This is a genomic window from Halomonas sp. BDJS001, assembly GCF_026104355.1.
GTDB lineage: Bacteria > Pseudomonadota > Gammaproteobacteria > Pseudomonadales > Halomonadaceae > Vreelandella.
This window is the reverse complement of the sequence record NZ_CP110535.1, coordinates 1960628-2016390: the sequence shown is the minus strand read 5'-3', so window position 1 is coordinate 2016390 and position 55763 is coordinate 1960628. Positions and strand designations below refer to the sequence as shown.

General features: G+C 54.3%; 62 protein-coding genes and 1 pseudogene (2 of these 63 running past the window's edge). 23 read left to right on the top strand and 40 right to left on the bottom strand.

Translation table 11 applies throughout. The annotated features are described in order from the left end of the window. On the bottom strand, positions 1-498 hold the 5' portion of the coding sequence (locus OM794_RS09185; protein ID WP_226249528.1) for a LysR substrate-binding domain-containing protein. 408 nt of this gene lie to the left of the window's left edge; 498 of the gene's 906 nt are visible here — the first part of the coding sequence; the start codon lies at positions 496-498; the stop codon falls past the left edge of the window. A gap of 119 nt (positions 499-617) precedes the next feature. Here OM794_RS09185 and OM794_RS09180 point away from each other — a divergent pair, with 119 nt between their 5' ends. After that, positions 618-1319 carry an FMN-dependent NADH-azoreductase gene (locus OM794_RS09180; protein WP_226249529.1) on the top strand — a complete coding sequence of 234 codons (702 nt, stop codon included), beginning with the start codon at positions 618-620 and terminating at the stop codon, positions 1317-1319. A 68-nt stretch (positions 1320-1387) separates the two neighbouring features. Here the strand turns inward: OM794_RS09180 and OM794_RS09175 are convergent, their stop codons facing one another. The 6 genes from OM794_RS09175 to OM794_RS09150 all read right to left on the bottom strand — a co-directional run bounded on the left by OM794_RS09175 (position 1388) and on the right by OM794_RS09150 (position 6119). Continuing rightward, positions 1388-2023, bottom strand: coding sequence for a LysE family translocator (locus OM794_RS09175; protein WP_226249530.1), 636 nt, complete (start codon positions 2021-2023; stop codon positions 1388-1390). 139 nt (positions 2024-2162) lie between these two features. After that, a complete protein-coding gene (locus OM794_RS09170; protein WP_226249531.1) occupies positions 2163-2702 on the bottom strand; it encodes a GrpB family protein in 540 nt (179 codons plus the stop codon). Positions 2703-2734: 32 nt separating this feature from the next. Next, positions 2735-4690 carry a M48 family metallopeptidase gene (locus OM794_RS09165; protein ID WP_226249532.1) on the bottom strand — a complete coding sequence of 652 codons (1956 nt, stop codon included), beginning with the start codon at positions 4688-4690 and terminating at the stop codon, positions 2735-2737. Positions 4691-4708: 18 nt separating this feature from the next. Then, positions 4709-5305: a LemA family protein gene (locus OM794_RS09160; protein ID WP_226249533.1), complete on the bottom strand. Its 597-nt coding sequence runs from the start codon at positions 5303-5305 to the stop codon at positions 4709-4711. 116 nt (positions 5306-5421) lie between these two features. After that, on the bottom strand, positions 5422-5727 hold the full coding sequence (locus OM794_RS09155; protein ID WP_265154517.1) for a hypothetical protein: 306 nt from the start codon (positions 5725-5727) through the stop codon (positions 5422-5424). A gap of 32 nt (positions 5728-5759) precedes the next feature. Then, positions 5760-6119 carry a DUF3592 domain-containing protein gene (locus tag OM794_RS09150; RefSeq protein WP_265154515.1) on the bottom strand — a complete coding sequence of 120 codons (360 nt, stop codon included), beginning with the start codon at positions 6117-6119 and terminating at the stop codon, positions 5760-5762. A gap of 205 nt (positions 6120-6324) precedes the next feature. On the opposite strand from OM794_RS09150, the gene OM794_RS09145 reads away from it, so the two are divergent. The 4 genes from OM794_RS09145 (at position 6325) to OM794_RS09130 (ending at position 9627) form a co-directional block, all read left to right on the top strand. Beyond that, on the top strand, positions 6325-6699 hold the full coding sequence (locus OM794_RS09145) for a hypothetical protein (protein ID WP_226249535.1): 375 nt from the start codon (positions 6325-6327) through the stop codon (positions 6697-6699). A 1-nt stretch (position 6700) separates the two neighbouring features. Next, a complete protein-coding gene (gene kynA / locus OM794_RS09140; protein WP_226249536.1) occupies positions 6701-7537 on the top strand; it encodes a tryptophan 2,3-dioxygenase in 837 nt (278 codons plus the stop codon). Between the two features lie 83 nt (positions 7538-7620). Next, complete coding sequence (gene kynU / locus OM794_RS09135) at positions 7621-8850, top strand: kynureninase (RefSeq protein WP_226249537.1); 1230 nt, start codon at positions 7621-7623, stop codon at positions 8848-8850. 12 nt (positions 8851-8862) lie between these two features. Continuing rightward, positions 8863-9627, top strand: coding sequence for an alpha/beta hydrolase (locus tag OM794_RS09130; protein ID WP_226249538.1), 765 nt, complete (start codon positions 8863-8865; stop codon positions 9625-9627). Positions 9628-9709: 82 nt separating this feature from the next. On the opposite strand, the gene OM794_RS09125 is transcribed toward OM794_RS09130, so the two are convergent. The 15 genes from OM794_RS09125 to OM794_RS09055 form a co-directional block, all read right to left on the bottom strand. Then, a complete protein-coding gene (locus OM794_RS09125; RefSeq protein WP_226249539.1) occupies positions 9710-10195 on the bottom strand; it encodes a VOC family protein in 486 nt (161 codons plus the stop codon). Positions 10196-10252: 57 nt separating this feature from the next. Continuing rightward, entirely contained in the window at positions 10253-10492 is a 240-nt protein-coding gene (locus tag OM794_RS09120) for a hypothetical protein (RefSeq protein ID WP_226249540.1), read from the bottom strand. A 69-nt stretch (positions 10493-10561) separates the two neighbouring features. Next, a complete protein-coding gene (locus OM794_RS09115; protein ID WP_265154514.1) occupies positions 10562-11446 on the bottom strand; it encodes a S8 family serine peptidase in 885 nt (294 codons plus the stop codon). After that, a complete protein-coding gene (locus OM794_RS09110) occupies positions 11341-11868 on the bottom strand; it encodes a hypothetical protein (RefSeq protein ID WP_265154513.1) in 528 nt (175 codons plus the stop codon). Before OM794_RS09110 ends, OM794_RS09115 begins: the two co-directional genes overlap by 106 nt. Before the next feature lie 197 nt (positions 11869-12065). Then, positions 12066-12857, bottom strand: a complete 792-nt coding sequence (gene map, locus OM794_RS09105; RefSeq protein ID WP_226249542.1) for a type I methionyl aminopeptidase — start codon at positions 12855-12857, stop codon at positions 12066-12068. Beyond that, entirely contained in the window at positions 12850-13056 is a 207-nt protein-coding gene (locus OM794_RS09100; protein ID WP_022523750.1) for a ParD-like family protein, read from the bottom strand. Before OM794_RS09100 ends, map begins: the two co-directional genes overlap by 8 nt. Before the next feature lie 88 nt (positions 13057-13144). Beyond that, the gene (locus OM794_RS09095; RefSeq protein WP_226249543.1) at positions 13145-14515 is read right to left on the bottom strand and encodes a CHAD domain-containing protein; all 1371 of its coding nucleotides are present in this window, start codon (positions 14513-14515) and stop codon (positions 13145-13147) included. Between the two features lie 53 nt (positions 14516-14568). Beyond that, the gene (locus tag OM794_RS09090; RefSeq protein ID WP_226249544.1) at positions 14569-14970 is read right to left on the bottom strand and encodes a DUF2784 domain-containing protein; all 402 of its coding nucleotides are present in this window, start codon (positions 14968-14970) and stop codon (positions 14569-14571) included. A gap of 67 nt (positions 14971-15037) precedes the next feature. Then, positions 15038-15835, bottom strand: coding sequence for a M48 family metallopeptidase (locus OM794_RS09085; protein ID WP_226249545.1), 798 nt, complete (start codon positions 15833-15835; stop codon positions 15038-15040). A 278-nt stretch (positions 15836-16113) separates the two neighbouring features. After that, entirely contained in the window at positions 16114-16809 is a 696-nt protein-coding gene (locus OM794_RS09080) for a hypothetical protein (RefSeq protein WP_226249546.1), read from the bottom strand. 237 nt (positions 16810-17046) lie between these two features. Then, positions 17047-17544, bottom strand: coding sequence for an arsinothricin resistance N-acetyltransferase ArsN1 family B (locus OM794_RS09075; protein ID WP_226249547.1), 498 nt, complete (start codon positions 17542-17544; stop codon positions 17047-17049). A gap of 33 nt (positions 17545-17577) precedes the next feature. Further along, positions 17578-17952 carry an NUDIX hydrolase gene (locus OM794_RS09070; protein ID WP_226249548.1) on the bottom strand — a complete coding sequence of 125 codons (375 nt, stop codon included), beginning with the start codon at positions 17950-17952 and terminating at the stop codon, positions 17578-17580. A 53-nt stretch (positions 17953-18005) separates the two neighbouring features. Next, on the bottom strand, positions 18006-18596 hold the full coding sequence (locus tag OM794_RS09065; RefSeq protein WP_226249549.1) for an O-methyltransferase: 591 nt from the start codon (positions 18594-18596) through the stop codon (positions 18006-18008). A gap of 53 nt (positions 18597-18649) precedes the next feature. Next, on the bottom strand, positions 18650-19276 hold the full coding sequence (locus tag OM794_RS09060; RefSeq protein WP_226249550.1) for a LysE family translocator: 627 nt from the start codon (positions 19274-19276) through the stop codon (positions 18650-18652). 109 nt (positions 19277-19385) lie between these two features. Further along, positions 19386-19544 (bottom strand): hypothetical protein, encoded by a 159-nt coding sequence (locus OM794_RS09055; RefSeq protein ID WP_413229661.1) that lies wholly within the window; start codon positions 19542-19544, stop codon positions 19386-19388. 15 nt (positions 19545-19559) lie between these two features. Between OM794_RS09055 and OM794_RS23350 the strand changes: the two genes are divergently transcribed. Both OM794_RS23350 and OM794_RS09050 read left to right on the top strand, forming a co-directional pair. Next, on the top strand, positions 19560-19841 hold the full coding sequence (locus OM794_RS23350; RefSeq protein WP_226249551.1) for a PadR family transcriptional regulator: 282 nt from the start codon (positions 19560-19562) through the stop codon (positions 19839-19841). Then, the gene (locus OM794_RS09050) at positions 19748-19990 is read left to right on the top strand and encodes a hypothetical protein (protein ID WP_226249552.1); all 243 of its coding nucleotides are present in this window, start codon (positions 19748-19750) and stop codon (positions 19988-19990) included. The genes OM794_RS23350 and OM794_RS09050 overlap by 94 nt, the downstream gene beginning before the upstream one ends. A 78-nt stretch (positions 19991-20068) precedes the next feature. On the opposite strand, the gene OM794_RS09045 is transcribed toward OM794_RS09050, so the two are convergent. Next, positions 20069-20821 (bottom strand): Crp/Fnr family transcriptional regulator, encoded by a 753-nt coding sequence (locus OM794_RS09045; RefSeq protein ID WP_226249553.1) that lies wholly within the window; start codon positions 20819-20821, stop codon positions 20069-20071. A gap of 304 nt (positions 20822-21125) precedes the next feature. Here OM794_RS09045 and OM794_RS09040 point away from each other — a divergent pair, with 304 nt between their 5' ends. Next, positions 21126-21893 carry a phosphatase PAP2 family protein gene (locus OM794_RS09040; RefSeq protein WP_226249554.1) on the top strand — a complete coding sequence of 256 codons (768 nt, stop codon included), beginning with the start codon at positions 21126-21128 and terminating at the stop codon, positions 21891-21893. A gap of 207 nt (positions 21894-22100) precedes the next feature. Further along, the gene (locus tag OM794_RS09035) at positions 22101-22634 is read left to right on the top strand and encodes an invasion associated locus B family protein (RefSeq protein ID WP_226249555.1); all 534 of its coding nucleotides are present in this window, start codon (positions 22101-22103) and stop codon (positions 22632-22634) included. A gap of 174 nt (positions 22635-22808) precedes the next feature. Here OM794_RS09035 and OM794_RS09030 read toward each other — a convergent pair whose 3' ends face one another. Next, positions 22809-23603, bottom strand: coding sequence for a 2OG-Fe dioxygenase family protein (locus OM794_RS09030; RefSeq protein WP_226249556.1), 795 nt, complete (start codon positions 23601-23603; stop codon positions 22809-22811). 352 nt (positions 23604-23955) lie between these two features. Here OM794_RS09030 and OM794_RS09025 point away from each other — a divergent pair, with 352 nt between their 5' ends. After that, positions 23956-25737, top strand: coding sequence for a putative bifunctional diguanylate cyclase/phosphodiesterase (locus OM794_RS09025; RefSeq protein WP_226249616.1), 1782 nt, complete (start codon positions 23956-23958; stop codon positions 25735-25737). Between the two features lie 237 nt (positions 25738-25974). On the opposite strand, the gene OM794_RS09020 is transcribed toward OM794_RS09025, so the two are convergent. The 4 genes from OM794_RS09020 to OM794_RS09005 all read right to left on the bottom strand — a co-directional run bounded on the left by OM794_RS09020 (position 25975) and on the right by OM794_RS09005 (position 29329). Next, a complete protein-coding gene (locus OM794_RS09020) occupies positions 25975-26304 on the bottom strand; it encodes a DUF2185 domain-containing protein (protein ID WP_226249557.1) in 330 nt (109 codons plus the stop codon). Positions 26305-26402: 98 nt separating this feature from the next. Then, positions 26403-26909 (bottom strand): GNAT family N-acetyltransferase, encoded by a 507-nt coding sequence (locus OM794_RS09015; RefSeq protein WP_226249558.1) that lies wholly within the window; start codon positions 26907-26909, stop codon positions 26403-26405. A 75-nt stretch (positions 26910-26984) separates the two neighbouring features. Then, entirely contained in the window at positions 26985-27929 is a 945-nt protein-coding gene (locus OM794_RS09010; RefSeq protein ID WP_226249559.1) for a hypothetical protein, read from the bottom strand. Between the two features lie 86 nt (positions 27930-28015). Further along, positions 28016-29329, bottom strand: a complete 1314-nt coding sequence (locus OM794_RS09005; RefSeq protein ID WP_226249560.1) for an SIR2 family protein — start codon at positions 29327-29329, stop codon at positions 28016-28018. A gap of 415 nt (positions 29330-29744) precedes the next feature. Between OM794_RS09005 and OM794_RS09000 the strand changes: the two genes are divergently transcribed. Next, complete coding sequence (locus OM794_RS09000; protein WP_226249561.1) at positions 29745-30665, top strand: ketopantoate reductase family protein; 921 nt, start codon at positions 29745-29747, stop codon at positions 30663-30665. Positions 30666-30775: 110 nt separating this feature from the next. Here OM794_RS09000 and OM794_RS08995 read toward each other — a convergent pair whose 3' ends face one another. The 9 genes and pseudogenes from OM794_RS08995 to OM794_RS08955 all read right to left on the bottom strand — a co-directional run bounded on the left by OM794_RS08995 (position 30776) and on the right by OM794_RS08955 (position 40048). Beyond that, the gene (locus OM794_RS08995) at positions 30776-31402 is read right to left on the bottom strand and encodes a glutathione S-transferase family protein (RefSeq protein ID WP_226249562.1); all 627 of its coding nucleotides are present in this window, start codon (positions 31400-31402) and stop codon (positions 30776-30778) included. Between the two features lie 240 nt (positions 31403-31642). Then, entirely contained in the window at positions 31643-32536 is an 894-nt protein-coding gene (mmsB, locus tag OM794_RS08990; protein ID WP_226249563.1) for a 3-hydroxyisobutyrate dehydrogenase, read from the bottom strand. Positions 32537-32573: 37 nt separating this feature from the next. Beyond that, the gene (locus OM794_RS08985) at positions 32574-33689 is read right to left on the bottom strand and encodes an enoyl-CoA hydratase/isomerase family protein (RefSeq protein ID WP_226249564.1); all 1116 of its coding nucleotides are present in this window, start codon (positions 33687-33689) and stop codon (positions 32574-32576) included. A 53-nt stretch (positions 33690-33742) separates the two neighbouring features. Beyond that, complete coding sequence (locus tag OM794_RS08980; protein WP_226249565.1) at positions 33743-34897, bottom strand: acyl-CoA dehydrogenase family protein; 1155 nt, start codon at positions 34895-34897, stop codon at positions 33743-33745. Positions 34898-35149: 252 nt separating this feature from the next. Next, positions 35150-36141, bottom strand: a pseudogene (locus OM794_RS08975) (branched-chain amino acid ABC transporter permease). Between the two features lie 2 nt (positions 36142-36143). Next, positions 36144-37031, bottom strand: a complete 888-nt coding sequence (locus OM794_RS08970; RefSeq protein ID WP_226249567.1) for a branched-chain amino acid ABC transporter permease — start codon at positions 37029-37031, stop codon at positions 36144-36146. 101 nt (positions 37032-37132) lie between these two features. After that, positions 37133-38356 carry an ABC transporter substrate-binding protein gene (locus OM794_RS08965; protein WP_226249568.1) on the bottom strand — a complete coding sequence of 408 codons (1224 nt, stop codon included), beginning with the start codon at positions 38354-38356 and terminating at the stop codon, positions 37133-37135. A 145-nt stretch (positions 38357-38501) separates the two neighbouring features. After that, entirely contained in the window at positions 38502-39245 is a 744-nt protein-coding gene (locus OM794_RS08960; protein ID WP_226249569.1) for an ABC transporter ATP-binding protein, read from the bottom strand. Continuing rightward, positions 39242-40048, bottom strand: coding sequence for an ABC transporter ATP-binding protein (locus tag OM794_RS08955; RefSeq protein ID WP_226249570.1), 807 nt, complete (start codon positions 40046-40048; stop codon positions 39242-39244). Before OM794_RS08955 ends, OM794_RS08960 begins: the two co-directional genes overlap by 4 nt. A gap of 364 nt (positions 40049-40412) precedes the next feature. Here OM794_RS08955 and OM794_RS08950 point away from each other — a divergent pair, with 364 nt between their 5' ends. From OM794_RS08950 to OM794_RS08910, 9 genes are all read left to right on the top strand, one after another. Next, a complete protein-coding gene (locus OM794_RS08950; RefSeq protein ID WP_226249571.1) occupies positions 40413-40880 on the top strand; it encodes a MerR family transcriptional regulator in 468 nt (155 codons plus the stop codon). 96 nt (positions 40881-40976) lie between these two features. Further along, positions 40977-42146: an isovaleryl-CoA dehydrogenase gene (locus tag OM794_RS08945; RefSeq protein WP_226249572.1), complete on the top strand. Its 1170-nt coding sequence runs from the start codon at positions 40977-40979 to the stop codon at positions 42144-42146. 11 nt (positions 42147-42157) lie between these two features. Next, positions 42158-43765: a carboxyl transferase domain-containing protein gene (locus tag OM794_RS08940; RefSeq protein ID WP_226249573.1), complete on the top strand. Its 1608-nt coding sequence runs from the start codon at positions 42158-42160 to the stop codon at positions 43763-43765. 12 nt (positions 43766-43777) lie between these two features. Next, positions 43778-44602 carry an enoyl-CoA hydratase/isomerase family protein gene (locus OM794_RS08935; protein ID WP_226249574.1) on the top strand — a complete coding sequence of 275 codons (825 nt, stop codon included), beginning with the start codon at positions 43778-43780 and terminating at the stop codon, positions 44600-44602. Beyond that, entirely contained in the window at positions 44599-46662 is a 2064-nt protein-coding gene (locus tag OM794_RS08930; protein ID WP_226249575.1) for an acetyl/propionyl/methylcrotonyl-CoA carboxylase subunit alpha, read from the top strand. Before OM794_RS08935 ends, OM794_RS08930 begins: the two co-directional genes overlap by 4 nt. A gap of 12 nt (positions 46663-46674) precedes the next feature. Next, positions 46675-47583, top strand: coding sequence for a hydroxymethylglutaryl-CoA lyase (locus OM794_RS08925; protein WP_226249576.1), 909 nt, complete (start codon positions 46675-46677; stop codon positions 47581-47583). A gap of 58 nt (positions 47584-47641) precedes the next feature. Beyond that, complete coding sequence (locus OM794_RS08920; RefSeq protein ID WP_226249577.1) at positions 47642-49345, top strand: AMP-binding protein; 1704 nt, start codon at positions 47642-47644, stop codon at positions 49343-49345. Between the two features lie 3 nt (positions 49346-49348). After that, positions 49349-50173: a class I SAM-dependent methyltransferase gene (locus tag OM794_RS08915; protein WP_226249578.1), complete on the top strand. Its 825-nt coding sequence runs from the start codon at positions 49349-49351 to the stop codon at positions 50171-50173. Between the two features lie 79 nt (positions 50174-50252). Further along, entirely contained in the window at positions 50253-50816 is a 564-nt protein-coding gene (locus OM794_RS08910) for a hypothetical protein (RefSeq protein WP_211596139.1), read from the top strand. 2 nt (positions 50817-50818) lie between these two features. Here OM794_RS08910 and OM794_RS08905 read toward each other — a convergent pair whose 3' ends face one another. Further along, positions 50819-52705 (bottom strand): monovalent cation:proton antiporter-2 (CPA2) family protein, encoded by a 1887-nt coding sequence (locus OM794_RS08905; protein WP_226249579.1) that lies wholly within the window; start codon positions 52703-52705, stop codon positions 50819-50821. Between the two features lie 96 nt (positions 52706-52801). Between OM794_RS08905 and OM794_RS08900 the strand changes: the two genes are divergently transcribed. Genes OM794_RS08900 through OM794_RS08890 form a run of 3 tightly spaced genes read left to right on the top strand, consistent with a single transcriptional unit; the run spans position 52802 to position 55175 of the window. Continuing rightward, positions 52802-53074, top strand: coding sequence for a Trp family transcriptional regulator (locus OM794_RS08900; RefSeq protein ID WP_211596144.1), 273 nt, complete (start codon positions 52802-52804; stop codon positions 53072-53074). Positions 53075-53076: 2 nt separating this feature from the next. After that, on the top strand, positions 53077-54498 hold the full coding sequence (locus OM794_RS08895; protein ID WP_226249580.1) for an anthranilate synthase component I family protein: 1422 nt from the start codon (positions 53077-53079) through the stop codon (positions 54496-54498). Continuing rightward, positions 54495-55175, top strand: coding sequence for an anthranilate synthase component II (locus tag OM794_RS08890; RefSeq protein ID WP_226249581.1), 681 nt, complete (start codon positions 54495-54497; stop codon positions 55173-55175). Before OM794_RS08895 ends, OM794_RS08890 begins: the two co-directional genes overlap by 4 nt. Positions 55176-55205: 30 nt before the next feature. On the opposite strand, the gene OM794_RS08885 is transcribed toward OM794_RS08890, so the two are convergent. Both OM794_RS08885 and rluF read right to left on the bottom strand, forming a co-directional pair. Further along, entirely contained in the window at positions 55206-55481 is a 276-nt protein-coding gene (locus OM794_RS08885; RefSeq protein WP_226249582.1) for a DUF1294 domain-containing protein, read from the bottom strand. A gap of 26 nt (positions 55482-55507) precedes the next feature. After that, positions 55508-55763: the 3' portion of a 23S rRNA pseudouridine(2604) synthase RluF gene (gene rluF, locus OM794_RS08880; RefSeq protein ID WP_226249583.1), read on the bottom strand. The gene runs 806 nt beyond the window's last position; 256 of the gene's 1062 nt are visible here — the last part of the coding sequence; the start codon falls outside the window, past its right edge; it ends in the stop codon at positions 55508-55510.

The following is a 55763-nucleotide window of genomic DNA, read 5'->3' as shown; positions in this document are numbered from 1 at the left end:
AAAGGTGTTATCAAAGAGTTTATCCGCGACCAACCCAGGCCAACGGCCATCGCCATAACGAATGGCGATGTCTGCCGTTACCCCATCCAGCGGAACCGGCTCATGTGAGGCATGAATACGCAGATCAATATCAGGATGGGAATCGCGCAGCATACACACCCAGGGCAGCAACCAGCGCACCGCCACAGCTGGCGTGGTAGAGAGCGTGACGGTTTGGCGAACAGGCACTGCGCTCAGCCCCTCGACGACACTGCTGATGCTATCAAAGGCAGTTTCCAACACCTGCTGCAGCTCACGACCTTGAGGTGTTAGCTCCAGTTGACGCGGCTTACGCAAAAACAGCGAAACGCCCAGCGCCTCTTCGAGTCCGCGTACTTGGTGGCTAATGGCCGTGGCAGTCACCGACAGTTCCTTTGCGGCCTGCTTGGCGCTCTCATGCCGGGCAGCCGCTTCAAAAGCGCGAAGCGAGGAAAGAGAGGGTAATCGGCGATGGATCATGAATGAGTTCTGCTCATCTGTATCTATAAGAAAAGATCGTTTGTTTAGGCTGAAAGGCTCGGCCTAAGCTAAGCCTGTTGTTAATCATAGATGAGTTCAACTCAGATTAGGAGGCTACCATGACACACATTCTGCACATAGACGCTAGTGCCCGGCCCGGTATTGCGGGAACAGATAATCACGGCTCACACAGTCGCCATCTGTCCTATCGGTTTATCAGTCAGTGGCAATCGAGCCGCCCACAAGATACGGTCACCTATCGCGACATAGGTCAAAACCCGCCATCGATTATTAATCACGACTGGATTGCGTCTGCCTTCACCCCCGAAGAGCGGCTTGAACCCTGGATGAGGGAAGCTCTGGCAGAAAGCGACCAACTGGTCGATGAGCTGATGGCAGCGGACATTCTGGTGATCGGCACGCCGCTCTACAATTTCGGCATGCCAGCTGCCCTAAAGGCATGGGTCGATCAAGTGGTGCGAGCGGGCCGAACGGTGGAGATCGATGAGAGCAACCCGACCGACCCTTACATTCCAAAACTGAATGATCGGCCAAGGCATGCCGTTATTCTCACTGCCAGAGGCGGCGTAAATATGTCGCCTGGTGAAGAAATGGCTCATATGAACCATCTGGAACCGCACCTGGCCACAGCACTAGGATTTATTGGTATTACCCGCCTTCATTACATTGCGATCGAAGGCCAGGAAGTGGGCGGAGAACTGCTGGCCGCGTCCGTTGCCGAGGCAGTCGGTAAAGTAGAAGCGCTGGTGGATGAATTGCAGGTGGCGTTCAGGGACGCCCCCACCCCCGAACCAGCCTAGACGCTAGGTGAACAATCCGCATTTAAGGTACGGAAATCGCTGACTCAGGAAATCCGTACCTTGCGTATCTACCTAGCACTAGCCGCCAGCCGTGCGCCTAAAGCCACAAACAGTGCCCCTAGGCCTCTATCCATCCATACACCAACGCGCGGTTTTCTCTTTAGAAAAGCCCCCAGTTTCGCCCCCACGATTACCAGAGGGGGCTCTATGACAGCGGCGACCGCAATAATCAGGCTGCCATGCAATAACAGCTGAGCCTCGGCTGGGCCAGCGCCTTCCACGATAAATTGCGGCAGGAAAGCCAGAAAAAAGATAGCCACCTTGGGGTTTAGCGCTGATACCAAAACGCCCTGCCAATAAACAGCGGAGCGTTTTTTATGGCCAGGCTTGTCTGCAGAGACAAATTGACCCCCTCTGGAGAGCAACATATTAATACCGAGCCATATCAGGTAGGCGGCCCCGACCCATTTAACAATCGAAAACGCCAGTGCGGATGTCGCCAGAACGGCTGAAAGACCAACGGCAGCCATCACGACATGCAGCGCCGCCCCTGTCCAAACCCCTAACATCGCGGCGACACCATGTCGCCGTCCACTGCGTAACGTTTGCCCCAGTATGTAGGCGATATCTGGCCCCGGTGATAGGTTCAAAAGCACAGCTGCGGTGAAAAACGACATCCAGTGAAGCAGCGAGTAATCAAACAACGTTATTTTCCTTAATTATTTAGCTGTCAAAAACGCCAGGTTTTAATGACTGTGATCCAGCCAGAACGCGGCTGTGCCTTCATCTTTAGGCCTTACAAGGCTCTTAGCTAGCATCCTATTTGTCCCGTAACGGCACTGACTAAAGGCTATCTTTCAACGCCTCGTTAATAAAATCCCCCTTGGCAGCCGTGTAAGCTTCTCGGTCTGAAGGGAACTCTGTTGCCCATAGGTGCTTCTGCTTCTCATACTGTTGCGCCAGTTTAGTATCAGCACGCAGCTTATTGCGAAACGCCAGCCGACGATGCCACTCCTCGCTGCCATACACCATAAGATGCAGATGATGCGTCCTACGCCCCTCAGCCCAGCGCATTAACCAACGCCGCCCGACCAAAGAAGCGTTGTACTCCTTTGATGTAGCATATTTGGCACGGCACAACGGCTCCAATAACTCATCGGCCCGGGATATTGAGTCTACGCCAGCCAGAATATCGATGATTGGCTTGGCCGATAGATCAGGAACAGCGGTACTTCCGATGTGCTCAATGGCTAGAAATTCATCTGGAAATAAGTCCAGCAGCCTGGCTCGCTCCTTCTCAAAGAGCGTTGGCCAAGTCGGATCATAGGGAAATAGTGCGACCTCCTCATGGATGGCTCGATTTAAAGATTCCGTTTCATCCATGGTTGAGGTTCCCCAGTAGCGCGAATTGTTGGCTATGCATCATCTGATAACAGTGGCGGCATGGGGCAATCGAGAATATCGGCCATAGCACGGAACAGCTCGGCTTCGGCAGGCAGAATGCGTCCGCTGTGCTCAATACAGCGCGCCATCGCTTGCAACAGGGCAGGCTTGTGCAATGGCTTTAAGCGCCGCAAACGCTCCACTGCCAGGCTTAGCGCACGCATATCACTTATATCGTCAGTGGCCGTTAATGAGAACGGCAGTTCCCTTTCGGCGGCGTTAAGCGCGGCGCTTATCTCAACCGGGTCGTCTTGACCTGCGGTGGCCAGCACCGTCAGTAGCAACTGACACTCCCGCTGCAGATCGTTTAACTTGAGGTTCGCGGGCCCACTGCCTTGCTGACCTAAGTTACTCAACAACAGCTGATATAGCGTCCACTCAAACAGAGTCACCTGGCCATCCGCCTCGATTAGCCGCTCCATACAGAGGCGAAAGTGTTGGGCCTGCTCCATTGAAAGCGAACGTAACGCTGGCAGCGCCAGTTCAATCAGTGGCAAGCGTAACTGTACATCCAGCCTCAACATTTCCGGGCCATACTCCATCAGCGCTCGGTAAACATCTGGCAGTGCAACTTGATGCAATGCCTTGAGCTGATGATGACGCATTGTCTTATCCTGGCTGAGCAGCAGCGAATAGACCAAAGCACGAGCGGCATAAGGCTCATGGGCGGCGGTTTTAATCCGCTCAGGCAGCGCCTCTAGCGTTGCTCTAGCTTGGGCAAGGTGGCGCTGACCAGGCTGACCCATGGTGTTAATGGCCGCTTGTGCAGAGGCTCCGGTTAACACAGCCGCTGTTGCTCCCAATCCGGCTCCTCGCCCAAGCGTCGGATCCGCACCAGACCGCTCATCGTTGTATTCTGGTTCTGGTGCGTCACTCTCGGCTTGCGGGGTGGGCAAAGTGGCTTCGAAGCGGCCATTCCAGTCCGGCATGACGCGCTTGATGCGATCTTTAAGTGGCGGGTGGGTGGCCATCATTTGGCTAAACCCCTGCCGCACGCCTTGACCGAAGAAAAGATGACTGAATTCCGCGGCCTGTGTCGCTTGCAGGTAAGAGCCCTGGGTATGCGAGCCGATTTTAACCAGCGCGTTACCAATCCCCTGAGGGTTGCGGGTAAATTGCACCGCAGAGGCATCCGCCAGGTATTCACGCTGCCGACTGACCGCTGATTTGATCAAATTGCCAAAAAAGGTACCCGCGTAGCCGATCAGCATTAACACCGCCCCCAGCGCCAAAACGACAGCGCCTGAGTTGTCGCGCTTTCCACCACCCACCCGCCGAAAGCGCATACTGCGCAGCACTGTCCCGCCCAATAAGCCAATGATGAGAATGCCATGGAGGATGCTGATCAGGCGCATATTCAACCGCATGTCACCATGCAGAATATGGCTAAACTCATGAGCTACAACGCCCTGCAGCTCATCCCGCGTCAGGTTACGGATCGTGCCGCGAGTAATCCCGATCACGGCATCATTAGTTTGATAACCGGCGGCGAAGGCATTGATGCTCTCCTCCTCCAGCACATAAACGGAGGGCACTGGCGTTCCAGAGGCTATCGCCATCTCTTCAACCACATTGAGAATGCGCCGCTCGTCAGCATCGCGGGTATTAAGATTGATCTCGCGTCCACCCAGGGCTTCGGCCACTACCCGGCCACCACGCTTTAGCTGACTGCGCTTGAATAACCCACCCAGCACCACGACGGCCAGCACGGCAATAGCAACGCCAATGACAAGTTCAATCGAGAGAGCCGACCACATCCCCTGAGTAGAAAGGTTGGTTTGGGTCGCGGATTGGCTCCCCATCAGATGAAGGGCGATGGCAATTGCCAGCGTGGTAACTGTAATCAGGGCGAGTACTGCCAGTACCATCAAAATAACCAGACGCCCTGTTTTACGACGAGCATTATCCTGCGCGGTAAAAAAATCCATGTCGCGTTTTCCCTGAGCTTAGAACGACACCTTAGGCGCCTCTTGAATCTGGGCGCTGTCTTCAAACTCTAACAACGAGGCATCTTGCCCATGGCCGAACATGCCAGCCACTGCGACTGGCGGGAAGCTCTGCCGATAAGTGTTGTAGTGCATCACCGCATCATTAAATGACTGCCGCGCAAAGGCCACCTTATTTTCAGTACTGGTTAGCTCTTCTGACAACTGCTGCATATTTTCTGAGGCTTTTAAATCCGGGTAGGCTTCCATCACCACGTTAAGCCGCCCCATCGCCTGGGTCAGCGCGCCCTCAGCGCCACCCAGGTCTGCCATCGCTTTGGCACTGCCCGGGTTTGCCGCGGCCGCTTTTAGCCCAGCGGCCGCGGTATTACGCGCCTCGATGACCGACTGCAGGGTCTCCCGCTCATGGCTCAGATACCCCTTGGCAGTTTCAACGAGATTAGGAATCAGGTCATGCCGCCGTTTAAGTTGCACTTCGATTTGGGCAAAGGCGTTCTCAAAGCGATTTTTCAACGACACAAGTCGGTTGTAGACACCGATTACATAAAAGGCAATAACGGCGATGATCGCCACGATGATGATAAGCGTAAGCAGCATGGTGCTTCCTTTTAGTAGCTATTTGTCAGTAAAAAGCCGGTCTATGAAAAGCTAGACAATGAGCGCCTAGCCCGTGAAAAAAGTAGCCAACAAACTCAATATCGTACGTTCATACATCACGTTGCAAGCTTAGGGAGAAAGGAAATGTCGACATAGTATTGTTGAAGATCCCCTTTCTCATAAAACACGGTGATCGTATCAGTATGAATGTAATTCGATGGATCAAACCAGATATTATGGCTTTTAAACACATGCACTTCCGAGGTGGCAGGGTTCTGCCATTGGGTGATCACCTGGAATGGGTGCCTGCCGTTCACTGAGAAGCGTGTATTTAACTCTACCCCCTGATAGTGGGTATCGATAGGCACACCATTTTGCTTTAAAGATTCGCCTTTGCGACGCCTGAACTCAGGCACGAACATAAGAATGACGCCTGCCAGCAAGAACACAATGCCTATACCGGCAAGAATCGCCTCTGCTCCCCATAGTGAAAAAAACTATTGATTCGTGGACTATTTCGCTCGCCGGGCTGGTATAAAACCTCCACCTGCTGACCTGGGGAGTAGCTTGGCGGATTGCTGCTTGTCGATGATGTAAAATTCACTAGCTGACCGCTTTCATTTGTGAATTGAACCACAGGGCGATAAGTAATCGAGTCGCTTGACCGAGATTCAACCAGCTCAAGTACCGTACCTTGAGTGACCACTGCCTCTGAGAGAAAATCTTTTGTATTCAGCAATAGAAATACAGAAACGACGAGCAAGGCAATACCAACCACTAACGACGTTAGCTTTACAAAGAAAAGTGTTTTCACTTCCACTCCTTGGACATACTGGGATTGACGTAGCAAACTGGAACCAGAACAGTTTTTACAGGCGAAACAGTCTATTAGGTAAAGCTTAAAAAAAACCAGCTTATGCGTCAATTAGGAATAATTATCGAGTATGGAATCGCTCTATACGGTGTATACATAGCAAAAAATGAACTAATCATGGTAGAGCGAAGATAGGGTGAACCCATTGACAAGCTTAATTAATGCGCTGTGCGGGAAGCTTTGTTCTTCTGATAAAACTATATCTGAGTTAGATAACAGCTTTAACCAGTTAGTCTTTAACTTAACAGGCTTCAGGTCGACAGCTTTTCATATCAAATTAGATAGCAACCTAACTTACCGTTGTATCGATAAAAATGCCCCCAATCAATATGTTCCCACGCTGTGGCTCGCCTCTCCCTCTTGCAATCAGCACGCCCCCGACGAGTACCTGCTCGAAACGATTATCGAACAGGGCCTGAAGCTCGCTGCCGGTATGCTCTGGAACTTAAGTGAGCCTAAAGAACAGGCTTTCAAACCAACGACAACAACCACCCATCGCACAGCCACGAAGGCAGAATAAAATGACGACTCCTGAAGAAAACAGCGTCGATAATGAAGCCATTCATTGGGATCAGGATATTAGCTACGGCCAGTACCTGGATCTGGAACCCTTGCTTGCTTGCCAAAATCCGGCTTCTGATGAACACGATGAATTACTCTTTATCGTTATCCATCAAGTATCGGAGCTATGGATCAAACTTTGCCTTCACGAAGCTCATGGTGCCGCAGCGCATATTCAAGAAGATAACCTGCGCCCTGCTTTCAAGATGCTATCGCGGGTTTCCAGAATTCAGGAACAGCTTATCAAGGCCTGGGAAGTGTTGGTCACCATGACCCCCGCCGACTATGCCAGCTTCCGAGACAGCCTTGGCCAAAGCTCTGGGTTTCAGTCCTATCAATATCGGGAAATGGAATTCCTGTTGGGTAACAAGAACGCCAAGCTAATCGAAGCTCACCGATCAAAGCCCAAACACTACCAAAAACTTCAGGAAGCCCTCCATTCCCCCAGTCTTTACGATATCGTGCTGCAGTTGCTTGCCAATCGCGGCTTCAGCATCCCGGAAAGCAAAACCCAACGCGATTGGAGTATTCCCTACACCGCCTGTAGCGAGGTGGAAGCGGTCTGGACGGAAATCTACCGCAACAGCGAACAACATTGGGATCTATACGAGCTTGCTGAAAAACTGGTGGATGTCGAATTCAACTTTCAGCGCTGGCGATTCAGCCACATGAAAACAGTCGAACGTATCATTGGTTATAGACGCGGCACAGGCGGAACGGCTGGGGTGAATTATCTGGTCAAAGCGCTGGATCTTCAGTTCTTCCCGGAACTGTGGAGTGTTCGGACGACGATATAAACACTTGGCGCACTGCTGCGCAACCAGTTTAACTACCGCCTTGATATTCAAAACAGCGACATACAATTTTTCGGAGCAGCCATATGCCTGTAAGCCTGGATAGTGTTCGTGAGCGTGACCGCCAAGACCCATTGGCAGACTTTAAAAGCCATTTCGCCCTGCCCGAAGGCGTGCTTTATCTTGATGGGAACTCACTAGGCGCTCAACCGAAGGCAGCCAAACAGGCGGTCGATGAGACCCTGGATCAATGGCGCGACCAACTGATCAAAGGCTGGAACCAGGGTTGGTTCGATGCTCCAGAGCGCCTGGGCAATCTACTAGCCCCAGTGATAGGTGCGCAACGCGGTGAGGTGAGTGTTACCGATAATATCACGCTAAATATCTTCAAGCTGCTGGGGTACATTCTCGGCCAAGGCAAGAGTGGTTGCCAGGCGGTTCTTAGCGAAGGCGGCAACTTCCCGACCGATGGTTACATCGCCCAAGGCTATTGCCGGGTGAGCGGCGCCGAGCACCGCTTCCTGCCTGAAGGAGGCAACTTGGCCGAACACCTCGACGGTGTAGCCGTGGTGGTACTGAGCCAGGTTAACTACCGTACTGGCAAATTACGCGATATGGCCACCACCACGAAACTGGTGCACGACCACGGCGCGGAAGTCATCTGGGATTTGGCCCATTCCGCAGGCGCACTGCCCATTGATCTAAACGGTTGCGGCGCTCGCTACGCCGTAGGCTGTACGTACAAGTACCTTAACGGCGGCCCTGGCGCGCCAGCTTTTTTATACGTGCATAGCGATCACCAAGACAAAGGTTGGCAGCCGCTTTCCGGCTGGCACGGCCATGCATCGCCCTTCGCTTTTGAAGCGGACTACACCCCAGCGGGGGATATTTCCCGCTTTCGCACTGGCACCCATTCGGCACTTGCCTACGCCGCTCTGGAAGCCTCGCTCGACCTATGGAGCGAGGTGGACATGCAGGCGCTGAGAGCAAAAAGTCTGGCCATGAGCGACCTGTTTCGAGAGTGTTTAAGCGATATTTTTACCACTCATCATATTGACGATATAACCCCATCAGCCAGTGAGCGCGGCAGCCAGGTATCACTGGTGGATAGTCAAAACGGCTACGCTATCGTTCAAGCCTTGATTGCCCGCGGTGTAATCGGCGACTACCGGGAGCCCGGCTTAATGCGTTTTGGTTTTACCCCGCTATACCTCAGTTTTGAAGATGTTTGGCAGGCCGCCCAGCACTTCCGCGAGGTAATGGAAAGCGGTGAGTACCAGGATCCGCAGTTTCATGTGCGTGGAGCCGTTACCTAATAGAGGTACGTGATGACTGAAACACCCCTGAACCTCGCCTACTCGCCGAGCTATTTCGCTCGGGATTATGAAGCCACTTTAACGCACCAGGCCGCTTTAGGTAGTGACCTGGTGGCACGCCACCAGCCGATTACCCTGCGCTACGATGAAGATCCGGCGGCCCGTCTCAACCTGTTTATCCCTGAAAACACCATGGGCCCTTGGTCATTGATGCTATTTATTCACGGCGGCTACTGGCAGGCGCTGGATAACACCGCGACGGACTTTCTGGCTGAACGCTACTTGGCCAGTGGTATGGCTTTCGCCTCCCTGGGTTACGGCTTAGCACCGGAAACGTCCATTAACACTATGGTGAGCCAATGCCTTGAGGGGATTGCGGCGGCATGTAACGCTCTCGCGGATAACGGTGGCGTGTGGTCTATTGTATTAGGGGGCCATAGCGCCGGTGCCCAGTTGGCTTACTGGGTCGCCGCCAGGGGTGACATACCCATTGATAAATTGATACTGGTTAGCGGCGTTTATGACCTAACGCCATTGGTGGATACCTACGTTAACGAAGCGCTGGAGCTCACTTCAACCCAAGCACTTGCGTTAAGTCCTATATTTGCCGATTTGAGCAAACTACCCTCATGCCAAGTGGTCATCGCCAAAAACGATCCACCTACTTTTCGGCAACAAGCGCACGATTTTGTTGCAGCGTTAAAGACTAGCCATATCCAAGTCGAGCTCGTGGATATAGCTAACTGCGATCACTTTGATGTGTTAGATGCGTTATAAAACTTGAAGAGGTAATTAGCTGTGGTAAAGACCCCCATGGCCAGCACCAAGCGGATGATGATCGTCTAGCTTACTCAATATCTTAACCGTGAATGGCTGCTTCGATCTCAGCAATGTTGATTTTTTTCATCTGCATCATCGCGTCGAATGCGCGCTTAGCGACGGCAGGATTAGGATTGGTAACGGCTTTAATCAGCACAGCAGGCGTTATCTGCCACGATATTCCCCATTTATCCTTGCACCAGCCACAGGCGCTTTCCTCGCCACCATTGCTAACAATGGCATTCCAATAGCGATCCGTTTCGCCTTGGTCATTCGTTGAGACCTGAAAAGAGAATGACTCATTGTGCGTAACCCCAGGCCCGCCGTTGAGGCCAAGGCACGGAATGCCCATCACGGTAAACTCGACGGTCAATACATCACCTTGCTTACCCGAAGGAAAGTCCCCCGGTGCTTGATGAACCGCCCTGACAAACGAATCAGGAAAGGTGCCAGCGTAAAAGCGCGCTGCCTCTTCTGCACCACCATCGTACCAAAGGCAAACAGTGTTCTTTGCGGGGGTAGTCATGTTACGTCTCCACTAAAACCATACTGCTCATCAAGCCCAGTGAAATATTGACTGAACTTACCAAGTCTCCTCAGAGCCTGGCGGCCCTATATCGAGCTGCATATCAGGTGCTATATCCACTACGCCTTTGATCTTTTTCAGCCGTTCCGCCGTGGCATCGTCAGCCGAGCCGGTAATACAGCCGATCTCCTCCAGCACCTCCTGGATGGTTAACCCTTCAGCGCTGAGGCGCGTGGCCATTTCATTTATCGGTTGATCGCTGGAAATAGTGATCAACCATAGCGCTACCGTTGGCATCTGACATATCTCCATAGTAAGAGCGCTGGGCGGCCAGAAAGGAGCACCGGCCCAGCGCGTCGTCTAACATTAGGGCGCTTGCACCAACCCTGCTCCCACGCGGGAATCGGCAAACTGCAGGCGCCGCGCTGAAGCCACCAGTTGCTCCCAGAGCTTCCTTCCCCGAAGCGAGGAGTCGGACTCTGCCCAGAGTGCGGCGCAGCCTGCCACATGTGGCGTCGCCATGCTGGTGCCACTGATCGTTTTATGGCGGGTGGGCCGGGGCCATGAGGAGAGAATATCGCGCCCAGGCGCGGCAATCTCAATCTTGCCATGATTGGAGAAGCTAGAGGGTTTCAGGTTCGGATCCAGGGAGGCCACCGACATCACGGTAGGTGAGTTGGCAGGCGCCCCTGTATTGGTTGCAGAATTGCCCGCTGCAGCGATAACGAGGCACCCATTACGCAGCGCCGCTTCACCAGCATGGGTGTAGGCGGCCTGCACCGGGCTCTGGCTGCCAAGCGACATAGAGATCACTTCACACCGGTTGGCGATGGCCCAGTTCAGGCCAGCGAGCACGCCCGCCCCGGTACTGCTGCCCGAGTTGGTCAGCACCTTGCCGACGAAGACCTGCGCCTCATACGCGATCCCGTAACGCTGCGTGTTTTCACCGGGCGCCTGGGGGCCACAGGCCGTGCCGATACAGTGAGTACCGTGCCCGTTAATATCCTGAACCGGCTCCCCTACAAATGAGCGGGTAACGAACTCCCTGCCCTCGAAATCCGGGTGGCCAAGATCCATCCCGGTATCCAGAACGGCGACTTTTATACCCGCGCCACTCCAGCTACTTTGCGGCACCTTACAGCGTTTTAGCCCCCAAGTTGGCCGAAAGGCGTCCTCTTCAAGGTTCTCTTCGCCTTCTTCCAAATCCAGCTCAACGCCAAGATCACGAGCGATGGTGCTGGCTGCCCGCAAAAACCCCGTAGATATTCAGAATTTTCAGAAAAGGCGAAATACTCTGGCTCAATAATTTCGATGGGGCTATCCGCGGCGACCTTACCCAGCGCACTCATGCCATGCTGCTGAAGAGCATCGCCGCCTACCAGTGCCACTCCAAGCTCCGGAAATACCATTGCCTCGGCATCTCCGGCATCTTCCAGACTAACGGCTTGATCGCTAAAATCTCGTGCATCAGCGACCCGAAATTTCTGGGCTTTCAGCGACTTAATGCCTTCTTCTACCCGCCCCTCACGGTAACTGATCAAAAAGCGCCCGGTTTCAAGACAGCTACCGCCCCGCTCGAGGGCTGCCAATAACAGTTTTTCGGTGCCGCATGAAACAGTGGCGAGTGACTCACCCGCTGGCGTATTGCCTTTACCTGTCGGTTTTTTCGCCATCGTAGACATCCTTTTCATTTAGCTGTTAAGCGATATGGAATAGGTGAATCATAGACACCATGCAAGGGAAAGCATGCCTATCTATGTAGCACCCACCATTTCAGCTTAACGCACCTGATGTGCTTCGCCAGATCGATTTCAGGCTACGATCCTTAAACATACAGGGCGCTTAAATGAAGGAGGAGGGGACATGGTCGTTATTGGTTAATCTCAATAGGGAGGCACTCGTCATCGCGGAGGGTTAGCACTTCGACACCAGAGGATGTGACTGCCACTGTATGCTCCCACTGGGCAGACAATTTCTTGTCACTGGTCACCACCGTCCAGCCATCCCGCTTGGTTTTTATTTTCGCCTTGCCCTGATTAATCATCGGCTCAATGGTAAATACCATCCCTTCTTTTAACACTAAGCCTCTGCCTCTCTTCCCGTAATGCAGCACCTGAGGCTCTTCATGCATTTCCCGACCAATTCCATGGCCGCAATACTCACGTACAACAGAGTAGCCGTACTTTTCGGCATATTGCTGAATTGCGTAGCCTACATCACCCAACGTGGCACCGGGCTTAACCGCTTGTATTCCTAGCCACATGGCCTCGTAGGTTTTATCGACCAGGCGCTTGGCATAGGGAGTCACATCGCCAATCAGATACATCTTGCTGGAGTCAGCAATAAAGCCGTTTTTCTCCAGGGTAATGTCGACATTGACGATATCGCCTGGTTTGAGTATTTGCTTGTCGGATGGAATGCCATGGCACACCACGTGGTTGACTGAGGCATTCAATACGTACTGGTAATCGTATTGCCCCTTACTGGCCGGGCGAGCCTGCAATTGATCGACGATATAACGCTCGGCCCAATCGTTAATAGCCATGGTGGATACGCCGGGCGCTATCCGTTGGTCGAGATGACTGAACGCCAATCCGAGTAGCCGTCCGGCTTCCCGCATCAAACGCAACTCCTCCTCGCTTTTTAGCGTCAGCTCACTCACCGACCACCTTCCTTACTTCAACGTCGGCTTGCTTCATTTGCTCACGCATGATGTCAGAGAAGGTCATTCCCGGATTGGCCTCAGCCAGCATGCCCACCTTTATCCAGTACTCTGCCTGGGCATTGATTGAGCGCACCATGACAGTGCTTGCCTTGCGAATATCCTCATGCAACTGGTCATTGATCTTAACGATACCCATCACACCACCTAATATATGAAACGAATATGAAGCATATACGAATCATATATCGCGTAACGATTGGCGACAAGGCTACCTGATTACGTTGTTACGGGGACACGTTGGCCATAGGTTCCAACGCCAATACTTCTTTGCGCAGCACAAGCTTCGGCTTCTCTAACGAATCACGCCACTGAACACACTCCTGCTGTTGCTGCGGGTCGTTATCGGGGCTTGCGCCAAAGGCATCCAGCCAGGCCTGACGGGAACACAGGTCTTGATACTCGCCGAGCAGGCGCTGGCGGTGCTTCAATTGAGATAGAAACGGCTCAGGGGTCTCTGGATTCAGATCAGCCAGGTAACGAATCCGCTTCACGCCCTTCCGCAGTTCATGGAACTCGGTGTCATGGGTATCCAGCGAGAGTGCCGCCAGGTCTTCATCGTGGCGTGCGATACGCTCATTCAGTACCGTACGGATACGCTTTGGCGTGAGTTTCGAAAGCGCCTTCCCAACGTCATCGGAAGCGATAAAGTGCTGCCATGCCTGCATCTCCTCAGCATACGCCGGTGCATTTAACTGCTGACATAGCGCCTGGTGGCGCTCCCGCTGGCAAGCCTGGAGCCACTGCATCAATCCCTGGCGACTACCAGGAGTGAGCGGCGGGGGCGTCTTGGCTATATCCTCCAGAAACACATCAATATCACGCAGGTCACTGGTAGCCTGGGCACGTTGCTTGAGCCGCTTAAGCATCTTTTTCAGGCCAGGCACTCGGGTAATGGCGCGCACGGATTCACCCACTGCCCGGCTACGACGCAGATTAACCCGGTACTGGTGCAGGAACTCAGGATCAATGCCTGCGATGACACCGGCTTCCAAGGCACGGATCATCTGATACTGGTGCTCCAGCATGTCACGAATACGGCTGGCGGTGTCGTTATTGCGTTTGGGTGGTTGGGGGGCAAGGCGCTGAAAAAGAGGATAGCTGGCCGTTTCCGGGGTCAGGAACCCTGCCAGTTTGGCTCCGTTATGCCCCGCGCTTTTCCAAGAAGAGCCGGACAGCGTGAAATACAGCACGCTCCCGGTGGGCAGTGAATGCGGCGCAGCCTTGTCGAGCCAACGAGCCAGATCATGCAGCGCAGGGTTATGCCCAATCACCAGCACCCTTTCGGCTTCGTTTGGCAACGAGTCGAGCCAGGCCTGCAGCCCGGCACCATCGAACGTATAAAGGTCTTCATCGAAGTGAACCTGGTTGACCAGGGTATGATCAGGCAGTTGGCCTGCGATCTCATCGAAGGTTTCCCGCGTGCGAGCCGCTGTACTGACGTAAATCCCCCCTTCTAACGCTTGCCAGTGCTGAAGCACATGCGCCATCGCCGCTGCCTGACGTTTGCCACGCTTTCGCAACGGCCGTTGGTGGTCGGTCATGTCGCCACTGGGCTGTTTAGCTTTGGCGTGCCGCATTAGGTATAGGTGCCGCATGGGTTCGCTCCCAAGCACAGTATGATACGCAAAGTTTAGTACACGCCCATCTTCTAGGAAGAGTGCTGACGAGGCTTCACCACAAACCAACTGGCCAACACCAGGCTACCGAATAGCGTGTACACCACCACAAACACCCACTCCGGCAAAGTGAAATAGAGCAGGCTATGCAGCCAGTACTGAATAAATGAGCCCGAATAGGTGACGGCGCCTGCCTCTGCCCTCAGCGCCATTTCCCAGGTGGTTAACGGGCAAACCACCCCGAGCCAAGCCTGAACCACCACATAGCCAATGGCGCAAAGATGTACGATGCGGAAGGTTTTATTGCGAACCCACCGCCAGTTGAAGAAATAGCCTGCGTAAATTGTGACCAGGCCTAACACCACGAAGGCCACAAACAGCACGTGTAGAATGAGAATGATGTCGGCGATGAGGAGAAATAACGTGGAAGGCATAGCAGAGCGTACCTAGCGAGGCTTGGTTATGCTTCGACAGCAAGCGTTGGTGGCGTGTTCAGGAAACTCAACATTTAGCAGGCGTAACCGTACGATAACTGGCCGTGGCCTTTTCCAGCCCTTGCTGTAGTGCCCGAATGCGGGATTCATGGGCGGGGTGCGTAGAGAGGAATTCAGGGGGCTGAGCGCCACCGGCTGCAGCCATATTTCGCCACAGAGCCACACTCTGCTGCGGGTCAAACCCCGCACGCGCCATAATCTCTAGGCCCATCAAATCCGCTTCCTCTTCATGGGTGCGGCTGAAAGGCAGGCTAATACCCAACTGGGCGCCGATCCCCAAGGCCTGCATTAACTGCTGGTTGCCAAATTCCTCCTCCCCTAATAAACCCACCACCAAGAGCACGGCTCTAATGCCAAGCTGTTGGGTAAGCCGCTCATTGCCATGATCCGCCAACACATGACCAACCTCATGGCCAATCACCGCCGCTAGCTGGGCTGGCGTCTCAGCCACTCGCAGTAGCCCGCTGTGCACCCCGATGCGTCCACCCGGCAGAGCAAACGCATTGGGGGAAGCATCCTCAAATACCACCACTTCCCAGCGTTCAGGGAAAGCGAGACCTGGGTAGCTCGCCTCAGCGCCAGCCACCACTTTTTCTGCCACGCACTGCACCAATTGATTAGCCTGCGTATCGCGATTGATCGGCTGGCTATTGCGTAGCTGATTAAAAGCGTCTTCCCCCATGTCAGCCATTAACGCGTTCGGTACTAACGCCAATTGGGAGCGCCCAGTGGGCGTTTCCCCGCAGCCAGCCAAAGAGGCCATCAGCCCCAAGAGAAAAACAGGTAATAGAAATCGCCGATGCATCGGATGGTGTCGCCTAGATTAAGAAACGTGCATGAGGAGAGTGTAAGGTGCTTCGCAGGCGTGCCGCTCGTCGCGTTTATCAACGCTACCCATTCCAAGGAGCCGGTCGTTATCGTAGTTCACAAACAGGCGGACATAATCCAGCTCGGCATGAAGCTCTAGCGAATCTACCCCTCCTTGGCGGAGCGGTAGATATCGTCGAGAACCTCCTCGTTAAAGTAGCGGGGAGACACGTCCAGATTTCTTCGCTGCAAAGTACTATTCGTTAAGGCTGTAAATCACTCAGGCGTTTGCGCTTCGTCGCGCATCACTTCGAGCGAGGTGATTTCAACGGTGAGCGCTTCACGGGTCTCTTCTAAATCACTTATCTGTTCTCTCGCTGCGGCAAGTTGAGTATTGGCCTCTTCAATCTCGGCGTTGAGCGCTTCAAGGTCTGCTTCAGCCTCGCTGCGGGCGTCTTCGGCGTCTTGACGAGACTGTTGAGCAGCAGCGCGGGCAGCTTCGGCCTCTTGTTTCTCTTTTTCTACCTCCGCGTAGGCCTCATTCAACTCCTCAAGGGTGCTCTCTTTTTCGTCTATTTGTTCGTTGAGGGTGCCCACTTCTTCTTCATGGGTTTCACGCTCGCCTCTTAAAGCGGTCAAATCTTCTTGAGCATTGGCAATGTCGGCTCTTGTCGATGCAAGCACGGCTTCCGCTTCGGCTTGTTCCACTTCCAGGTTGCTCATCCGCTGCTGCAATGTCGCTAAGTCTAGCTCTGCGGCTTCCACCTCGGTCATCTGCGCCTGAATCTGCTGATGCTCTCGCTCAGTTTCGGCCAATCGTGCTTCGAGTGCTTCCATACTGTCTTCCCGCGACCCTGCAATGTTGTGCGCCAGAACGGCCCAGACCACCGCAATCATTGCGATGACCAAGAGCATCCTTACCCGGTTATCACTCAATAATGCTGCCATCGATGGTTTATTAGTCCCTGTCATTGATGCAATCCTCTCGCTTTATGGCTATCGCTAATATAGTAGCTAACGTATATACATCAGCGCGTTGATATCAGGCCCATTACTAATATGGAGGAAAGTTGCTGATTGAGCTATGAGTCGAGGTTAAGGCTACCCCGCACCGCCGCCTGTATTGCACATGAGAGCTGAGGTGTGGAGAGGTTTGGGGAGGTTTGGGCCTTTGCCTCAAGCAACCGCTGCCATGGTAAGGAGTGGGAATCAAAAGCTAACATTCAAATTTAGCTGCCAATAACCAACGTCGTGCCACTGATCGAACTTAAACCCCACCTTTTCAAAATGGGCCACTTTTTTCATGCCCATTTTCTCATGCAGTGCAACGCTGGCAGGATTGGGAAGCGTGATGCCGCCTATCACCGCATGAATGCCGACCTCTTTGAGCTTGGTAAAGAGTGTTTTGTACAGTTTTGCCCCCAAGCCCCTGCCTAGCACCTGATTGGAAAGATAGACGCTGGCTTCGACTGAAAATCGATAGGCGCTTCTCTCCTTCCATTTTGTCGCGTAGGCGTAGCCGACCACGGCACCATCTTCCACTGCCACCAACCAAGGCAAACCTGCCCCCTGAACGGCTTCAATCCGGCCTTGAATGTCTGCGCCCCTGACTGGCTTTTCTTCAAATGAAATAGCGGTATTTTCGATGTAGTGGTTATAAATGTGCGCGATGGCTTCCGAATCACCCTTTACGGCATCTCTGATCATGGTTTATTCCATTTATATTCTGACGGTTTACGTTCATCGAAAACGATTTTGAATAGCTTTCGCATAGCCTATGGGCAAATTATCTGGCAATTCATTGACTGGAAACGTTTCAATCTTGCTGTGCTCGTGACTCACTACAGGGTTAAACCTCCCTATTAAGCAGCAACTATAAGTGACGATAAACACATGTTTGTTCGGAATCACCTCAAATAGGTAGGTATCGATAAGACCGTTTGCCTCAACATCTATAGCAAGCTCTTCTTTAAACTCTCTGATCAGGCACTCGGTAGAGCTCTCTCCAATCTCAATGCGTCCACCGGGCAGCTCCCACTCATCGCGGTCATTGAGCGCCAGCACCACCTCATCAGATGGCAAGACCAAAACACCTTTTATTGATACAGGAAACATAGTGTTCTCTCCCGCTCATCCTGGTTATGCCAAGCCACGATAAGAGCCGCCCTCTAACCACCGCACCGCGTTGCCAGAAACTCGCCATTGCCGACAGGTACAGTGCACGTGGTGAAATCGGGATCTGCCGATACCAGCGCCATAAAATCAGCCATTTCATCTGCATGGGAAGTGGAGTTATCAACCACAAGCAGCCCGCCCTGGCGTAAAACTCGCTGGATAGTCGGCCACCAATGCACATAATCAGAGCGCTTTGAGTCTAAAAAGAGCAGATCGAAACAGGCATCTTCCAGGCTTTCAAGCATGCTGCCCGCCTCCCCTCGATGCTGAGTGATGACCTTTGAGAGGCCTGAGCGCGCAAAATTTCTCGCGGCCATCTCAAGCTTGAATTCGGAAAGCTCAACGGTGGTAACTTGCCCACCAACCCTCTGAACTGCCTGGGCCAGCCACAAGGTGGAGTACCCATTCGAGGTGCCAATTTCCAGCACTCGCTGGGCATTGGTTGCTTGAACAAGCACCGATAAAAACTCACCCGTATCACGAGTAATATTGAGCATTCGTCTTGGGCGTTCAGAAATGGCAGCATCGTTTTGTTGGCCAAATTGCTCAAGTTCCATTAGCAGTTCTTGAAGGGTTTCACTCACAGTTGTCTCCCGATACGAACAGCATTTCCATCATCAAATTTAGCGGCCTTTGCTTACGCAGGCCGCTTGGCAAGCAGCGCCCAGACACCCGCTGAAGAGAGTAACGTTCCGCCAACCAAGTTGAAGCGACGCTGGGCACGACGCGATGCCAGCATCTTGCGCACCGACGTTGCGAATACGGCATAGAGAGTGGCATTGAGCGTTGCCAACGCCACGAACGTGACTGCAAGTATCCATAGTTGTTGCCCAGCATCGGCGTTCGGGCTGACGAATTGCGGTAAGAAGGCAACGAAAAAGATAATGCCCTTTGGGTTCAGCGCAGTAACGAGATAGGTATTGGTGAAGAGCTTCCAGCGAGAACCTGATACCGCCGGTGTTACTGGCTGCACCGACGATATACCGGCGCGTAACAGCTTGATGCCCATATACAGCAGGTATAAACCGCCGATCCATTTAATAACCGTGAACCAAAAAGCCGAGGCAGTTAAAACAGCCCCCAAACCAAGTAGCGAAAAGAGCAGCGCCGTTGAGTCACCCAATGCCACCGCAGCGACAAGCGGAATATTGGCGCGCCTGCCTTGTGCAATGGAGTAGCTAACCACAGTCAAAATCGTTGGCCCAGGAATAGCGAGCAACGCCACCGACGCCAGGGCAAAGGCGAACCAGATTTCAATAGACATGGAAAGCTACCTCACAGGTTGTTAATGCTAAGTTAGCATAAGCTCAATAATGATTGGAGTGCTCTGCTAGAAGCTAAGTGAAGCTATCTATCACGCTTGCTTTTAATCATCACCACATACTTAGCTGAACGGCTAGCCATCGCCCCGGAGCCAAGGTACCGATAAAAGCACCAACCAGTCCCAGGTAGGCGCCAGTCATCCAACTGCGATGCTGCTCCACCCTCCCCTTGAGGATAGCCACCACTGCAACGGCAAGAGCTACTAGCACCCACAACGAAAGCAGATGAATCGGCCCAAAGTGACCTATCAGCGGCAGCTCTACCGCGAACTTGACCGAATGCGCGGCGATGGCTTACTGACGTGCGAGACGCTGCCGCAAACCGAGCGCCCCGACCGCAAGGTTTACCAACTGACCGAAGCGGGGCGTCAGGCGCTGGACATCTGGCTCGCCGAACCCTTGTTCGCCAGCCATTGTTTGCCAAGTTTTTCGCCTGGGAACGCTGGCCCGAGCAGGCCCGCCGCGAAGAGCTCACCGCCTTTCGTGAGCAGCTTAAGGAGCGCTTGACGACCTACGCCGCAATAGAACGAGAGTGGTTTAGCGACCCACAGGCGTTGACGCCCGCCCAACGGGCACCCTGGCATACATTGCGGCTTGGCCAACGTCTTACCGAAACGTGGGTGGAATGGGTCGAGGAAGTGATGGAGGAAGATTAGCTATTGGTGAAACCAGCCTCTTGTTGAAGCTGGGGCTTTCGTGGCAACTGTTATCAGCCAACAGAGGCTACCAGCACTTTACGGGCTAGCTTTCAAAAGCTCAGAAAACGAGGGAGGTAGGAACTCATCAATATAGTTATCATTGAATTCGACTAACCGCGCCAACGCTTCGGGGTCGGGCAGCTTCACGTGCTGGCGGTTTCGGATCACCAACCCCTCATCACGCAGCATCGAGAAAGTCCGGCTTACGTGTACCGGACTCATCCCCAACGCATCACTAATCAGTTCCTGCGTGAGCGGCATGAAGAAGCTATTGTCCTCAACGGCATCGATCCGCTTGAGGCGCAGATAGATCTCGTAAAGAAAGTGCGCCAACTGCTCGTGGGCTGAATACTTGCCGAGGTAGATCAGTCGCTCGGAGAGTTGCGCCTGCTGACGGGTGGCGGTGGCCACGATGCCGACAGCTAAGCTCGAACGTCCAAAGAGTTTAAAAAGCTGCTGATAGGAGAATGAGCAGATCACACCTTTATTAATCATTGCCGCGCTCGCCAAGCGACGGGTGAAGCCAAAATCGCGCATGCCGATGATATCGCCCGGAAGGTAAAACTTGAGAATCTGCTTTGAACCATTTTTCAAGTTACGATAAGAGTATGCCCAGCCCTCCTTGACCACGCAGAACAGATCAGCATCCTCGCTCTCCTGCCAGAGCACCTCGCTAGCTGACATGTATCTAGGGCTGAGCTCAAGACCCAGCAATAACGCTTTATCTTCTGTAGACAAAACGCCTTGAGTACTAAGGCCCCGCATCACTACTGAATCGATGAGAGACACTCTGTTACCCTCAGCAAATGATTTATTAACCTTATTCTAAAACATTTGCCTACTTTACTAACCTAACGTAGGTTATGAATTATGCTTATTATCAATTGGTTGCGTGATTCCCACCGGGATGATTAGACTCCAGAATGTCCCACAGCAACCTCGTTTCGGCAACAGATCAAACGACGCCATCAGGTCAGCCCCCGCGACTGGCGCAAGACCTTCAGCGGCAATGTCTGACTATCCTGCCAAACTTCTCGTGTCAAAACGTCAGAATTGACGCTGCGTACCCCTTCTCAAAGCAAAGGAGTTGCCAATGAAGCACCATGAAAAACTTGGCCAAATTGGGCGCCAAAGCTTTTCCCTACTGGCTCGGCTCGGCCGCTACGAACTGGCGATGCTGTTATGCGTCGCGGTACTTTCCGGTGGGATTTGGGGGTTCGTCGCGCTGGCCGAAGAAGTTATCGAGGGAGACACCCATAGCATCGATGAGAGCCTGCTGCTCGCCCTTCGCAACCCCGCAGACCTTAGCGACCCTATCGGGCCGGGCTGGGTTGAGGAAATGGGCCGGGACTTCACCGCACTGGGCGGTGTCGGCGTGCTGGTACTCATCACACTGGGCGCCCTGGGCTACCTGTTACTTGCCAGACACTATCGCGCGGCTCTTTTTGCCTCAATCGCGGTGCCCGGCGGTATACTACTCAGCACAGTGATGAAGCTGGGCTTTGATCGCCCTCGCCCGGATCTGGTGCCTCATGAAGCCATGGTCTACACCGCGAGCTTTCCCAGCGGCCACTCAATGATGTCTGCCGTGACCTACCTCACCCTGGCCGCGCTGCTCATCCGCGTACAGCCCGCGCTGAGGCTGAAGGCTTACCTGCTGATTCTGGCGATATTGTTGACCCTGCTGGTGGGCATAAGCCGCGTCTATCTCGGCGTCCATTGGCCGACCGATGTACTTGCCGGCTGGACGGCCGGAGCGAGCTGGGCAGCGCTGTGCTGGATCGTGATGCAATGGCTGCAGCGGCGTGGGCAGATTGAACCGGAAGAGAGCAGCTCGGGCAGGATAAACACCAGCCGTTAGAGCGATCAAATCGCCCTAGCTATCTGCATGTCCATATTCGTCTTCTGCCATTTCCAAAGTCTCTTTTACTTCAATCCCACGAGATCTGACGAGGAAGATAAATCGCCCAACCACGCTCTCGTACATCAAGGGCTCGACCTCAAGCGTACAAGCAGGCATGGTGAGCACTATTATCCACCATCAGCGAACCAACAGGAGGTAACGCCAATGCCAAACTCTCTTACTCAAAACCTTTTCAGAATGGGTCTACTATCGCTCTTGGCGTTGTCCCCCAATGCCTTTAGCCAACAACAACCAGGGGCAGCCTCCGGTAATGATGTTACTACCGAGTCGTTCCAGGATTGGGAAGTGCGTTGCCAGCGTAGTGCCGAGGGCCCGAGCCCTTGTGCGATGTCGCAACTGATCACTCAACCCGACAGCGACCAGCCCTTAATGCAGGTAATTCTCGACTACCCGCCCCAGATCGATGACCCAGTGATGAGCTTCTTCGTGCCCCTGGGAGTACGCCTGGCCCCGGGCTTGCAATTGAGCGTGGATAACAGCGAACCAATCCCCTTCCCCTATCAGGTCTGCCAAGAGCAAGGGTGCCGTGCTGATGTGCCCATTGAGTCGTCAATGTTGCAGCAACTCCGCAGTGGCAATACAGCAACCCTCAGCATGATTAGCCCACGCGGTGAACGCATGGACATAGACATTTCGCTGCTCGGCTTTACTGACGCCAGTAACCGCATCGCTCGTTAACCTTCGGGGCCTTGCCCAGACAAAGCCGACTTAAAAGGGACAAGTTTACTCAGCCGTTGCCAGCAGCCGCTCACACAGCGTTGGCCAGCACTCCCCCTTGCCGGGCGCACAACCAAAACGCCCCCGGAGTTCCGGGGGCGTTGGTGTTGCTAGGTTCTCAATTTACCGAGAGTGTCAGTAGCTCTCATTGAGGATCGCTTCCGGGAAGTAGCGACGCAACATCCGGTTCTGGAAGTCGTCCACGAAGCGACTATTGATGATGATGATGAACCGCTCGAAGGGTGCCTCGCTGTCGAGCTGTTCGATCCCGTCGACACTGTGGAATAGCCGGTCATCGCTCAGATGAAGGATATCACCCGGATTCAGGGTGATATCGACCAATGAGTTCGTGCCAGCTTTGTCTGCGTAGAGGTGGTTTTCGGCACCCGCCACGTTTTCCCGATTGATGACCAGAATGCTTAGGGCCTTGCAGCCATCGGCATGAATTCCCTGTCCCTGAAGGGGGTCGATGCAGCCTTCCCCGCGAACCCCGGTGATCTGCATCAGGATGGGTTCGTGCGCACCGATACTCCACAGCCTTGCCCAGGCGCGAACGAAGGCTTTCACATCGGGGCGTGCCATGAATTCCCGAGTCAGCGGATCATAGTACCGCAGGCGATCCGCCATGCTTTCCGCGTCGTTGAAGGCACCCCCCTGGGCCATGGGGCACTGGCCTATATCCTCGACATCACCCTGATCATTCAGGGCGAGCCATGACATCCGCTTCCATCGCTGGTTAACGTAGGGATCGCGCGGCAGGTCAGCGGTAAACCCCTGCCAGGCGGTCAGATCGATTCGCTCCCGAATATTGGTTTTCGCCCAATCCTGATGCCTCAGCGCCTCTATCACTCCCGGATTCCAATAATCGGCGAGTGAATCGACAGGCATGGAGGTGAGGTCGAAACCGTGCTTGAGAGTATCGAGTTTCATGTTGGTATTCTCCTGTTAACTGGGCTGAATTGCCCGGTGTTGCCGGTGTAAACACTGAGGTCAACAGGTAGAAAATGAAAAGATTTGCAACGATATGTCAAAGAAATGTACTAAGAAGAGTGATTTTTTTGAAAACAGGATCAGACCGTTGATGACGTATTTGTAGGTTATCTCCTACAAATAGGTGTAGGATAATCACAACAAAGTGCCCCTCTCGTTGCCATTATGATGGCTCTTGACAGTGTTTTTTCTTTAAGTGGATCCCATGACTGCCAGCGATCCCCGCCTTCACAGAGATCCGGAACGCCTGAAGGAGAACCGCAGGAATTTTTCCGGTGCACTCGTGTTGAAGATGTCAAAGACATCTTCAACTGATGGCATCGATTCGCATGATGCCGGTAGGGAAGAAGTCGAGTTAGTACGCCGCCAGTATCTGGAGAGTGAGCAGCAATTCCGCGCCCTGCTGGAGAGCCTGCCGAAAGTGGCGGTTCAGGGTTATGATCGCGATCGGCGGGTGATTTACTGGAATGAGGGCAGCACTCGTCTCTATGGCTATACCGCTGAGGAAGCCCTGGGACAGTTACTGGAAGATCTGATCATTCCTGCCTTCATGCGTGACGGGGTGATCCAGGCGCATGATGCCTGGATCAAAGAAGGGGTCGATATACCCGCCGATGAACTCCAGCTCAAGCACAAAAGCGGTGAACTGGTATCGGTCTTTTCGCAGCATCTGATGCTCAATGAGCATACCGACTCACCCCTGATGTTCTGCGTGGATGTCGACCTTTCCGACCAAAAGCGCGCCCACCGTGACCTGGAATTCGCCACCCATTTCGACAGGCTCACCCATCTCCCTAACCGCCAGACCTTCGAAGTCGATCTGGACAGTCTGTTGGATTCCTGTCGACGCCAGGGCAATGGCCTGGCAACCATCTACCTGGACATCGATCACTTCGTCGAGATCAATGATGCCCTTGGCTATGATCAGGGCGATCGCCTGCTTATTGAGCTGACGCGGCGACTGAGAGAGTGCCAGCGGGTCACTGACCTGGTGTCCCGTGTCTCTAGCGATGAATTCGTGCTGGCCTTTCCCGGCGTCCACTTGTCCTCTGATGTCAGACGGGTCGTTCGTCATATCCAGAATGCCTTTCGGGAACCTTTCGTCCTGGATGGTCGGGAGCGTCAGGTCACGGCCTGCCTGGGTGTGGCACTCTTTCCCGAGAATGGTGAATCGTCACGCGAATTGATCCGTAATGCCGATGTTGCCAAGAATCGTGCAAAGCTGGAGGGCCGGGGTGCTGTACGTTTCTTCCAACAGAAGCTCCATGACGAGCTGGTTCGCCAACACTATCTCTCGGCGCGACTCGAGGAAGCCCTGGATAACGGTGAATTCTCCCTCCACTACCAGCCCCAGGTCTCGGCGGCCAGTGGGCGAATAGAGAATCTCGAGGCCTTGATACGCTGGGAGCCTACCGAGGGCCCGCCAATCTGGCCTGCCGAGTTTATCCCGCTGGCCGAGCGTTCCGGTTTGATCCATCGTCTGGGCGACTGGGTCATCGAAGAGGCTTGCCGCCAGCAGGTGGAATGGCGTGCCAAGGGATTTCATGAGCACCGCATCGACATCAATGTCTCGGGTCGTCAACTGGTGCGTCCCGATGCCCTCAAGAGCTTCGAGGACTCGCTGCAGCGTCACGGCTTAGGCCCGCGGGATATCGGCATCGAATTGACCGAGAATGTCCTGATTGAAGCCGACGAGACCGTCCTCGAGGATCTGCGGCGCCTCTATCATCGCGGTATTCACATTGCTATCGACGATTTCGGAACCGGTTATTCCTCCCTGAGCTATCTCAAGCACTTTCCAGTCACCGCCCTGAAGATAGATCGCTCCTTCATCCACGACGCTCCCACACAGCCGAAGGATCGGGCCATCATGGAGGGTGCCATCTTCATCGGTCATCGGTTGGGATTGGAGGTGGTGGCCGAGGGCGTCGAGAACGCCGAACAGTTGTCATTGCTTCGCGAAATGCATTGCGACCTCATCCAGGGGTTCTTCTTCTACCGTCCGATGCCTGCCAAGGAAATCGACCGCTTGCTGGGCGGTTTCGTGCCTGGTCACGAAGGGCTGTCGAGCTGAGCCTCGTCGTGATTTGGCGTCCAATGCCCGGGGTTGCCATGACCTGGAGAACTTGTGAACGATCCTGATGCTCATTGATCGCTGGGGCTGACACTGTTGGCCCTAGCTGGATTGCCGTTATCGGCCAAGAGCGGTCTTTGAGGTAGTGCTGATATAACGCCCCGCTAAACGGCGAGCGTTAACGAGTCCGGTGCCACGCTTTTTGTGGCCGTAACGAATTTGAGCGGCTTGTTATGTTTAATCATCGATTTCAACAAGCTTACCCTCAGCATTTCTCTCGAATGCAGAACCATATGGAGCATTAAGAAATTCGACTATGTCAGGACTGTAATTAGCAATTGTGTTTACATCATATATTTCGTGATTGCTTGTATCATCCATGTACTTCTGCGACTCCTGACCCCACATAAAACACCAGCCACTATCCATATCGTTTCGCGGCTCATCACGATACATGTAGCCCACTTTTTTTCCATGGACGGTAATCATATCCGTTGCTATACATCCTCCGTACCCTTTGGCAACATCCCTGATTTCATCAGCTCTCAACTTGAAATTTTTGGACATGACTCAGAATTCTCCAAAAAAAATAACGCCGCCAACACGCGCAGCTTTGTAGTGGAGGCGAAGCCGCAGCGAAAAAGCTGTCGCTGTGCTTGACCTTGTTAACCCTGGGCTGAGAATGCCTCATGGTACGAAACATCCCCCTTTGGGAACTGGTCGGAAAACGATAGCGCCTGAAAATACTCTGCAGGCACACCGGGAAAGACCAACCCATCTACAACCTTGAATCCGAAACGTCCATAATAACCAGGGTCACCGAGCACTACACAGCCAGACGCACCCATTGCTTCAAGTGCGGCAAGAGAACTCTGCACTAGCTTAGATCCAATACCGAGCCCTTGATATTCAGGAAGAACAGATATTGGCCCGAGCCCAAACCAGCCGGTCGCACCATCTGAAAGAGTGACCGGAGAAATCGCAACATGGCCAATAATTTCTCCATCAGCTTTAGCCACCTGAGAAATCGCCTGCGCTCCCGCACGGCGAAGGGCATCTACAATGAAATGCTCGGTATGATCAGTATGAGGCGCGCTTAAAAACGCCTGCTCTGTAACCTGATGTATTCTCGCATCATCACCGGTTTTTTCATTACTTACTTCAATATTCAAACTGGACCCCTTAAACGGGTTAACGCCGCAATTTGCGGTGAGCGTAGCGAATCCGCAACATTGCTTTGTTAGCATTTAGTAGGGCGGATAGAAAGACCATGGAAATCTCACCCCTGCTTGTGTGTTCCATCGGCAATGCTCGATTATAACTTCTCTCTTGCCGCTATACTCAGCGCTAAGTTGATGCAAAATTATCAATAACACCAAATTTAGTAGAGTGCCGCCTATTGTCTGAAAACTGGTCGTTCCATGCAAAGATTCGTTTCTCCAACGGTAGATAACATCAAATGGATCTTCCGACGAATCTAAATTTGATATGTGTTCTCTAAATTCTGATATAGAGTTTTTTAACTGCTGATCTGCCACTGTATTGAAAACCAGCCAAAGAAGATCTCTTAGACTAGAACATTTTTTGTCGCTCCAGCGACTACTATTTGGATCATATGTTCTCGTGCCACCATTCCTGGAAGGAACTGAGAAAGCGGATATAACCTGACCATCGAGATCTAAATAATTTGAACATGTTTTTTTCGCTATACCTTCGAGCAAGGGAAAGCATAAATAAGCCATCGCGGTAGATGATTCTTGTATAAAGTACCTAGCGTTATGAGATATTTGATTCTCAATTTCGACTTGCTGACGCCATTCTTCTTCTGTAGCGGTAGGCTTTCTACAGTGCGTTAATGCAGACCGTATGACAGTTTCGAAGAGCTTTCGCAGATCTCTCTCTTCATTTTCGAAATATCCAATTTCTCTTGAAAGGACGACCTCTGCCGACCACGACCAGAGACCATAATGATCTTGGTCGACTACGGTATTAAGCCCAGGGAGGAGGAGTACTTTAGTTAGCCCCTCAACCGAGGTTATAAGTTGAAAATAACATAACTCATGAAATTGAACGCCATTTCTCAACAGACGGTATTGCTCTGTATTATGGCCTATAGCAAAACCGCCGCCATCATTCTGAGCGGCTTCGCACCACTGATTACATAGTTGCTTGATTTTACTTGCCGTAACCACGTGCTCTCCTTGAATGCTAACGCCCCGCGCAGCGGGCAAATTGTAGCGACGGAGGAGCGGAAATTTGATCCGCCTGCCGCGGCTTGTTATGACTCAATGCTGTTTACAAGAGCTAGAGCATCCGGCCAGCTGGTATTGTCTTCTATGTGCCTTCTTATCAATGCGCGATTGGATGCAACAACTGTTGGCCAACGCCTTTTCCAAGCCTTGTAAGCATGCCAAGAATATCCAATGTAATATTCTTTTCGCATCGTAGTCATTGACCGAAGAGTTGCCTCCAAAAACTGGTCTTCAATTGAAGTGCCCTTAATCTCCATTATTGATGCAAGGTACACCAACCAACCTGCAAGGTGCTCGTATTGCTCCCAAGCGTTATGCTCTAAGGTTAGCTCTCTCTTTGATTCAATAACTTCACCCAGCATTTCGACAACTCTTGCATCATTGAGGCTCAATCCTTCAGCTGATAGCGAAGAAATGATTCTATAGAATGAGTCATCTAGCTTTAAAAAGGCTTCTTTAAAGTGAAAGCCGTCATGTACAACTTTCCTTATGCTCCTCAGTGAGCGCTCTGCGATTCCTGCCACCTTCGGTATCTTATTATTTAACTTTCGAAAAAACCTCTCTGCATTAATTTCATCAATAACCCGAATACCGTAGCAGTGTGAATAATAATCCTTGACGTGTTGATCTACAGAAGACCTAGAAACCAAAAAAATATTTGACCCGATTACATGGCTCTTAGAGAAACCTTTGTAATCACTAATTATTGCCTTCAAGTTAGTATCACCAAGTGAGTAGCCCAAAATTACTACCGTATTTTCATGTAGTACCGTACTCAACTTTCTTGAAAAATAAGAATCGCTGTTTATAAACCTGAAATAGTCTTCAGATGTAACCACCATGTTTTCAGGGGAGTCGACTGAACCATGCACATGGTAAACCTTTACATTAGCAGAGGACCTAGGTATAGGCCTTCCAGGTGTAATTGATTGACAGCTATTCGCACCTGTCAGCTTTTCAGCCAGCTTGTCATAATTAGTAGTGATGACCCTAAAGGACCTATTTGAGAAGAACTCTACGATTTCTTCAATTTCATCATCAAGGTCTACTTCCCCTATTAATTCGGCTATCTCTTCATGGATATTTCTACCAATAGCAGAAAGCTTGATTGAGATGACCTGAGCAGCCTCTTCTAAACTAAGTTGCGCTGGTTTGTCTTCAGGAAATAGGGATTCCTTGATTTCTTCTGGATTCGGCAATAGGTCACATAGCTCTTCCAGTAGCCCCTGCCAACTTGGAGCTTCATTATCAGAAACAGCTTTAGAAAATCCAGTACCAGTAAACAGGCACAATCTATTTGTTGCTGCTGCATATGCGATTTCGAAGTACTCGCTCAACATGTCCTCCTTTAGTCATAACAGTGTATTAGACGGCGCGCTCTATGATTGAATGAACGTGCTTGCACTTTTCCCCGGTAAATGCAGCCTGCTAGGTTCTTCTAAGCTTATGATTTTTAAATACATTTATTTTAATTAGGCTATATATCCAAAATTCGCGCGCCTACTGCATTTCCTGGCATGTCCGCTCAGGGTCGAAAGCAGCCATCTAATAATGCCTCATGACAACATTGGACATCACATGCCGTCACGCATCGACACTTCACCCACCAAATTCACTTAGCATCAAACTTATCAGACATTGTTTACCACCGTCACTAGCCATTAGTCCCCTTTGCTCGGCTTTTGTCACCTTCGCCACCCTAAACCAAATGCGGTAAGCTTGGCGGCAACGCCGCTGTTGAGTACATGCTTGATAATGTCTACCCACTGGATACTCGGCCCAGGTGCCATTGGCCGCCTGCTGGCTCATTCGCTTTCACCCATAGCGGCCACTACGCTACTCGGTCGCCGTGCGCTGCCTGCTCGGCAGATACTGACAACGCCAGAGGGCAAACAGCGCGTACTACCGTTAAACTCCTTGACTGTGGCTCAACTGGCATCAAACACGCCTGAACCGCCCGCCTTTGTACATATCACTACCAAAGCCATGGTGGCTGAGTCGGCGCTTGCTGGCATTATTGACTGTATTTCCCCTTCTACCCCGCTAGTGCTGTGGCAGAACGGTTTTTTAGCGCAGCCGCGTATTACTCAGGCGTGGCCGGGGCCGGTGTTGTGCGCGACAACAACTGAAGGTGCTTATCTAACCGGTGATGATGGCGTGGTGCATGCGGGGCGTGGGCATACCTTTGTGGGTGATTTGCATAACCAGCACGGTGCGCTGGCGGAGGAACTGGCGCAAACATTAACCCAGGCAGGGCTTGCCGCCACAAAGGTGGATGATATTCGCCAACGCTTGTGGCAGAAGCTGGCGGTGAACGCGGCGATTAATCCACTGGTGGCGTTGAATGGTGTGCGTAACGGTGAATTGCGCGGTGAAGCTTATGCGGGCCGTGTGGTGGCAGTGGTAAAGGAAGTCGCGGCGATTATGTTAGCCGAGGGCATTGCGCCGCCCAATGATGGCAATGGTGAAGATGCGTGGTTGGCGCTGGTGTGGCAGGTGGTGGAGAACACCGCGAACAATAAGGCTTCGATGTTGCAGGATGTGGAGGCTAAACGCCCCACCGAGCGCGGGGCGATCTTGGGGCCGTTGATTGAGAGTGCCCAGCGCCATGGGTTGGCGTGCGAGGTATTGCAGGCGCTGGATGATAAGTTGGCGGAGGTTGAGGCGAGCTTTTAGGCATTACCTGGGGCAGCTTCGCTGCCCTCCCGCGGGTGCCTCGTTTCTCGCTGCGCTCGCTACTCGTTACCACACGCTACAAGTGCGCTTACCTCATTTAGATTCAAGCATCACGTTACAGGAATCACCACCACTTTTTGGTAGGCGGGGCGTTCAGCGATTTGTTGGTACCAGCGCTCTAGATGGGGGCGCGGCTGCCAGGTTAAGCCGATATGCCATAAGTTGTAGATAAAGGGTGCAACGGCAATATCACCCAGGCCAAATTCATTGCCCGAGAAGAACGCTTGCTTGGCCAGCACCTTATCCATCAACTCAAACAGCTCTTCACACGCCTGCATACCCGCTTCAAGGGCAACATTATCGCGTTTTTCAGGTGGGGTTCTGACATAGCCCATCAGGATCGTGCGGTGCCTGGGTGACAGGGTGCTGTTCGACCAATCCATCCACTTTTCTGCCTGCGCCCGTTCGGCGGGGGCTTCGATCCATAGCTTGCTTTGCCCGTACTGCGCGGCAAGGTAGCGAATAATCGTATTGGATTCCCACAGCACGCTGTTGGTGGCGTCGTCTTTGAGTAGCGGCACTAGCCCGGTGGGGTTCATGGCCAGGTATTCCGGAGTGTTGTTTACCCCGTGCTCAAGCCCGGCCTGGATCTGCTCGAACGGCAATTCCAGCTCTTCTAGCACCCAGAGCACTTTCTTGACGTTGGTGGAGTTGTTGCGGCCCCAAAGCGTGATCATGGTAGTCCTTGTATATGAGCAAAGAGAAGAAGTTGAGTTTGCCTCGCTTGGGTTGGGGTGGCAAGTTGGGGCGGGCTTGGTGGCGACTCAGGGGCGGCTTCGCCGCCCTTTCGCGCGGGGCCGTCCATACGGGTGCCTCGTGTTGCTCGTTCCTCGCAAAACTCGTTACCACGCGCTACAAAACCCCGCTCCTCACCACTTACGATTCACACCTCACACCTCACACCTCACGCCTTACCCTCACTCTTTATCCTGATAGAACTGCATCAGGCTTGAGAAGTCGAGTTTACCGTTGCCTTTGGCTTTATGCAGGGTGAACAGTGAGCGGGCGGCGGAGCCCATGGGGACTGCGGAGGCGCTTTGCTGACTGACATCCATGGCGAGGCCTAAGTCTTTGATCATCAGGTCGACCTGAAAACCGCCCTGGTAGTTATTGGAGGCCGGTGCGTTTTCCATGACGCCTGGGTAGGGGTTGTAAACATTGAGCGCCCAGTTACCACCGGAGCTCTGCTTCATGATTTCTGAAAGCACCGCGGGATCCAGGCCGTTCTTGACGCCCATATTGAGCGCTTCGCAGGTGCCCGCCATCAGGATAGAGAGCAGCATGTTGTTGCAGGCTTTGGCCACCTGCCCTGCGCCGTGATCTCCGGCGTGGAAGATGTTTTTTCCCATGGCTTCCAGTACCGGCTTGGCCAGCCTGAACTCGACCTCGCTGCCGCCCACAATAAAGGTCAAGGTACCCGCTTGCGCACCGCCCACGCCACCGGAAACCGGCGCATCCACAAAGCCGATACCCAGCTTCTCGCCCTCTTCAGCAACACCTCGGGCAGTGGCACCATCAATGGTAGAGCAGTCGATGACCAGCGCTCCACGTTTGATCACTTCAAACAGCGGCGCATCGTCTTCAATATATAGCCCGCGTACATGCTTTCCGGCGGGCAGCATTGAAATGATAAAGTCGGCATCGGTGGCAGCTTCCTGGGCCGAGAAAGCCACTTCACAGCCATTCGCTTTGGCGGTCTCTTGCGCCTCTTGAGAAAGATCAAAGGCGCGCACGTCAAAGCCTGCTTTTACTAGGTTGGCAGCCATGGGGCCACCCATATTGCCCAGGCCGATAAATGCGATGGTGTTCATTTTATTATCCTTATTAGCCGGTAATGGGAAGATTATATTAGCGTAGATCCGCCAGCGGATTTTGCGACCATGCGGAAGATAGTAGCTCGTTGATAAAGCTCTCCTCTACCGAGGCCACATCTGGATACGTCCAGTTCGGTTGCCCGTCTTTATCGACAAGCAGCGCGCGCACACCCTCGGGGAACTCACGGTGGCGGCAGCACTGCACCGAGAGCGACATTTCGGATTGGAACACCTCTGACAGCGACATATGCTTGGCGCGCTTTAGCTGCTCATCAATCAATTTAACAGAGACAGGGCTACCGTGGGCCAGCGTTTGCTGGGCTTTGACAAACCATTTATTGTCGCTTTTTACTGCCGTAATGGCGGCGACAATTTGCTCCACGCTGTCGTGATCCATCAACTCGCGAATCAGCGGTGAGTGCTGGTATACGGGCGCTTCCATCTCAGCAAATACAGGCTGGGATGTTTGCTCAAGCTCACGCATGATGCGGTTAACCACCCCGTTGGCATCGGTATTCTCACCGGCTCCCCAATGTGCGTCGGTCAGTTGCTGCAGCATGGCATCACGGTGGTGGCTGGCGATACAGCGGTCAGCCAAGCCTAGATGTACAGCATCTGGCGCATTGATCTGGCAGCCGGTCATGGCTAGAAAGCGCCCTGCGCCGTTGGGAAGCCGGTTTAAAAACCAGCTGGCGCCAACATCAGGGTAAAGCCCAATGGTGACTTCCGGCATGGCCAAACGCGAGGTCTCGGTCACGACACGGTGGCTACTGGCGCTTAACAGCCCCATGCCGCCGCCCATCACAATACCATTGCCCCAGCAGATCACCGGTTTGGGGTAGGTATGGAGTAGAAAATCGAGCCGATACTCGGTCTCGAAAAAGCGCTCGGGGAAGCTGGGGTCGCCCTCGCCGGTAATCGTTTTATATAGATTCACCACGTCGCCACCGGCACAAAACGCTTTTTCGCCAGCGCTGTCCAGCAGCACCGCCACTACCCGCTCGTCAGTGGCCCAGTTGCGAAGGCGCGGCAACATCTCTTCACACATCTCAAGCGTTAACGCGTTCAGCGAGCGCTCGGCGTTGAGCTTAACCTCAGCAATCACGTGACCGTCTTGGGTGGCGTGTTCAGTAAACAGTACGCTGCTCATTGGCATTCCTTATCCGTCGCTATCGTTTCCACCGTTATCTTATTCATCGTCATTTACAGCTCGGTGGCGCCATCTGCCAGCACCCGACGGGAGATGATCAGCCGCATGATTTCGTTGGTGCCTTCAAGAATCCGGTGTACCCGGGTATCGCGCACGTAGCGCTCCATGGGGTACTCCTTGATATAGCCGTTGCCGCCGTAAAGCTGAAGCGCTTCGTCGCATACCTTGAAACCCACATCGGTAGCGAAGCGTTTGGCCATGGCGCAGTAGGTCGGCGCATCGGCGTGGCCAGCGTCCAGCTTGGTAGCAGCCATGCGCACCAGCTGCCGGGCGGCCACCAGCTCGGTGACCATATCGGCCAAGCGGAACTGCAGCGCCTGGAACTCGGCTAAGCGCTTACCGAACTGTTTGCGCTCCAGCATATACTCCCGCGCTTTGTTGATCGCCTGCTGGGCGGTGCCGATAGAGCAGGTAGCAATATTGATACGCCCGCCGTCGAGGCCCTTCATGGCGATTTTAAAACCGTCGCCTTCATTGCCGAGCAGATGATTGGCGGGCACCCGAACGTCCTCAAAAGTGATCATGCGGGTTGGCTGGCTGTTCCAGCCCATTTTCTCTTCCTTGCGCCCATAGCTAATGCCGTCACTCTTGGCATCGACCGCAAACGCCGAAACGCCGCTGGCGCCCTCACCGCCAGTGCGCGCCATGACCACCAGAAAGTCGGTGCTACCGGCGCCGGAAATAAACATCTTACTGCCAGTCAGCACGTAGTGATCGCCATCGCGCTTGGCGGTGGTTTTCAGCGAGGCGGCGTCGGAGCCTGAGTTAGGCTCGGTTAAACAGTAAGAACCCAGCAATTCCCCCGTGGCCAGCCTTGCGCCCCACTGCTCGACCGCTTCCGGCTTACCGAAATCCGCCAGCATCCAGGTCACCATATTGTGAATGGTTAGATAAGCGGTGGTAGAGGTGCAACCCATGGAGAGCTGTTCGAAAATGATGCTGGCATCCAGACGTGAAAGGCCTAACCCGCCCACGCTCTCGGGGGCATAAAGGGAGCAGAAGCCCAACTCGCCCGCTTTGCGAATCACATCGACAGGGAAAAACGAGGTCTGATCCCACTCGGCGGCGTGGGGCTCCAGCTCGTTTTGGGCAAAGGCCCGCGCCATATCGGCAAAGGCGACCTGGTCTTCATTGAGCTCAAAATTCATGGCGTATCTCCGCTAATGTGCGAGCACACAGGGTGTTGTCGTTATAATTGACGTTTACGTTAACTTATCTATTTACCAGACCACAAGCAACATACCAGCGCTTGCGACCTTAGGCTTAGACCCAAAAGGCTAGAACCTAAATGGCTTGGATAAAAAAAGGGTGCCAAACGGCACCCAACGGGAAGAATCAGTGAGTACGGCACAGAGCAGTCGCTCTTAAAACCAACTCTTTAAAACCGCTATTACAAACGGCTACTTAAAGTTTTTGCGGTACATTTTATCCAGCTCACCGATGATTCCGCTGCGGAAGCTAAGTACACAGACCACAAAGATAATCCCGAGAATCACGCTAACCCAATTGCCCAGCGGCGACTGCGCTAAGATGTGCTGCAGGCTGACTACTATGCCTGCCCCCATCAAGGGCCCAAGCAGAGTTCCCACACCGCCTAGCAGGGTCATCAAGATCACCTCGCCGGACATATGCCAGTGCGCATCGGTCAGCGAAGCCAGCTGGAACACCACGGTTTTGGTCGAGCCCGCCAGGCCCGCCAAACCCGCGGAGATTACAAACGCCACAAGCTTATAGGCGTCAGTGTTGTAACCCAGCGATATTGCCCGGGGCTCATTTTCACGAATGGCTTTTAGCACTTGACCAAACGGCGAGTGCACCGTGCGCTGAATCAGAGCGTAGCCAAACAGGAAGATCACGAAGACGAAGTAGTACATCGCCAGATTGCTGCGCAGACTGATCACCCCAAACAGCTCGCCACGGGGCACGCCATGCAGCCCATCTTCTCCGCCGGTAAAGGGCGCCTGGATGTAAACAAAGAACATCAACTGCGCCAGCGCCAGCGTTACCATGGCGAAATAGATACCCTGGCGACGAATGGAGAGCAGCCCAAATAGCGCACCCAACACGGTTGCCAGCAAAGTGCCTGCAATAATGCCCAGCTCTGGGGTTAACCCAGGGTAGCTTGCCAACAGGTAGCCGGTTACGTAGCACCGGTGGCCAGAAATGCCGCATGACCAAAAGAGAGTAGCCCCGCATAGCCAAGCAGCAGATTAAAGGCGCAGGCAAACAGCGCAAAACAGAGCACTTTCATTAAGAATACGGGGTAGGCTAAGAATGGTGCCAGCAACCCAACGACAATTAGCGCCACATAGAACATATTGCGGCGAAACTTAGCCCGCTTCTGACGCTCCAGTACGGCGGATGGTGCCGCTATTGTTTGAGATTCCACCATGCTTATGCCTCCTTACCGAACAGCCCTGCAGGGCGCAACATGAGCACGAGGATCATGACGAGAAAGATCACCGTATTGGACGCCTCGGGGTAATAGACTTTGGTCAGCCCTTCGATAACCCCCATGGAGAGACCGGTAATAATAGCGCCTAAAATCGAGCCCATACCGCCGATCACCACCACGGCAAAAACTACGATCAACAGGCTCGACCCCATGGTCGGCGAAACCGGATAGAGCGGCGCAGCCAACACACCGGCAAACGCGGCCAAGCCAACGCCAAAGCCATAGGTAAGCGTGATCAACAGCGGCACATTAACGCCAAACGCCTGCATCAACTGCGAGTTTTCAGTCCCCGCGCGAAGGTAAGCACCCAACCGCGTACGCTCGATCATGAACCAGGTAAACAGGCACATCGTCAGCGCTGCTACCAGCACCCAGGCGCGATAGGTAGGTAGGAACATAAAGCCAAGGTTCAAACCACCCTGCAGAATTTCTGGTGTTGCGTAGCGTGCCCCGGAAACACCGAAGAAGTTGACCAGCGTACCCTCAAAAATCAGTGCTAAACCAAAGGTTAGCAGCAGCCCATAAAGGTGATCCAAGTGAGCGATTCTGCGCAGCAAAAAACGCTCAAGCAGCACACCAAAGGCACCCACCACCAGCGGCACTAATAGCAGCGCCAGCCAGTAATTAATACCCAAATAACGAAAGCCTAACAGCGCGGCGAAGGCCCCCAGCATGTATTGCGCCCCGTGGGCAAAGTTGACGATCTTCAACAGGCCGAAGATGACCGCCAGGCCCAGGCTGAGCAGTGCGTAGAAGGCGCCATTCACAAGGCCCAGCGTTAGCTGCCCCATAAAGACGGCCATTGGCACGCCGAATATCATCGTCATAACGCGACTCTCCTCGCCGTAGAGCAGTTGGCGGCCACTTGCCGCCAACTGGCTCTACACGTCACTTGCGATTGCTATCTGATCCAGGCGCTGCCTGGAAATCAGTTCTGCACCAATTTGCACTGGCTTTCAGACAGCGGGCGGTAGGCTTCTTCGGCGGGAATGGTGCTGAGGATTTCGTAAAGATCCCACTCACCGGTAGACTCTTCGGGGGTTTTTACCTGGGCCAGGTACATATCGTGGATCATGCGGCCATCTTCACGAATGGTACCATTACGGGCAAAGAAGTCCTCAATGGGCATTTCGGCCATTTGCGCGCGCACGGTTTCTGGGTCGTCGGTGCCCGCGGCTTCAACGGCTTTCAGGTAGTGCATGGTACTGGAGTAGATGCCCGCCTGAACCATGGTCGGCATGCGGCCCACTTCATCAAAGTAGCGCTGTGCCCATTCGCGGGACTGCTCATCCATGTCCCAGTACCAACCGGTGGTTAGTAACAGGTTCTGGGTGGCTTCCAGGCCAAGGGCGTGCACGTCATTCAAGAAAATCAATAGACCGGCAAGCTGTTGCCCGGATTGCGTCAGTCCAAACTGACTGGCCGTAGTGATCGCGTTAACGGTATCAGCACCGGCGTTGGCCAAGCCAATAATTTTCGCACCGGAGCCCTGCGCTTGAAGGATGTACGAAGAGAAGTCGCTTGTGGGGAATGGATGACGAACGCCGCCGACAATTTCACCGCCGCTCTCTTCCACTACTTTAGTTACATCGGCTTCCAGGGCATGACCAAAGGCGTAGTCAGCGGTCAGCATAAACCACGTATCGCCGCCCTGCTCTACAACGGCCTTGGCAGTACCATTAGCAAGCGGATAGGTGTCGTACACCCAGTGAATATGGTTAGGGGTGCAGTGCTCGTTGGTAATGCTAGACGCCGCCGAGCCGGAAACGATGCCCAGGCCGTTGTTCTCTTCAAGCACTTTGGTTACCGCAATAGACACAGAAGACGCTACCAAGCCGCCCACCATATCGACGTTATCCTGATCGATCCAACCACGCACGGTATTAGCCCCTACGTCTGCGCTGTTGCGATCGTCAGCACTGGAAATAACGATGGGGGCGCCATTGACGCTGCCACCAAAATCGGCCACCGCCATCTCCATGGCGGTCAAACCGCCTGGGCCTGCGAGGTCGCGATAAGTGCCAGACATATCGGCGAGGTAACCAATACGGACTTCACCATCACTCATATCTGCCTGAGCAGTGGACACAGCGAGGCTTGAAGCTGCCGCCACGGCGATGCTGGCAGCCAGCGTTTTTTTCATAAAGGTCATGTTCGTCTCCTGGCCCTGGGGCCTTGTTGTTGTGATATAGCGGTTATGGTGTGCTTGAGCGGTTGTGTAACGATCTACCAAGTAAATGATGCAATTATTGTTCTTATGGACAGCGAGTGTGTCGTCAGGTACGTCTAATGGTGCGCTATACCCCTAGCATTGAGTTGAGATGTTCCCGCCGCGATGGCAGCTGCGCGGCGCTAATTTCTTCGACAATCTGCCCGTGATCCATCACGAAGTGGCGATCCGCCAGCGGCGCCGCGAAGCGAAAGTTTTGCTCTACGAGCACAATGGTCATCCCGCGCTCTTTTAGCTGAACCAGCACCTCGGCAAGTTTCTGTACAATGACTGGGGCAAGCCCTTCGGTAATTTCATCGAGTAGCAGCATGCGAGCACCTGTACGCAGAATGCGCGCCATAGCCAGCATCTGCTGCTCGCCACCGGAAAGTCGCGTGCCCTGGCTTCGACGCCGCTCATAGAGGTTCGGAAACATGGCGTAGATTTCGTCCAGGCTCATACCGCCGGAACGTACGGTAGGCGGGAGCAGCAGGTTCTCATGCACGTCTAAGCTGGCAAAAATGCCGCGCTCCTCAGGGCAGTAACCGATGCCTAACCGTGGAATATGGTGCGGCTTCATATGCAGCGTTTCATTACCGTTGATCACGATAGAGCCGGTGCGGCGCCCCACCATGTTCATGATCGACTTGAGCGTGGTGCTACGCCCGGCGCCGTTGCGCCCCAGCAGCGTCACCAGCTCGCCACGCTTCACATCAAAATTGACGCCGTGCAGGATATGCGACTCGCCATAAAAGGCGTGTAGATCCTGCACACGCAACATTTCCAAGCTTTGCGTGTTCTCAACAGGCGCTTCGGCCTCAGCGATGTTCATACAGCAGCACCCTCTTTTTCAGAACCATCCTCTTCCGCGGCGTCGCTGCCCATATAGGCCTCACGCACCAGAGGGTTCCGGGAAACAGCATCGTAATCGCCCTCGGCCAGAACAGCGCCTCGCGCCAACACGGTGATGCGATCACACAGGCGGCTAACGACGCTTAAGTTATGCTCCACCATTAATACAGTGCGCCCCTGGGAGACGCGCTTAATCAACGCCACGATACGGTCAACGTCTTCCGCCCCCATGCCCTGAGTAGGTTCATCGAGCAGCATCATGGTGGGATCGAGCGCCAAGGTGGTGGCTAGCTCAAGCGCTCGCTTGCGCCCATAGGGCATCTCTACCGTTAAGGTATCGGCGTACTCCCGTAGCCCCACTTCTTCCAGTAGCTCAAGGGCGCGCTCATTAAGGTGATCCAGGGATTTCTCAGATTTCCAGAAATGAAACGAGGTACCCAGTTTTCGCTGTAGGGCAACCCGCACATTCTCAAGTGCCGTCATGTGAGCAAACACCGCAGAGATCTGAAATGAGCGCACCAAGCCTAACTGAGCAATTTCGTTGGATTTTTTACTGGTGATCGACTTGCCACGATACAAAATGTCGCCGCGGGTAGGCGGTAAAAATTTGGTCAGCAGATTAAATACTGTGGTTTTACCAGCGCCATTAGGCCCTATCAGCGCGTGTATGTGCCCTTCCTGCACCTGAAGATTGACGTCGTCCACGGCAGTAAAGCCGCGAAACTCTTTGGTCAGCCCTCGGGTTTCGAGGACAGGTCCCTGAAGGACATCGTTTGCACCCATAGAGTGATAAGCCTCTTATTGTTTTTGTGCTGAATCGTTTTGCTGAATCTTTTCAGGTAAGGCAGTGACGGCCGCCACTGCCTTACCTGAACGTAAGGTGTATGTGCAAACTAGCAACTCTCGCTATGGCAATACAATTACAACTTTGGTCTATCGGCGATATTTTGTTGTATCAACAACCAACTTCAAACTATAAATATCAATAGCTTATATTATTTCAACGCTTTTCAACTGCTAGCAGTTATTGCTTTACGTTAACGTAAACTTGTTTTAGCCTCAGTGGCAGTGTTCCATAGAAGGCATATCGTAGGAACAAGCTTTAAGAATTATTGTTAACAACATGCCTTTTTGAGAGAACGTCACCATGAGCAAAACTTACTCGATTAGTGAACTGGCCAGCGAATTTGATTTAACTACCCGAAGCATTCGCTTCTATGAAGATCAAGAACTGCTTCATCCCACACGCCGCGGGCAGACCCGGGTTTACAGCAGTAAAGATCGGGTTCGGCTCAAGCTCACCATTCGTGGCAAGCGGCTGGGATTTTCATTGGCCGAAATTCGCGAGCTATTCGAGTTATGGGATGAAACTCGCAGCGGCAGTAAAAAGCAGCTGCATTTAATGCTCAGCAAAATAGCCGAGCGCAAGGCGGCTCTCGACCAGCAGATGAAAGACATCACCATGGTTCAGTTAGAACTTGAAAGTGCCGAAATTCGCTGCCGCCAGGCGTTAGAAGAGCTAAATGAAAAAGGGCCACACGAAACACAAACCGAAGATGAGCGAACGAGTACTTCCGAGAAAACCGCCTCCTCCTCTTCCGCCACTATGCACTGACTCGGCGCCCGGTCATCTAATACGCCATTCGACTCGCCGATACAGCTAGCCAGCATAGTTTGCAAACACCAATAAATTAGCAACAGGTGATTGACCATGTTTTCACACTACTCAGAACTTAATTTTGGCCTCGACGATGAGCTGAACATGCTGCGTGAGCAGGTCAACGCCTTTGCGGCCAGCGAGATTGCCCCCCGCGCTGCCGAGATCGATCGCAACAACGAGTTCCCCAACGATTTGTGGAAGAAGTTTGGCGATATGGGGCTGTTAGGGATTACCGTGCCTGAAGAGGATGGCGGCAGCGGCATGGGTTATCTTGCCCACTGTATCGCCATGGAGGAGATCTCTCGGGCCAGCGCGTCGGTAGCGCTCTCTTACGGCGCCCACTCCAACCTGTGCGTCAACCAGATCAAGATTAACGCCACTGCTGAACAAAAAGCCAAGTACCTGCCCAAGCTGATCAGTGGCGACCACGTGGGGGCGCTTGCCATGTCCGAACCCGGCGCGGGTTCCGATGTGGTCTCGATGCAGCTGCGGGCCAAGCAGAGTGGCGATCACTACATCCTTAACGGCAATAAAATGTGGATCACCAACGGCCCGGATGCGGATGTGCTGGTGGTCTATGCGAAAACGGATCCAGACGCCGGCTCCAAAGGCATCACTGCCTTTATTATCGAAAAAGGCATGCCCGGCTTCTCCACCGCCCAGAAACTCGACAAGTTGGGCATGCGCGGCTCCAACACCTGCGAGCTGGTGTTCCAGGATTGCGCCGTTCCCGCTGAAAATATTCTCGGCGCAGAAGGTAAAGGCGTTCGCGTACTCATGAGCGGCCTGGATTACGAGCGCACCGTGCTGGCAGCAGGCCCCATTGGCATTATGCAGGCCGCCATGGATGTGGTGATGCCCTACATCCATGAGCGTAAACAGTTCAACCAGTCGATTGGTGAGTTCCAGCTGGTGCAGGGCAAAGTGGCGGATATGTACACCACCCTGAACGCCTGCCGCGCCTATTTATATGCCGTTGCCGGTGCCTGCGACCGCGGCCAGACCTCGCGCAAAGATGCCGCTGGGGTGATCCTTTACTGCGCGGAAAAAGCGACGCAAGTCGCGCTGGACTCCATTCAGTTGCTTGGCGGCAACGGCTATATCAACGAATACCCCACCGGGCGCTTGCTGCGTGACGCCAAGCTGTATGAAATCGGCGCAGGTACCAGCGAAATTCGCCGGATGTTGATTGGCCGTGAACTGTTTACTGAAACCAAATAAAAGGCCGCGCCATGAGCACTGTGAATAGCCAGATCAATCCGCGCAGCGATGTGTTTCAAGCCAACGAAGCCTCCATGCTGGGTGAAGTGAACAAACTGCGTGAGTTGACCGCCGCCGTCGCTCAAGGTGGCGGCTCCAAAGCCCGCGAGCGCCATGAAAGCCGCGGCAAACTGTTTGTGCGTGACCGCATTGATCACTTGATAGATGAAGGCTCGCCGTTTTTAGAGTTTTCTGCCCTGGCAGCCCATAAAATTTACGACAGCGAGATTCCCGCCGCGGGCGTAGTAACCGGCATTGGTCGGGTGTCCGGCGTGGAGTGTGTGATTGTCGCTAACGACGCCACGGTAAAAGGCGGCACCTACTTTCCGCTGACGGTGAAAAAGCACATACGCGCCCAGGAGATCGCCCGCAAGCATCGCCTGCCGTGTATCTATTTAGTTGACTCCGGCGGCGCCTTCCTGCCCCGCCAGGATGAAGTCTTCCCCGACCGCGACCACTTTGGGCGCATCTTCTATAACCAGGCAACCATGTCCGCCGAAGGTATTCCGCAAATTGCCGTGGTCATGGGCTCCTGCACCGCGGGCGGCGCTTACGTACCCGCCATGGCGGATGAGTCGATTATCGTTAAAGAGCAGGGCACGATTTTCCTGGGTGGCCCGCCCTTGGTGAAAGCCGCCACCGGTGAAAGCATTAGCGCCGAAGACCTGGGCGGCGCTGATGTGCACGCCAAAGTGAGCGGTGTCGCCGACCACTATGCGGAAAACGATGCCCACGCACTACAGCTGGCCCGCGACTGCGTGTCGCGCCTGAACTGGCAAAAGCGCGGCAAGCTCGCCATGCAGGCGCCCAAGCCGCCCAAGCTCGACCCTGCTGAGCTCTACGGTATTGTCGGCACCGACCTGAAAAAGCCCTACGACGTCCGTGAAGTGATTGGCCGCATTGTCGACGACTCCGATTTTGACGAATTCAAACGCTACTACGGTGATACCCTGGTGACCGGCTTTGCGCATATTCACGGCTATCCAGTCGGCATTGTGGCCAACAACGGCGTGCTCTTTTCTGAGAGCGCCGTAAAAGGTGCGCACTTTATCGAGCTCTGCGCCCAGCGCAAGATTCCGCTGATCTTCCTACAGAACATTACCGGCTTTATGGTCGGTTCCAAGTACGAACACGAAGGTATTGCCAAGCATGGCGCCAAGCTGGTCACCGCCGTGGCCTGCGCCAAGGTGCCCAAATACACCGTCCTGATTGGCGGTAGCTTCGGCGCCGGCAACTACGGTATGTGTGGCCGCGCCTATGACCCCCACCTGCTGTTTATGTGGCCCAACGCGCGCATTTCAGTGATGGGCGGCGAACAGGCAGCGGGCGTACTGGCCCAGGTGAAGCGCGAGCAGCACGAGCGCGAAGGCCGCGAGTGGAGTAAAGAGGAAGAAGAAGCCTTCAAGCAGCCCACACGGGAACAGTATGAGCATCAGGGCCACCCCTACTACGCCAGCGCCCGCTTGTGGGATGACGGCGTCATTGATCCGCTGCAAACCCGCGATGTGCTGGGGCTCTCTCTGGCTGCCGCGATGAACGCAGAAGTCGAAGAGACACGCTTCGGCGTGTTCCGGATGTAAGGGGCAATCACCATGGCTTACTCAACACTGATTATTGAAGAGGGTGTAGCGCGCCTGACCTTAAACCGCCCCGAGGTGCATAACGCTTTTGACGACAGTTTGATCGCCGAACTGAATGAACACCTCGACCAGTTGCACACCCTTGCTGAAGCGGGTGAGGTGCGCGTAGTAGTGCTGGGGTCTGAAGGTAAAAGCTTCTCTGCGGGTGCCGATCTGAACTGGATGAAGCGCATGGTCGATTACGATCTGGAGGATAACCTCGCCGATTCCCGCAAGCTCGCCGCGCTCATGCACGGCCTGGATACGCTGCCCTGCCCTACCGTCTGCCGTGTGCAAGGCGCCGCCTTTGGCGGCGCGGTCGGCTTGGCGGCCTGCTGCGATGTGGTGATCGCCTCAGGGAAAGCCAAATTCTGCTTGTCGGAAGTCAAGATTGGTCTTTCACCCGCCGTCATCAGCCCTTACGTTCAGCGTGCCCTTGGCGAGCGGCAAATGCGCCGCTATGCGCTAACCGCCGAGGTAATAGACGCGGAAATGGCGCTAGCCTTCGGATTAGTCCACCAAGTGGTGGAACACGATGCGCTGGATAGCGCGGTCGACGACATGCTTACCACCCTGCAGGCAGGTTCACCCCAGGCCCAGCGCGCCACCAAAGCCTTAATGGCCACGGTGGCTCAAGCACCTGACAGTGACGCCACCCGAGAGCATACCTGCCAGGTGATCGCCAAGCTGCGGGTAAGCCAGGAAGGGCAAGAGGGTTTATCCAGCTTTTTTGAAAAGCGCCGCCCCGTCTGGGCTGATTCTAATAACACACCCCACGCTTCGGAGCGTCGCTCATGAGCTACACATCAGTAACTGAAAACGCCGCTCGCACGACCCCTTTTGACACCTTGCTGGTCGCCAACCGCGGTGAAATCGCCTGCCGAGTCATGCGCACTGCACGCCGCATGGGGCTCAAAACCATCGCAGTCTACTCCGACGCCGATGCCAGCGCCCGCCATGTACGTGAAGCCGACGAGGCCGTGCGCTTAGGCCCTGCCGCCGCGCGCGAAAGCTATCTGAATATTGATGCCGTCATCGACGCCGCCAAGCGTACCGGCACCGGCGCTATTCACCCGGGCTACGGTTTTCTCTCTGAGAACGGCAGCTTCGTTAAGGCCCTTGAAGAAGCCGGTATTACCTTTGTTGGCCCGCCCGCCTCGGCGATTGCCGCCATGGGTGATAAATCTGCTGCTAAAGCACGTATGGCCAATGCTGGCGTACCGCTGGTGCCTGGCTACCACGGTGATGACCAAAACGACGCGCTGCTGCGCGCCGAGGCTGACAAGATCGGCTACCCAGTAATGCTCAAAGCCAGCGCGGGTGGCGGGGGTAAAGGCATGCGCGTAGTGGAAAGCGGCGATGGTTTTCAGGCGGCGTTAGATGGCTGCCGCCGTGAATCCAAAGCCGCTTTTGGCGATGACCGGATGCTGATCGAGAAGTACCTGGTGCAGCCACGCCATGTGGAAGTGCAAGTGTTCTGCGACCGTCACGGCAACGGCGTTTACCTGTTCGAGCGGGACTGTAGCGTTCAGCGCCGCCATCAAAAAGTGATCGAAGAAGCCCCCGCCCCCGGCATGACGGCGGAGCTGCGCAGCGCCATGGGCGATGCCGCGGTGCGCGCTGCCCAGGAGATCGGCTACGTGGGCGCAGGCACCGTCGAGTTCCTTTTAGACATTGACGGTTCGTTCTACTTTATGGAAATGAACACCCGTCTTCAGGTTGAGCACCCGGTTACCGAAATGATCACCGGTCAGGACTTGGTGGAGTGGCAGTTGCGCGTGGCCATGGGCGAACCGCTGCCTTGCAGCCAAGACGAGCTAACCATTACCGGCCATAGCTTTGAAGCGCGCATCTACGCCGAAGACCCAGATCAGGATTTCCTACCCGCCACCGGCCTGCTCACACGCTTTGCGCTGGATCTAGCAGGCGCTGGCTTGAGCGCTGACCAGGTACGCCTGGACAGCGGTGTGGAGAGCGGCGATGCGGTGTCGATGCACTACGACCCCATGCTCGCCAAACTGATTGTGCACGGCGCTGACCGGGATGCGGCGCTGGCCACCCTTAACCGTGCTCTGGCGGCGCTGGACGTACAGGGGGTCGTCACTAACCGCGCCTTCTTAATGCGCCTGGCGACTCACCCTGGCTTTAAAAATGTCGAGCTGGATACGCGCTTTATTGAGCGTAACGAAGCCACCCTGTTCGCACCGCGCACCTATGGCATGGAGGCCTACGCCAGCGCCGCGCTGATTGGCCTGAATCAACTCGCCCAGGAGTGCGAAAGCGACTCCCCCTGGGATCGCCACGACGGCTTCCGCCTGAATGCCCCCCACACTATTCGCATTGCGCTGTGTGACCCGGCAAGTGCGCAAGCGCCGGATAGCGATGAAGCGGTAGTGATCGTCGAAGGTAAACGCAGCCCTGGCGAATCACTGTGGAATCTCACTATTGGTGATGAAACCCTTACCGCGAGTTTGCAGTCGCTCACCGGCGATGCGGTAGCGGTTACCTTGAATGGCCACCGCCGCCGCCTGCAGGCGAGGCGCGACGGCCATGTAGTGGTGATGGCCGACCCAAGCGGTGAAACCCGCCTGTTCTGGCGGCGCATTGATGCCATAGATCATGGCCATCATGAAGCGGAGTCTACGCTAACGGCGCCCATGAATGGCACGGTGGTTGCGCTTCTGGTAGAACCTGGCGCTGTTGTCGAAAAAGGCATGCCACTGATGGTCATGGAAGCCATGAAGATGGAGCACACCATGACCGCCCCCGCCGATGGCAGCGTGGAAACCTTCCACTTCCAGGCAGGTGACACGGTCAGCCAGGGCGCCGTTTTACTCGACTTTGCGGCCAACGAATAGGAGTTCACGCTTATGCCACTGCCTACCTCTGTAAAGCTGTTTGAGATGGCTCCCCGGGACGGCCTGCAGAATGAGCCGGGGGCCATCGTGCCTACCGCGACTAAAATTGCCCTAGTCGAGCGGCTTGCCAACGCGGGTATCGCGCACATTGAAGCGGCCAGTTTTGTGTCGCCCAAGTGGGTGCCGCAAATGGGTGATGCGCTTGAGGTGATGGCGGGTATCAAGCACAAGCCTGGCGTGGTCTACTCCGCACTAACCCCCAACCTGAAAGGACTGGAAAACGCCCTAACGGTTGGCGTTGAAGAGGTGGCGGTCTTTGGTGCTGCTTCAGAAGCCTTCTCGCAGAAAAATATCAACTGCTCTATTGCCGAGTCACTGACCCGTTTTGAACCAGTGCTCGATCATGCTCGGGATGCGGGCGTACGTGTGCGCGGCTACGTCTCCTGCGTATTGGGCTGCCCCTACGAAGGCGAGATTGACCCCAGCAAAGTAGCCGAGGTGGCCAAGGCGCTTTATGAGATGGGCTGCTACGAGGTGTCACTCGGCGACACCATCGGCGTCGGCACACCGCTGGCCGCCAAGCGCATGATTGAAGCCGTTCAGCGGCAGGTGCCGATAGAGTTCCTGGCCGCCCATTTCCATGACACCTACGGCATGGCGCTGGCCAACCTGTATGCGGTGATGGAGGAAGGCGTCAGCGTGATTGATGCGGCAACAGCAGGTCTCGGCGGCTGCCCCTATGCCAAGGGCGCCTCCGGCAACGTAGCCACTGAAGACGTGCTCTACCTGCTTGAAGGGCTAGGCATTGAAACGGGTATCGACCTGCAGGCAGTGATCGATACCGGCTACTGGATCACCCAAGAACTAGGCCGCAGGCCCAGCTCCAAAGTCGCTCTGGCGAAAGGCGCTCTCAACCAATAATAATTAAACGCCGCCTGACTTCCCGTTTAGATAAGAAAAAGACATCGGAGAATTACCCATGGCATCACCTGCTCTTACCCTACCCAGCTACTCCAGCAGCATGGCAGACAAGCCCCTGCTGGGCATGACCATTGGCGACAAATTCGACCAAATCGCCACCCAATATGCCGATAACGATGCGCTCATTGTGCTGCATCAGAATATCCACTGGAGCTATCGCCAGCTTCAGGAAGAGGTTAACCGCTGTGCCCGCGCCCTGCTCTCCATTGGGGTTAACAAGGGCGACCGTGTGGCCATCTGGGCGCCCAACTGCAGCGAATGGACGTTAACTCAATTCGCCACCGCCAAAATTGGCGCCATTCTGGTCAACATTAACCCCTCCTACCGCACTCATGAGTTGGAGTACGCGCTGAATCAATCCGGAGCCCGTTTTCTGGTCACCGCCAACAGCTTCAAAAGCTCCGACTACAGCGCCATGCTGTTTGAGCTGGCCCCGGAACTCAACAGCTGCGCTGTAGGGGAGCTTAAGTCGCAAAAGCTGCCTGATCTTGAGTGCATAATTAATTTAAGTAGCGAGAAACTCAGCGGCATGTGGCGCTGGTCTGACCTAATGCAAGAAGCCAGCAAGGTTAGCCAAACCGACGTTGACGACCTACAGGCCACGCTGCAGTTCGACGACGCCATCAATATCCAGTACACCTCCGGCACCACCGGCTTTCCCAAAGGAGCCACACTCTCCCACCACAATATTCTCAACAACGGCTTTTTTGTGGCGGAAAGCATGGGGTTTACCAGCGAAGACCGCCTGGTGATTCCGGTGCCGCTCTACCACTGCTTTGGCATGGTGATGGGCAACCTGGGCTGTATGACCCACGGCGCCACCATGATCTACCCGGACGAGGGCTTCGACCCAGGCAAAGTGCTCAAGGCGGTACATGAACAGAAAGCCACCGCGCTATATGGCGTGCCGACCATGTTCATTGCCGAACTGGATCACCCTGACTTTCCCAGCACCGACCTCTCTTCACTGCGCACAGGCATTATGGCAGGCTCGATCTGCCCCGCGGAGATCATGAAGCAGGTCATCAACAAGATGAATATGAAGGGCGTGCAGATCGCCTACGGCATGACCGAAACCAGCCCGGTATCCACTCAAACCGGCGCCAACGACAGCATTGAAAAACGCGTATCCACCGTGGGCCGCACCCAGCCTCACTTAGAGAACAAAATTGTTGACCCTGGCAACGGCGGCATTCTGCCCCGGGGAGAAATCGGCGAGCTGTGTACCCGCGGCTACAGCGTGATGCTGAAGTACTGGAACAACGATAAGGCCACCGCTGAAGCTATCGATGAAGCGGGCTGGATGCACACCGGCGACCTGGCCACCATGGATGAGGAGGGCTACATCCAGATCGTGGGCCGTATTAAAGATATGGTGATTCGCGGCGGTGAAAACGTCTATCCCAAGGAAATCGAAGAGTTTCTTTACGCTCACCCGGCGATTTCTGAGGTGCAGGTCACCGGTGTGCCGGATAAGAAGTATGGTGAAGAGCTGATTGCCTGGGTGAAACTCAACAGCACCGCGGGCGAAGTAACCGGCGAAGAGCTGCGCGAGTACTGCAAGGGCAAGATCACCCACTTCAAGATCCCGCGCTACTTCAAGTTCGTGGACGAATTCCCGATGACCGTCACCGGCAAAATCCAGAAATTCAAGATGCGCGAAATTTCCATCCAAGAGCTGGGTTTGGATCAAGAGTTATAAGCGATGACGGCTTCCAATCCGTTAGCGGATCACTATCAGCGTGGCCTGCACGCTGATGAGGTGCTGGCGCAAATAGATGCTCACTACCCCGCTGGCCCCACGCTGCATCAACTGGCCCCCTTGGACCAGCTGCATATTGGCGGCGTGGCGGCCTCCACTCGCTTGCTAAACTTACTCAATCCGACCACTCATCGGCAGGTGCTGGATATTGGCGCGGGGCTGGGCGGTTTGATGCGGCAGGGAGCGTCACTGGGCTTTCAGCTGACCGGGCTGGATATCACCCATGGCTTCAGTGCACTGAACAGAGCGTTGAGCTCAAGGGTAAAACAGCTTTCCACACCACCACTCACCTGGGTAACGGGTAGTGCCAGCGCCCTGCCGTTTGCTGATAACAGCTTTGACGCCGTACTGTTTCAACATAGTCTGTTAAACATGCCCGACGCTACCAGGGTCATCGCAGAGAGTCGTCGCGTTCTGCGCCCTGGTGGGCAGTTAGCTATGCATGAAGTGGTCAGCGGCCCCAACGTGGCGCAGCTTCGCTACCCGGTTCCGTGGGCAGCTAATTCCGAGCACTCCCATTTACTTAACCTGTCTGAGCTGACTCGGCTGCTTGAAACCGGCGGCTTTCAACTTGAACACGTGGACGACTGGAGTGAAATGGCCTTGGCGTGGCGCCAGCACCAACGGCAAAAAGAGCAGACGCCACGACAAGCCGTGCTGTCACCCCAGTGGGTATTTGGCGACCGCTTTCTGACAATGGGTAAAAATTTAGTCGATAATCTGGCTCAAGGCGCAATTAAAGTGGTGGAAATCAAAGCCAGTTGCTAATCTGAAGAGCAATAGCTTTTTCCTCCCTACCCATGGGTATGCGGCAATAGTTGGGTATGAAACGATAGGTATATGAGAAATGCCAATCAAACGCTTGGCAAGCACCCTGCTCTGCTGCTCAGTTCCCTGGTTTAGCAGCTACGCCGACGACGCCCCGCCGGTCATGGCGTATACCGCTCCCAATAGCGAACTTATGCAGCTGGATAACGGCGTTATCTTAGAAGGTAGCGACCTTCAAAGCCTTGATAATTATACCAGCGGTTTTCGAGTCACCGCAGGCTACAGCCCCTGGCGGCTCCCGCAACTCGATATTGGCGCTGAAATTGCCTACCGGGAAAGCGAAGAGATCTCCACTTCCTCCGGTGTTAACCCCCTCATCATGGATACACTCAGTTTGGGAGGCGCCATTGTTGCCGGAGTTCGCATGGGTGCTTTCAGCATCTATGCGAAGTCCGGTATCACAGAATGGCGTGGTGAAAGTGATCTGGAAGGCGCCGATGAAAGCGGTACAGCATTGCTGCAGGGCTTCGGCGCCACCATGACGATTAACCGACTCGTCAGCCGGCTAGAGTACGAACGCATCGACGCTCCCACCCTCAACCACCTCAATATGCTAAGCGCCTCCTTACATCTGCCGTTTTAAGCTCACTCGCGGTTATGGTTTGGCGGTGTCCAGATCGGCACATCTTCCCGTTGCGGCTCGGGCCAATCCTGCTGCATGGCGCTATTCAATGACTCCTCCAGTTTCATAAATAGCTCACCGTAGCGGGGGCTGAAGCTGATGCCCTCTTCGATCTCTTTCCAGGCTTCAAACAATTCATCCTCGTGGGCATCTTCGTTTTGTACAAAGGCCCAGGTCATCTGCTTCGCTCGCATGGGGTGCACGCCCATGGCCGTCAGCGCGTGACCACCCAGCTCCAGCGCTGAGTGGTAGGTTTCACTGATCACGTCATCTGCGCCCGCATCACGCAACTGATAGCCGTGACCACGGTCGAAGGCGCGGGCCAGCACCCACACTTGGGGGTAGGCATGCTTCACATGCTTAACCATCTGAACAGCACGCTCACGATCGTCTAACGCGATAACCAGTAATCTAGCGTGCTCAATCCCTGCAGTCTCTAGCAAGTCGGAGCGGCTGGCATCGCCAAAGTAGCTCTTGATGTTAATTTTGCGCAGGTTCTCGATCTGCTCGATCTCGAGATCCAGCGCCACGATGGGGATATTATTGGCGCGCAGCAAGCGACAGATAATTTGTCCAAACCGCCCTACCCCCGCAACGATAACCGGTGCCTGCTCCTCAATAGCATCGGCTTCGCGATCATCGTTTTTAGCGATAAGGTAGCGCGGTAGCACCAGCCGGTCATAGGCAATAAATAGCAACGGCGTTAAGAACATTGATAGCGCCACCACCAGTGAGAGAATCTGGGAGATATCGGTAGGAATCACGTTGTTTTGAACGCTGTAGGTCAGCAGCACAAAGCCGAATTCACCGGCTTGAGCAAGGCTTAAAGTGAATAGCCATCCGTTGCTACCATGCACTCGAAATAGCAGCGCCAAGCCCAGCAGAATCACACCTTTAACAACGATAACCGCCACGCCTAGCGATAACACCGTGCCCCACTCCGCTGCTAACACCGAGAAGTTGATGCCCGCCCCTACGGTAATAAAGAACAACCCCAGTAGTAGTCCTTTGAAGGGCTCAATATTGGCTTCCAGCTCGTGCTTAAATTCACTGTTGGCGAGCACCACCCCGGCCAGGAAAGCACCTAGGGCAGGAGATAAATTGACCACACTCATCAAAGCGGCGATGCCAATCACCAGCATCAGCGCCATAGCGGTAAACACCTCGCGCAGGCCAGAGCCAATCACATAGCGAAACAACAGCGGCATCAAATAGTAGCCGCCGGCGATGACACTAACGATGGCCCCCACGACCACTAAAGCGTGCGCCCAGCCGGGCAAGTGGGCTACCAGGCTTAAGCTGGCATGGCCGTCATCGCCGCCCGCGCCCATTAATTCCGGCAGCGCCAGCAGCGGAATCAACGCCAGCATTGGGATCACCGCAATATCCTGGAACAGCAGCACCGAAAAAGCGCTGCGCCCACCTTCGGTTTTGGCCAGCCCCTTCTCATTGAGTGTTTGCAGCACAATCGCCGTAGAGGAGAGCGCGAAAATCAGCCCCACTGCTAGTGCCGTCTGCCAAACGAGCCCCAGCCACCAGCCGATAGCGCTACCTGCCGCTGCGGTTAGCACGACCTGAAGCCCGCCCAGGCCAATCAGCCGAACCCGCATGGCCCACAGCCCCTTGGGATCAAGCTCCATGCCCACCAAAAATAGCATCATCACCACGCCGAACTCGGCAAAGTGCTGAATGGTGGTGGTCTCCTGCCCCACCAGCCCCAGAATCGGGCCAATCACGACCCCAGCAACCAGATATCCCAGCACAGACCCCAGACCAAAACGCTTGGCTAGTGGTACCGCGATCACCGCGGCGACAAGGTAAATAAAGGCTTGAATAAAATAGCCGGTCATCGTGACTCCTCAAAATTGAACGCTCTGCTTGACTTCCCTGAGCAATCAGGTAGCGTACTAGTACGCTAGTACATTACAGGTTACCTGGTGGCAGACATGACAACAGACGAACACTACCAGGCTGAGCTCATTCGCCATTTGCTCGCTATTGACTCACCTAAAGCAATGGACGCAGCGCTGGCGAGCCTGCTAACGCCTGCAGAGTATCAAGAAATCAGTAAACGCCTACAAATTTTTAAGCTGCTGCGCGAAGGGGTGCCCCACCGCAAAATTGCCGAAACCCTGGGCGTGGGTATCGCTACGGTTTCGCGGGGTTCCCGCGCGCTTACCACGCTACCCTCTTCAAGCCCTTCTTCACGGACTGATTGATCATGACCACTGCTGACACGCACGCCTCATCAGGCCCGCAGCCTTTTACGCTGCCACGCAAACCTCACTATGTGACCTTGGCGGCGGACTGCGACTTCTTTGCCCTGTTTCAAAAAATCGAACGCCGCTTTGATACCTGCTACATGCTGGAGTCGCTGGGTGAAGATAGCCACATGGCACGTCACTCGATTATTGGCTTCGACCCTGAGTACACCCTCTACGCCAACGGCAACACGCTGACCATCCAAGAGCGTGATGGCAACGCCAACCACTACCCAAGCGACAACCCCTACGAGCTGCTGCGCAGCCTGATTCCGCAGAATATTATTTCCCGCAAGTACGCTGGCGGGCTAAGCGGCTATCTTGGCTATGACGCCATGCAGTACTTCGAGCCATCGCTTGCGTTAAAAGCCAGCGATGATTTCGACACCTTCCGCTTTGGGCTCTACAAAGATGGCCTGATCCTCGACAAGATGACCGGGGAAGTCACCTACTTCTACTACGACAACAGCCGCTACGAATTTTTGCAGACGCTGATCAATGCAGACGATGAGCCAGCAGGCCCGCTGCAGATTACCGCGCTGGGCGACACCATGAGCCAGGCAGAGCACGCCGAGGCGGTGGCCAAGGTGAAGCAGGATATTATTGACGGTAAGGTGTTCCAGTGTGAAGTCGGCTTTAAAAAGCGTTTTAGTATTAAAGGCGATACCCTGGCGCTGTACGACCAGCTGCGCACCATTAACCCCTCACCGCAGATGTACTACGTTAAATTCGGCGAGCAGAAACTCATTGGCGCCAGCCCTGAACTGCTATTCCGACTGCGCCAAGGCGAGATGGAGACGTTTCCGCTGGCAGGTACCACCCTGCGCGGCAAAACGCCCCAAGAGGATACCCAGTTGGCCCGTGCGCTGCTCAACGATCCGAAAGAGATCGCCGAACACAACATGATCGTCGACCTGCATCGCAACGATATTGGCCGGGTGGCACAGTTTGGCACGGTGAAAGTACGTAGCCTGATGGATATCAAGCGCTTTAGCCACGTGCAGCATATCTCCAGCGAGATCGTCGGCATCATTGCCGAAGGCGAAGATATGTTTACCGCCCTGGCCAGCAACTTTCCGGCGGGGACACTCACCGGCGCGCCCAAGATAGAAGCGATGAAGATTATCGACGACCTGGAAACCGATGGCCGCGGCCCCTACGGTGGCGCGGTGGGTCAGTTCTCGTTTAACGGCGACTGTACCTTTGCCATTCCCATTCGTACGGTATTCGTCAACGGCGAGCGCGCTTACGTGCAAACCTGCGGCGGCAACGTGTATGACAGCAACGCCGAAGATGAGTACGAAGAGATTCGCCGCAAATTTGCCGGCACCCGCAAGGCCTTGACCCCCTTTATGAGCACGGAAACGGAGAGCCCCGCATGAAGGTGCTGATCATCGATAACTACGACTCCTTCACCTATAACCTCTACCAGTTCATCGGTGAGATTCTAACCACGGAGAAGAATCGCGGCGGGCTGGCCAGCTTTGAAATACTCGTTAAGCGTAATAATCAGATCGATTTCCAGACGATCGAAGCCATGGCGCCGGATCGTATTATTATCTCCCCCGGCCCCGGCTCCCCGGATGACCCGCGCTACTTTGGCGTGTGCGCTGAGGTGATCGGAAAACTGGGTAAGACCACCCCGCTGCTGGGCGTTTGCCTGGGCATGCAGGGTATTGTGCACGTGTTTGGCGGCAAGGTAGTGAAGGCACCGCTGCCGATGCATGGCAAGATCAGCCCGATCAACCACAATAACGCCTCGGTGTTTAACGGCGTGCCCGACCAGCTTGAGGTAATGCGCTACCACTCGCTAATTGCCGATGCGACCACCCTGCCCGAGTGCCTGGAAGTAACCGCCACCGTGGGAACCCTGGAAGCTGACAATTTCGAGCAGCGCAGCGGCTGGCAGGCACTGGGTGAGTTTGAGCTGATGGGCGTTAAACACCGGGAGTACCCGATTCATGGCATCCAGTTTCACCCGGAATCGTTTGCCACTGAAGGCGGCAAAGAGCTGATCGCTAATTTTCTTTTCGCGCCCGGCAATCACACCAGAGCGTAGGCACCCAGCATAGGGTGGCTAAACGGGTGGCTAAATGAGGTTCAATGAAACCGTTAGCCACCCTACACAGACCAGATTTACGACAACCGTTAGCCAGAACGTCACTTGAAAGGCGGTTTTTTGAGTTTTATGCCGCAGCCGCTGTTGGGCCAGTAACGCACCCGGCCAGCCCCCCACTATCCCAAGCAGATGTAGCGACTTTTCACTCACCCGACGGCGGTTGTTAATAGCCGCCTTTTTGTCGATAGCGTAAGTGATATAAGCGATAACGCTAATCAAAGCGTAAAAAGCGACGATTGGAATCACAGTGGAGACTCTTGAAGGGTTAGGCGCTATTTGCGTCGCTGAGAAGGTTTACCGCCCGCCGCTGGCTTACCGCGGCCGTTACCCACGGGCTTACCTTTAGCACCGGGCTTGCCGGGGGCTTTACCGCCCTTGGGGTGCGGCTTGCCTGCCACACCGCCTTTCGGGCCGGTACCTGTTTTTCCACTGACTTTTCCGCTGGCGGCTTTTTTACCTTTGGGAAGCGGTTTAACCCCGGTGGCTTTGGCACCAGTTGCCTTCGCACCTGCTTTGGCCGGCCGCCTT

Excerpts from the sequence above, each read along its gene's own strand:
- OM794_RS09180 (WP_226249529.1), top strand. The coding sequence starts at position 618 with ATGACACACATTCTGCACATAGACGCTAGTGCCCGGCCCGGTATTGCG.
- OM794_RS09170 (WP_226249531.1), bottom strand. The coding sequence starts at position 2,702 with ATGGATGAAACGGAATCTTTAAATCGAGCCATCCATGAGGAGGTCGCA.
- OM794_RS09165 (WP_226249532.1), bottom strand. The coding sequence starts at position 4,690 with ATGGATTTTTTTACCGCGCAGGATAATGCTCGTCGTAAAACAGGGCGT.
- OM794_RS09160 (WP_226249533.1), bottom strand. The coding sequence starts at position 5,305 with ATGCTGCTTACGCTTATCATCATCGTGGCGATCATCGCCGTTATTGCC.
- OM794_RS09155 (WP_265154517.1), bottom strand. The coding sequence starts at position 5,727 with ATGTTCGTGCCTGAGTTCAGGCGTCGCAAAGGCGAATCTTTAAAGCAA.
- kynA (WP_226249536.1), top strand. The coding sequence starts at position 6,701 with ATGACGACTCCTGAAGAAAACAGCGTCGATAATGAAGCCATTCATTGG.
- kynU (WP_226249537.1), top strand. The coding sequence starts at position 7,621 with ATGCCTGTAAGCCTGGATAGTGTTCGTGAGCGTGACCGCCAAGACCCA.
- OM794_RS09130 (WP_226249538.1), top strand. The coding sequence starts at position 8,863 with ATGACTGAAACACCCCTGAACCTCGCCTACTCGCCGAGCTATTTCGCT.
- OM794_RS09125 (WP_226249539.1), bottom strand. The coding sequence starts at position 10,195 with ATGACTACCCCCGCAAAGAACACTGTTTGCCTTTGGTACGATGGTGGT.
- OM794_RS09120 (WP_226249540.1), bottom strand. The coding sequence starts at position 10,492 with ATGCCAACGGTAGCGCTATGGTTGATCACTATTTCCAGCGATCAACCG.
- OM794_RS09110 (WP_265154513.1), bottom strand. The coding sequence starts at position 11,868 with ATGGCGAAAAAACCGACAGGTAAAGGCAATACGCCAGCGGGTGAGTCA.
- OM794_RS09100 (WP_022523750.1), bottom strand. The coding sequence starts at position 13,056 with ATGGGTATCGTTAAGATCAATGACCAGTTGCATGAGGATATTCGCAAG.
- OM794_RS09095 (WP_226249543.1), bottom strand. The coding sequence starts at position 14,515 with ATGCGGCACCTATACCTAATGCGGCACGCCAAAGCTAAACAGCCCAGT.
- OM794_RS09090 (WP_226249544.1), bottom strand. The coding sequence starts at position 14,970 with ATGCCTTCCACGTTATTTCTCCTCATCGCCGACATCATTCTCATTCTA.
- OM794_RS09085 (WP_226249545.1), bottom strand. The coding sequence starts at position 15,835 with ATGCATCGGCGATTTCTATTACCTGTTTTTCTCTTGGGGCTGATGGCC.
- OM794_RS09080 (WP_226249546.1), bottom strand. The coding sequence starts at position 16,809 with ATGACAGGGACTAATAAACCATCGATGGCAGCATTATTGAGTGATAAC.
- OM794_RS09075 (WP_226249547.1), bottom strand. The coding sequence starts at position 17,544 with ATGATCAGAGATGCCGTAAAGGGTGATTCGGAAGCCATCGCGCACATT.
- OM794_RS09070 (WP_226249548.1), bottom strand. The coding sequence starts at position 17,952 with ATGTTTCCTGTATCAATAAAAGGTGTTTTGGTCTTGCCATCTGATGAG.
- OM794_RS09060 (WP_226249550.1), bottom strand. The coding sequence starts at position 19,276 with ATGTCTATTGAAATCTGGTTCGCCTTTGCCCTGGCGTCGGTGGCGTTG.
- OM794_RS23350 (WP_226249551.1), top strand. The coding sequence starts at position 19,560 with ATGAATCGGCCCAAAGTGACCTATCAGCGGCAGCTCTACCGCGAACTT.
- OM794_RS09040 (WP_226249554.1), top strand. The coding sequence starts at position 21,126 with ATGAAGCACCATGAAAAACTTGGCCAAATTGGGCGCCAAAGCTTTTCC.
- OM794_RS09035 (WP_226249555.1), top strand. The coding sequence starts at position 22,101 with ATGCCAAACTCTCTTACTCAAAACCTTTTCAGAATGGGTCTACTATCG.
- OM794_RS09030 (WP_226249556.1), bottom strand. The coding sequence starts at position 23,603 with ATGAAACTCGATACTCTCAAGCACGGTTTCGACCTCACCTCCATGCCT.
- OM794_RS09025 (WP_226249616.1), top strand. The coding sequence starts at position 23,956 with ATGTCAAAGACATCTTCAACTGATGGCATCGATTCGCATGATGCCGGT.
- OM794_RS09020 (WP_226249557.1), bottom strand. The coding sequence starts at position 26,304 with ATGTCCAAAAATTTCAAGTTGAGAGCTGATGAAATCAGGGATGTTGCC.
- OM794_RS09005 (WP_226249560.1), bottom strand. The coding sequence starts at position 29,329 with ATGTTGAGCGAGTACTTCGAAATCGCATATGCAGCAGCAACAAATAGA.
- OM794_RS09000 (WP_226249561.1), top strand. The coding sequence starts at position 29,745 with ATGTCTACCCACTGGATACTCGGCCCAGGTGCCATTGGCCGCCTGCTG.
- OM794_RS08995 (WP_226249562.1), bottom strand. The coding sequence starts at position 31,402 with ATGATCACGCTTTGGGGCCGCAACAACTCCACCAACGTCAAGAAAGTG.
- mmsB (WP_226249563.1), bottom strand. The coding sequence starts at position 32,536 with ATGAACACCATCGCATTTATCGGCCTGGGCAATATGGGTGGCCCCATG.
- OM794_RS08985 (WP_226249564.1), bottom strand. The coding sequence starts at position 33,689 with ATGAGCAGCGTACTGTTTACTGAACACGCCACCCAAGACGGTCACGTG.
- OM794_RS08980 (WP_226249565.1), bottom strand. The coding sequence starts at position 34,897 with ATGAATTTTGAGCTCAATGAAGACCAGGTCGCCTTTGCCGATATGGCG.
- OM794_RS08970 (WP_226249567.1), bottom strand. The coding sequence starts at position 37,031 with ATGACGATGATATTCGGCGTGCCAATGGCCGTCTTTATGGGGCAGCTA.
- OM794_RS08965 (WP_226249568.1), bottom strand. The coding sequence starts at position 38,356 with ATGACCTTTATGAAAAAAACGCTGGCTGCCAGCATCGCCGTGGCGGCA.
- OM794_RS08960 (WP_226249569.1), bottom strand. The coding sequence starts at position 39,245 with ATGAACATCGCTGAGGCCGAAGCGCCTGTTGAGAACACGCAAAGCTTG.
- OM794_RS08955 (WP_226249570.1), bottom strand. The coding sequence starts at position 40,048 with ATGGGTGCAAACGATGTCCTTCAGGGACCTGTCCTCGAAACCCGAGGG.
- OM794_RS08950 (WP_226249571.1), top strand. The coding sequence starts at position 40,413 with ATGAGCAAAACTTACTCGATTAGTGAACTGGCCAGCGAATTTGATTTA.
- OM794_RS08945 (WP_226249572.1), top strand. The coding sequence starts at position 40,977 with ATGTTTTCACACTACTCAGAACTTAATTTTGGCCTCGACGATGAGCTG.
- OM794_RS08940 (WP_226249573.1), top strand. The coding sequence starts at position 42,158 with ATGAGCACTGTGAATAGCCAGATCAATCCGCGCAGCGATGTGTTTCAA.
- OM794_RS08935 (WP_226249574.1), top strand. The coding sequence starts at position 43,778 with ATGGCTTACTCAACACTGATTATTGAAGAGGGTGTAGCGCGCCTGACC.
- OM794_RS08930 (WP_226249575.1), top strand. The coding sequence starts at position 44,599 with ATGAGCTACACATCAGTAACTGAAAACGCCGCTCGCACGACCCCTTTT.
- OM794_RS08925 (WP_226249576.1), top strand. The coding sequence starts at position 46,675 with ATGCCACTGCCTACCTCTGTAAAGCTGTTTGAGATGGCTCCCCGGGAC.
- OM794_RS08920 (WP_226249577.1), top strand. The coding sequence starts at position 47,642 with ATGGCATCACCTGCTCTTACCCTACCCAGCTACTCCAGCAGCATGGCA.
- OM794_RS08915 (WP_226249578.1), top strand. The coding sequence starts at position 49,349 with ATGACGGCTTCCAATCCGTTAGCGGATCACTATCAGCGTGGCCTGCAC.
- OM794_RS08910 (WP_211596139.1), top strand. The coding sequence starts at position 50,253 with ATGCCAATCAAACGCTTGGCAAGCACCCTGCTCTGCTGCTCAGTTCCC.
- OM794_RS08905 (WP_226249579.1), bottom strand. The coding sequence starts at position 52,705 with ATGACCGGCTATTTTATTCAAGCCTTTATTTACCTTGTCGCCGCGGTG.
- OM794_RS08900 (WP_211596144.1), top strand. The coding sequence starts at position 52,802 with ATGACAACAGACGAACACTACCAGGCTGAGCTCATTCGCCATTTGCTC.
- OM794_RS08895 (WP_226249580.1), top strand. The coding sequence starts at position 53,077 with ATGACCACTGCTGACACGCACGCCTCATCAGGCCCGCAGCCTTTTACG.
- OM794_RS08890 (WP_226249581.1), top strand. The coding sequence starts at position 54,495 with ATGAAGGTGCTGATCATCGATAACTACGACTCCTTCACCTATAACCTC.